Below are 57,332 nucleotides of genomic sequence, written 5' to 3' on the forward strand. Positions count from 1 at the left end.
TTTTTATATAAGTCCTGTCAACCTTTGTAGGTTGAGGCAATCGAATGATTGATTACATCATTCCGCCCATTCCGCCACCCATTGGAGGCATTGGAGCAGGGTTTTCTTCTTTCTTGTCAGCGATGATGCACTCTGTAGTTAAGAACATACCTGCAATAGAAGCTGCGTTTTCAAGAGCTACACGAACCACTTTAGCTGGGTCGATAACTCCGGCTGCATTCAGATTCTCGTAAACATCTGCACGAGCGTTGTAACCGAAATCAGCTTTTCCTTCACGTACTTTCTGTACTACAACAGCACCTTCTTTACCGCTATTGGCTACAATCTGACGAAGAGGCTCTTCGATAGCACGCTTAACGATTTCGATACCAGTAGTTTCGTCTTCGTTTTCACCTTTTAGGTCTTCTAGAGTGCTAATAGCACGGATGTAAGCTACACCACCTCCGGGAACTGTACCTTCTTCGATAGCTGCACGAGTTGCAGAAAGAGCATCGTCAACACGGTCTTTCTTTTCTTTCATCTCTACCTCTGATGGAGCTCCTACATAAAGAACAGCTACACCTCCTGCCAATTTAGCAAGACGTTCTTGTAGTTTTTCTTTATCGTAGTCTGATGTTGTTTTTTCCATTTGAGCTCTGATCTGAGATACACGAGCAGCAATAGCATCTTTCTCTCCAGCACCATTTACGATAGTCGTATTATCTTTATTGATAGTTACCTTGTCAGCAGTACCAAGCATGTCGATAGTAGCAGCCTCAAGTTTGATGCCTCTCTCTTCCGAGATTACGATACCGCCTGTAAGGATAGCGATGTCTTCAAGCATTTCTTTACGACGATCACCAAATCCTGGAGCTTTAACAGCAGCAATCTTCAATCCTGCACGAAGACGGTTAACTACCAGCGTAGTCAATGCCTCAGAGTCGATGTCTTCTGCAATGATTAGCAATGAACGACCTGACTTAAGAGCAGATTCAAGAATAGGAAGAATATCTTTCAATACTGAAATCTTCTTGTCGTGAATCAAGATATATGGGTTTTCAAGATCAGCTTCCATTTTCTCTGTATCAGTTACAAAGTATGGAGAGATATAACCTCTGTCAAACTGCATACCTTCTACTACATCCACGTAAGTTTCTGTTCCTTTTGCTTCTTCAACAGTGATTACTCCTTCTTTCTTCACCTTACCCATAGCTTCAGCGATCAGCTTACCTATCGTTTCGTCGCCGTTAGCAGATATCTTAGCTACATGCTCTATCTTTTGTAGGTCATCGCCTACAGCTATAGCTTGAGACTTGATGTTTTCTACTACTTTTGCTACAGCTTTATCGATACCACGTTTCAAGTCCATTGGATTTGCTCCTGCAGTAACGTTTTTAAGACCAACGCTAACGATAGACTGTGCCAATACAGTCGCAGTAGTAGTACCATCACCTGCGTCGTCGTTTGTTTTAGAAGCTACTTCTTTTACAAGTTGAGCTCCCATATTCTGGAATGCTTCTTCCAGTTCTATTTCTTTTGCTACTGTTACACCGTCTTTTGTGATGTGAGGTGCACCAAATTTCTTTTCGATGATCACATTACGACCTTTTGGTCCAAGGGTTACTTTTACTGCATTAGCTAATGCATCAACACCTTTTTTTAGCTCGTCGCGAGCATCTATATTAAACTTTATCTCTTTAGCCATAATATTATAATTATATTAATTAAAACTGTTAGCATTAAATAATTGCAAGAATATCAGATTGACGCATAATAAGGAAAACTTCACCGTCAAGTTCTACTTCTGTTCCGGCATATTTGCCATAAAGAACCTGATCTTTTGGTTTTACGATCATATCTTCGTCTTTTGTTCCGTTGCCTACTGCAATAACTTCACCTTTTAGAGGTTTTTCTTTAGCTGTATCCGGAATAATGATACCTCCCACGCTTTTTTCTTCGGCTGCAGCCGGCTTAACAAGCACTCTGTCTGCTAATGGTTTAATACTCATGATTCTTAAATTTTTAATAGTTATATATTAATTTATTTTATGTATTCTGTTTAGATATTAGCGAAATGCGTGCCAAAATATATTTCTGTCAAAACAGCAGAATCGTAGAAATGACAAACTGACAAGTAGTCATTTTCGCTCGTATTATCCTATCAAAATAGCGATAGTTATTCTATAACAAAGATGATGGTTTCTTCTGTCGGCGCCCAGTCATATACAAATTTCGCATGCGATGTTGCATTGCGCACACACATGTGCGAACGAGGTGTAGTACCTAGCGAAGGGCTATATTCAATGAATGTGGTACTTGGCGCATTCACAGGAATACCGTGTATATATCCTCCGTTTGTAAAGCGATTGGCATAAGGAGCAAAGCCTCCTGTTTTGGTTGTGCCATCGACAAGGAAAAACATTTTTACTTTTTTCTCCTGAAGAACAAATAACCCCAGTGGGGTTTCTTGCTGATATGGGGGTTTATGCAAACCTGTTGTGGCAGGGTTCATACTTCTTACAATCCATTTTTTATCTACTTTTTCGAGGGTGACAATATTTTCATTGTTGCGATCAACAAATATTGCATGTTTAAATTGTACGGTATCATGAATTGGTTTTACATATTTTTGAGGAACAAGCCACAATTTTTTGGAGTCCGTTGTGGTTATTTTTCTAAAGCTCCCGACATTGTCTTTAAATAGTTTTACCAATGCTCCATCTCTGCCATAACGTTCTCCTGTAACAGTATCGGTAGGAAGAAATAGAGGAATCCCCTGAAATCTTTCTACCCCCAATGTGTCGGCAATGCGTTTGTATTCATTCCTTTTATATTTTTTTACTAGAGGAGCTTCGCTATTGTTATTCCGATAATTCTGTAAAATGCCCCAGGCAAAGAATTCTTGTTGAAAGTTTTCGAGAATAGCCAAGCCTTGTTTGATCTTCTCCCACTGAAACTGCCGTGTTGTATCGCGATATGGGTATGTGTCTTGCAGGGTGTATTTATCGTAAAGAAAATCCTTCTCTATGATAATATCTTTGGCTTTTATCCTCTGCATTTTTTGTGCATTCTTCATCAAGAGAGAATCCTGACGTAATTGGCTGAGAAATGAGTCTTGTCCGGTTTTTTCGGAACAAGAATTAAATAAAAATAAACAAACGAAAAATAAAGAAATTGTTGTCGCTTTCATCAAAACGTAAAATGTTTCTTGAAGTTTATATGATATAATTTAAATACCAATATTTCATTTTTTGTCACATATGATACAAACAATAAAAATGCGTGATTGTTCGATGTTTATATCTACACATAAAACAAAAAGTAACAAAGGTAACACTTATTTGCTTCATTTAGAGTGTCACTGTTTTTATATCGAACCATCTCTTTATGAGATAAATTTAATCGTTCAAAATACAAAATAGAAGAAAGCAAAAAGTAGCAGTAACACGTCTTTCGCCTTTAAGTATTAAGTGTTAAATAAGTAAGATTATGAACTATTTACTTATCTTTGCTTGATATTTACTTAATACCTCTTATTAATGAAAAAAATCATATTTCTCTTTTTATCAGCCCTTGCAATCTTATTCGTTTCTTGTCAGGGTAATTCTTATTCCATAGAAGGAAAGTTTTCGGATAATTCATTCGACACCAAAGTTGCATATTTACAAAAAATAGATAGCATCAATTCTCAGAAAGCAACAGTAATCGACTCAGCAACGATCTCTGATGGGAAATTCAGTTTTAAAGGAACAGCCGATGAGCCGATGATGGGGTTTGTTTCTGTAGGCAAACTAGAGAATGCAGAGAATGATACACCAATAGGTACACTGATATTAGAACCGGGGAATATCAAAATTACATTTGATAAAACAAACGTAACTCTTGGAGGAACACCCAAGAATGACGAGTTTAATAATATACACAAGGTAATGAACTCTCTTACCGATAAGATATCTAAAATTACGCCTCAGGATGCAAACAACCCTGCAATAAGAGCAGAAGTAGATACTTTGCAAAAACAATTGCAAATGTCGACCTTCAATTTTGCAAAGGCAAATATTTCGAATAAAGCCGGTGAGTTTTTATTTTATTCGTCAGCAAAATCATTTAGCAAAGATCAACTAAAAGAATTGATAGCTGCCAGCGACAGCACATTCCGAAACAGAGATGAGATCAAGGCATTGGTAAAAGAACTGGACAGAGTGAAACCTGAAGTAGGTAATCCATACAGTGATGCTCAATTGTTAGATCAAAGTGGACAGATGGTATCCTTGTCTGACTATGTAGGCAAAAATAAATTAGTCTTAATCGATTTTTGGGCTTCATGGTGTCAGCCATGTATTCAGGAAATACCAAATCTTATAAAGACTTATAATGCATACAAATCTAAAGGTCTTGAAATTGTTGGTATATCGGTGGATGATGACAAGAACAAATGGGCTGCAGCCGTACAAAACTATAAAATGACTTGGGTACAATTGGCAGATGCAACAACAATGGCTTCACAATTATACGGAGTGCAAAGCATCCCGCATACATTACTTATAGATCAAAATGGTGTTGTTATAGCCACTGATCTAAGGGGTAAAGAATTGGAAGATAAAATAGCTGAAATCCTAAAATAATCTTTAAGGCATAAACAATAAGGGTTTTATCTTTGTTTTAAACGTAACTTTTAAAAATTAAGATATACTATTTATTAACCACTATTTTGATTGAGAATGAAGAAAATAATTTTGTTTCTTGCAGCAATTGCAATATTTGCTACATCTTGTGTAGAGAAAGATGCTTTTACCATTAAGGGTAAATTGCCGAATGGTACGTATGACGGACAACAAGTATATCTGAAGACTTTGGATGAGAACTGGAAAGACCTCGTAGCTGTTGACACTGTAGATGTTGTTGACGGAGAATTTGTTTTCAAAGGACTAGCCAAAGATGGTGCAAAAATACATTTCATCTCATTGGATGATGCGCCTGACAATATGAACAGACCTGTTTTGGTGGTAGTGGAACCCGGACAGATAGAAGTTTCTTTGGATAGCATTTCTACAGTAAAAGGGACTCCTTTGAATAATGCTTGCCAAGCGTTTAATACAAAGAGCGAGGCTATACAAAATGAAATGATGTCTATCTCTTCCAAGTTGAGGGACGATTCAACGAATACAGGCAATAAAGCTGAACTTGAAAAACAGTATGAAGACAAATATAATGTTTGGACAAAAGAGACTTTCAACTTTGTAAAAGAAAATATAGAAAACCAACTGGGAGTTTATTTCTTATCTCGCAACTTTTATCGCTTCTCTGCCGAGCAGCTTAATGAGCTTATCCCGTCTATTAAACCTGAATATAAGTCTATAGCCAGGATACAAAAGGTGGAAAAAGTAGCCAAAGCTCTTGACGCAACGTCTGTAGGGAAAACATTTACTGATATAAAAGGTAAAACTCCGGAAGGAAAAGATATAGCTTTAGCAGATTTTGCTGGTAAAGGAAAATATGTCTTGGTAGATTTTTGGGCTTCATGGTGTCCTCCATGTCGTGCCGAAATGCCAAAACTTGTAGAACTTTATAAGCAATACAGTGCCAAAGGGGTTGAGATAGTAGGTATTTCTTTAGATAAAACAAATGAAGATTGGGTGAAAGGAATCAAGAACCTGAACATTACATGGCCTCAAATTTCAGACCTTAAATTTTGGGATAGTGAAGGTGCTGCAATCTATGGTGTGTCTTCTATTCCTCACTTGATGTTGTTAGACAAAGATGGTAAAATATTAGCCAGAGGTCTGAATGCTGAAGAAGCAACTAAAAAGATAGAGGAACTCTTGAAATAACAAAAGAGCCGATCATAAATAAAAAAGCCTGTTTGCAAAAACAGGCTTTTTTGTTACTCAATAGTATTTTATAATACGCTCTTTATTTTTTCGATCTCGTCATCTATATCATTCCACTCGTTGTCGCCCACTTTAGCCCCTATCTTTTGAATTACGTATGCTGCCAATAGAGTCCCTATTTGCCCACTGATAAAAAGTGAGTAGTTTTGTATCAGTCCGTATATAAATCCGGCTGCATATAGGTCTCCTGCTCCCGTTGTATCTACACAGTTTACTTTGTATGCGGGAACAAATATCTTTTCGTCTCCTTGTTGTATCCACGATCCTTTGTCTCCAACTTTCACGATAGCTATATCTGTTTGTTTAGCTAATAAAGAGACGGCTTCTTCGGCTTCTACATTCAATAGGGCTTTTGCTTCCTCTTCGTTCGCAAAGACGATGTCTGTGTACGTAGGGATGATGTCTAGAAGAAATTGACGGTTTGCTTCCACTACATTATAACTGGCAAGGTCAAGTACAACTTTTGCCCCGGCTTCTCTGGCTAATTCGATTGCTCTACGGATCAGCGCATGGCTTTGTACCAGATAACCCTCAATATAGAAATACTTATAACCTTCAAAATCGGCTGTTTTAAGCTCTTCTGCATCCAATAGGGCAGCAGCACCTAAGTATGTGCCAAAGGTACGCTCTCCGTCCTTAGAGATGAACGTAGATGCAACACCCGAAGGTTCATCAACCTCGGTCAGGTGAGATTTGATTTTGTATTTATTTAAATCCTCCTTGAAGAAGTTTCCATAAAAGTCTTTTCCTACCTTTCCCATAAAGCCGGTTTCGATTCCCAAACGGGCTAATCCTACAATTGTATTCGATGCCGAACCGCCTGATATAATATTCTTTTTTAATTTATTTATTTCGCCCGATAATATTTCAAACTTCTTGTCATCTATAAGCTGCATGCTACCTTTCGGTAGTTCAAGGAGTTCTAACATCTTATCGTCTTCTATAATTGCCAAAACATCCACTAAGGCATTGCCCATTCCTAATACTTTTGCCATTCTTCTTCGTTTTTTTTTGCAAAGATATTGCATAATTCAGAAATAAGGTCTATTTTTGCGTCACTTTTGAGAGAAACAAACACTCTTCCTTAGCTCAGTCGGTTAGAGCATCTGACTGTTAATCAGAGGGTCCTTGGTTCAAGTCCAAGAGGAAGAGCAAAATAAACAAAATTTCTTCCAAAAGTATATTCTTCCTTAGCTCAGTCGGTTAGAGCATCTGACTGTTAATCAGAGGGTCCTTGGTTCAAGTCCAAGAGGAAGAGCAAAAAGAGTTACATGAAAATGTGACTCTTTTGCTTTTTATATAGATACCTCAAATGATTAATCTTTCAATAACAGAAGAGACTGAAGATTTAAAGAGAATCTGACTCCTGCTGTTTTGTAATCGAAGTTGTTGAAAGAAGAAAATACACCCATCCCAAACAGTCTTGTAATATTTATTGAATAGCCGATCTCTGAATAGAATTTTATATCGGGAGTATATAATGTCTTAAAGTGCAATCCTTCAAAAAATGGTTTCCCTTGTAGAAACGAGAGGCGTTTCAGTAAAAAATATTGACTGGCATAATTGAATGAAAGTGTAACCCAGTAATGGTTTGCCTGCAATTCATAATTATCGAGCAAAAGAAATGAATCGAACAACGATCCTAAGTTGAAGACAAGGTCGGGCGCACCATAAAACTGGTAATCGGCAAAGTGTAGGTTTTTTCTAGGACCAACAAAAGCTCCTGCCTCAAACTTATAGTCTAGTTTGTCGAAATAATTTAACCGGATATTTTGCACAGCACCGCCTTTTATTTTTCGATATTGTGAGTTGTTTGTTTGCCAGGAAGAGAACCCCTCTTCATATTGGAGATGAAAAACAAGTGGCGGTTCATTATTCTGGATTGTATAGTTTGCAAACGGAACATAAGACATTCCCACAGAATAATATGTTCTGTCGAAACGCTTATCTGGTTTTATATTAGGTGTAATATTATTCCTTTTTATAATCGTAAAATCTGTATTATTATCTAGGCCTGCCCGTCTTTCAATTCCAAGTCCGACTGTTAACTTTAATTTTTTTGTCAGATCTATATCATTATCTACTGAGATGTAATCCTTCTGATAGAAAGAATTGTAGTTTTTACCCAAAAACAAAGAACTGAAATAGTTATTATATCGTGTTATGCTTAAGCTATTGAAATCAGCAGTATGAGAGCCGATAGAGAAATTCAATTTTCCTGATTTTTCGGGTAAGTAATTAAAAGTAAAGTCGCTTCCCCCGATAAGCCGATGTCTTGCTGTTGTATAGTATATGTAAGGGCTGATTTCGAGCTGTTGATTTTTGTCTATTTGCGATTTGAGATAAAAGCGATTTCCCAGCCAGAAACCATCCACATAGTTATAATCTCTGAATATCATTTTTACACCACCATATCTCAACGACCACTTACTAGAGTCATTTCCCAAAAAGTAATCTCCCAGCATCGCCTTTCCATACCAAGGCTTAGATGCTATTCTTTCTTTTAACCTAAAGCGATCGAGAATCTCCAATCGTTCTGTATGTACAGGAAACATTCTTATACTATCCCAAAATGTGGAGTCTTGTGTATAAGCATCCTTATTAAATATTATTTTGTCATTAATTTTTGGTCGTTCATCTCCTCTGATTGTAACACCTTTTCCTTCTCCACCATTATTTATCTTATTATATTTTAGAGATGTCAGATATGTAACGTTTCCTTTATTCCCTAATATATTGATGCTTATATCGGTTTGATATGTAATAGGAAAGTTAGGATGACCGTCAATCGTCTGATATGTAATTTGATTAACAGTCTCTAGGCCTTGGAATTTTCTATACAACTTAGCACAGGTTATATTGCCGTCATCTGTAATGTACAAGTCGCCATTCAGTAATTTATAATCATCATATCGTGGAACAACCTCTATCTTGTTGATAACTTTATCATCTTCCAAGTAATAGCCTTTATATTTGAATTTATAATAAGACGATACTCTTCTCCCTAAAGGAGAAATACTACCATTGAACCAATCGGAAAATATAGATTCACTTAGAAGCCCTATAGCTCCTCTTGTATTCATCGCATCAGCTATATTTCCGGTGTATCCGTTTACTTGAATTTTGTAGCTATCGGGTGCTGTATATTTTACTGCACAATTGATTTCCTGATGTATGATCTTATTCTCGAGATCGGAGACGTTTACATTTTCTATTTTTTTTACAACTGTATTTGTGAGCTCTGTTATTCTGGTTAATGTTAAGTTACCTTTGATGTAGGCATCAGCATTGTACGATGTATAAGATGCAGCTTTTCTTGCCACTTTGTTTAGTATATCGTTGCCTGTCAGTTCTATTTTCCTGTCAGTATTTTGATATTCATAGAATGGATATGGTATGAGTGTAATCTCTACTTCACACGCTTTATCCTTTTGAATAGAAACAGACTGTTTCTGCGTTTTATATCCTATCTGTTTATAAACAAACGTGTAGTCTCCCGGTGGAAGATTGAGCTGGAATAATCCCTCATTGTTGGTCATCAACCCCTTTTTTTCTTCTTCTATATAGATAGAAGTATATGGTACACCGACTCCTGAGGAATTTTTGACAAAACCTTTGAGGTATTGGGAAAAGACCTCACATGGGTATAAAAATAACACAAAAACAACTAAAGCAAGGGTAAGCTTCATTCTTTGATTTCCATAATAAACTATCACCCTTCAAAATTAATATTATTGTAGGATCAAAAAACTTTGCTTATTGTCAATCTTATTCAACAAGAGAAATTATAACATTTTATCACATTTTTGTGACAATAAGAGATCAATAAGACTTGCTTTGAAATGTAGTCTGGTGTTTATTATAAATCAGTGTAGTTCGGAATATCAGATAGGTAACTGAATGACTGTTTGTCATAGTCCATTATGCAGCAATAGTGATTCAGACCATTCGACACAATCAGATATTTAACTTTCAATACGATGTTGTATCTTACAATCTGGTCGAAGACTTGTTGTGTAATCTCTACATCCGGCGCCTTATATTCAATAATCATCAGAGGTGATAAATCACGATTATATACTACCGAATCGCAACGTTTTTTCAGCTTGTTGAGATCAATCTGAATTTCGTTTGCAATTAAGGCTGCGGGATAGCCTTTTTCTCTTAACAAAAAATTCACAAAGTGTTGCCTGACCCACTCTTCGGGTGTTAGTGCTACAAACTTACGCCGCAAGGGGTCTAAGATAGAGAGTTTTCCACCTATCTTTTTTACATTTATACCGAAGGACGGTAAATTTAACTCTAACATTTGCTACCTTTGTTAAATCCGCATATCAAACAATAAGGGATAGTGCTTGTTTATTAGACGAACAAAAGTAGAATTTATATGAAAACAAAACAAGAAATTGTAGCAAATTGGCTGCCACGCTACACGAAAAGACCAATCGAGCAATTTACAAAATATATACTATTAACCAACTTTGCCAAATACGTAGAGGTTTTTGCACATCACTTTAATGTCCCTATTCTAGGATTGGATGGCAATATGCCAAATGCTTCTGCAGAAGGAATTACCATTATAAATTTTGGCATGGGTAGTGCCAATGCTGCCACTATTATGGATCTGTTGAGTGCTGTAGAGCCCGAAGCCGTACTTTTCCTTGGAAAATGTGGAGGGCTGAAAAAGCATAATAATTTAGGGGATTATATATTACCGATAGCAGCTATCAGAGGAGAAGGAACATCTAATGATTATCTTCCACCTGAAGTGCCGTCTCTACCTGCTTTCAGCCTTTTAAGATCGGTGTCCTCTACGATACGTAACCATAATAAGGATTACTGGACAGGGACGGTATATACTACAAACCGCCGAGTATGGGAGCACGATGATAAGTTTAAGGAGTATCTTCTTCAGATACGAACTATGGCTGTAGATATGGAAACCGCAACACTGTTTACTTGCGGCTTTGCAAATCAGATACCCACAGGGGCATTACTCTTAGTGTCGGATCAGCCAATGATTTCTGATGGTGTAAAAACCGAAAAAAGTGATAACATTGTCACACAGAATTTTGTAGAAGAACATGTCATAGTGGGTATCGAATCGCTAATGACTTTAATTAATAACGGAGAAACAGTAAAACACCTACGCTTCGAAACATGGTAACATTTGAGCAGATAGTTACAGAGATTAAAGCACGAAAGTACAGACCTGTATATCTTTTTATGGGTGATGAACCTTATTATATAGATGAGCTTACGGATATGTTGACTGAAACCGTTTTGCCTGAAGAGGAACGCGATTTTAATCAGAGTATACTGTATGGGATGGAAACGAATGTTACAGCCGTGATAACAATGGCTCGCAGTTACCCGATGATGTCGGATCATCAACTCATTGTAATCAAGGAAGCTCAAAACCTAAGTAAAATAGAGGAACTCGAAGTATACGTAAAGAACCCGCTAAAATCTACTATACTTGTTCTCAATTATAAAGGGGGCTCTCTTGATAAACGCAAAAAGCTATATGCCGAGATAGACAAAATGGGAGCGATTTTTGAGTCGAAAAAAATACCGGAGTATAAGATTCCGGCATTTATTACTTCCTATATATTATCAAAAGGTTTGAGCATCGATCAGAAATCTGCACAGATGCTGTCTGATTATCTGGGGAATGATTTGAGTAAGCTTACGAATGAGATCGCAAAGCTGTTAATAGCTATACAGCCCGGGCAGATGCGTATTACGGCAGACCTTATTGAAGAAAATATAGGCATCAGTAAAGATTTCAATAATTTTGAATTGCTAAATGCGATTATAAATAAAAACATATTTAAGGTAAATCAGATTGCCGACTATTTCGAGAAGAATCCGAAGAACAATCCGATGATTATGACCATGTCGGTACTTTTCAACTTCTTCAGCAACCTGATGATTTGTTATTGGGCTAAAAATAAAACAGAGCAAGGGCTTGCCACCGAACTTGGACTTAGAAATCCCTATCAGGCTAAAGACTACGTTATTGCCTTGAAGAATTATAATGCATTTAAGTGCATGGAAATTATCGGTCTCTTACGTATATACGATGCCAAATCAAAAGGCGTTGATAACAACTCTGCCCCTGACGGGGAATTACTGAAAGAATTACTATATAAAATAACTCACTGAATTTGTACATTATGGGAAAGAGAATAATAACATCATTACTTGTTTCGCTATTTGTCTCTATTTCATTGTTTGCTGATGAATATATTGACAAGCAGACGTACGTGTATTCTGTAAAAGATGGTAGCTCATTGAAGCTGGATAGATACTATCTTAAAGATGATGAAGCAGTAGCTGTAAAGGTTACCCCTTGTATTGTTTTTATGTTCGGAGGCGGTTTTGCAGCCGGCGAACGTGACGGAGAACAGTATGTGGACTATTTTCATAAGTTGGTAGAAAAAGGATATCAAGTTGTATCTATCGACTATCGCTTAGGAATGAAAAATATTGGTGATGGCTCGCAGATCGACCCAATGCGTTTTGCTGCATTATTGACCAACAGTATAACGATGGCTGTAGAAGATCTTTTTGATGCAACAACCTTTGTATATAATCATGCTGATGATTGGAATCTCGAAAAAGATGAATTTATTACGAATGGTTCGAGTGCCGGAGCTGTTGCCGTTCTGCACGGAGAATATGCAATATGCAATAAAAGTAAGCTTGCAGAGAAACTTCCTCAAGGATTCAATTATGCCGGAACAATTGCTTTTGCCGGAGCTATCTTTAGTACAAGCGGAGATCTGAAATGGCAAACAGCACCATCGCCTATACAGATGTTTCACGGAGATGCCGACAGAAATGTTCCATTTGATAAAACAGAAATGCTTCAGGTTGGGCTGTATGGTTCGAAACATATTGCAAAACAGCTTCAAGAATTGAATACTCCATATTATTTCTACAAAGTAGAAAATGCTGCACATGAAATAGCCGAACGTCCGATGAAAGAGAACATAAATGAAATATGCTCATTTATTGACAAGCTGATCATAGGCAAAGACAACTTGATGATAAATACAGGTGAGGTAGAAATCGGTAAGCCGGAAATGAAAAAAGATTTTGAATTAATGGATTATATAAAAGCTAACTTTGGAGGATAGTCTTTTAAACATAATTTCATCTTATACAAACTCGTCGGGAAGATTTACTAAGTACAGTTTCTTCCCGGCTCGGGTAATTGCCGTGTAGAGCCAGCGATAAAAGTTTATTCCTAAATGTTCTTCCGAAATATAGCCTAAATCAAGAAAGACGGTACTCCATTCTCCCCCCTGTGCCTTATGACAGGTGACAGCATAGGCAAATTTTACTTGTACAGCATTATAGAAAGGGTCGGTTTTGAGCTTTTTCATTTTCCCTGCCTTTGTAGATATGTCAGAGTAATCTTCTAATATATTTAAGAATAATTCTTCTGCACGCTCACGGGGTAAGCCCGAAACATCAGAGTAAAGCGTATCCATAAGTATCTTGATTTCGAACTCTATATCATAATCGAGGCTTCTAACCAAGACGTCACAAAAGCGGAATCCATACAATTCTTGTTCACGGCGAACACGAAGCATTTCTACTATTTCGCCATTCGCTAAGAAATCAATTCCTTCTATGTTTTCTGTCCAATAATAATTGTTTTTGGTGATCATCAGCATATCTCCCGCCGATAATTCCTCCTCTCTGTATAGAATCCTGTTGCGCACCCCCTGATTATAGATATTGCATCGCTTATTAGAGCGGGAAACAATCATTGTATTGTCTAGCCCTTCTCTATCATAAGATGCGGAAATCTCATCGATAAGGTCTTCTCCGTTGATGCGTACAATATCGTTAAAATTATCGAGAAGGAGTTTGGGATATGCTCCGGTTTCTCCTTTGCTTAGGAGGTTACGTATATTCGTAGCGTTGTATAGGATGCCCGAGCTTTCAGCTTGTCGCACTATCTGTGAGAGCATAGCCTCATAAATATCGAGTCCGTAACCTTCGAGTACTGCCGTTTGCAGGGCAGGACTATCTTCTTCCATAACAGGTGGCAACTGTGCCGAATCGCCAATAAGCAATAAGCGGCAGTTTTCGCCTGAATAGACATAATGGATCAGATCATCGAGCAGATGCCCTGTACCAAAGAAGGATGCATCCATTCCGCTATTGCTGATCATAGAAGCTTCATCTACAATAAAAAGAGTGTCTTTGTGTAGATTGTCCATCAGTCCAAAGCTTCCGAAGTCTCCTGCATATTTTTGTTGTCGGTATATTTTCTTGTGAATGGTAAAAGCCGGATGGCTGGCATAAGATGAAAATACTTTCGCTGCTCGTCCTGTAGGTGCTAGTAATACTGTTTTTTGCTTAAACTCAGTCATTGTTTTTACTAAGGCTCCGAGCAAAGAAGACTTTCCCGTTCCTGCATATCCCCGCAACAAAAACAGAGTCTCTTCTTTTTGCAAAAATAAGAAGTTTACGATCTTCTCCAAGGCTTCATTTTGTTGGCTTGTTGGTTCGAATGGGAAATTCTCTATTATTTTACTGCGGAAGAAATCATTGATCATAGCGGAAGGAAATGGTGAATTGAAGATCAAAAATAGCAGATAAAAATATCTTTTTCTAACTTTGTGTATAGAAATACCAAAATATGTTTTTACCCGAAAGTATAGACCTCGGACAATCAGATAGATATGTGTTATCGATACGAATAACGTCCTATAGCTTTATGTTCTCTATTTCAGATCCTGAGACAAAAGAGAATTATTGTCTGCGTGAAACATCCTTTTCGATGAGCGATAACCTTCTGGCAAATATTCAACGGATCATTTTTGATTTTAATTTTCTTACGCAGGAATTTAAGCAGACAAATGTTGTCTTTGTTTCATCAAGCTATGATCTGATTCCTGCCCGATATTTTGATATTAGGGATAAAGAGCATTTGTATAATTTTACGCATGTTGAGAAAGCAAGCCATCTATCTACGGGTTTTATCAAAAATCAGGATGTGACTACATTGTTTAATTTGAATAAAGATATTTTTGACTTTCTATCCAGAAGCCTTTGGGCTCCGCACTTTTTTCATCATACAAATTTGCTTATCAACTACTTTGAAGATAAAAACAAGCTTACAGGGAATGCTTCGAGAATGTATTTAAATTTTCACGATAATTTCCTTGATATTATTTGTTTTACCGGGCCAAAGTTGGTTCATAGCTTAACGTATACCAATGAACAAATAACAAACCAGCTATATTATATTCTTAAACTTTGGGAGCAATGCAGGTTCAGCCAATTAGATGATTATCTTTTTATAGTCGGGAATCCCGATCTCCAATTGGTGAAACTTCTGCAACAGTATATAAAGAACATTGAGCAACAGAATATTTCGAGTGAAATTTTCTTGTGGAATGAAGATGCTCAAAAAGCTCCATTAGACTTACTAACATTATCATTATGAGAATAATCAGTGGGAAATATAAAGGTCGTAGATTTGATCCTCCCAAAAGTTTCAAGGCACGTCCTACAACAGATTTTGCAAAAGAAAATATATTCAATGTCCTGAACAACTCTATAGACTGGGAAGAAACTACAGCCTTAGACCTTTTTGGTGGTACAGGTAGTATTAGTTTCGAATTGGTTTCGCGAGGGTGTCCACGTGTTGTATGTGTAGAGAAAAACTTTGCGCATGCTTCATTCATCGAAAAAACAAAAGCAGAATTGCAAATACAATCAGAGCTGATGCTCTCCAAGATGGATGTATTTAGTTATTTGGTGCATTGTAAAGAGAAGTTTGATTTTATCTTTGCCGATCCTCCTTATGATTTAAAGCATTTTGAAGATGTGCCTAAACTTGTATTTGAAAAAGAATTGATAAAGCCGGGAGGAATATTTATTCTTGAGCATTCTAAGGATTATAATTACTCTAACCATCCGTTATTCGAAGATCAACGGGTATATGGAAGTGTGAATTTCAGCGTATTTAGGAATGGTTCTATATAAAAAAGAAAAGGTTGTCATCTCGACAACCAATCTTCATTGTTAACCTTAAATCTAATACCATGAAAAACACAGTACAAAGATAGTATATTTTTTATGTTGTAAAACATATTGTATAGTTTTTTTTAATCATTTTTTTCTATATTATAATAAATGTATATTATAACGTATAATCAACGTTATGTAAAACAATAACTTAGCATACTATATCCAAATAATAACTATTTTATAAATCTCTCAAAATCTTCCTGTAAAGACTTTATTCGTAAATATTGTTTAATACTAATCAGATAGAATAGGGGATGCTTTGTTTTGTAATATGTTTTATGTGTGTTATTTACCTGTTTGTTTTGTGGTAAATCTTTTCCTGAATTTATGCTCGATGAAAAATTCAGTGTCGAGAAAGGAGGTTTTAAATTCTATATCTATAGAACGGATACTATATAAAAAAGAAAAGGCTGTCATCACGACAACCAATCTTCATTGTTAACCTTAAATCTAATACCATGAAAAACACAGTACAAAGATAAGTGAATTTTTATGTTGTAAAACATGTTTGACTATTTTTCTTTACATGTTTAACTCTATTTAACTTATTCGATGCTGTCTGGTAGTTCTTTTTGAGCCTTAACACCTAGATCTTTAAGCATTTCGGCCTGTCGTATAAGATTTCCATTGCCTTCTTTCAGTTGTGATAGAGCTTTATCGTATGCTTTCTGAGAACGTTCTATGTTTTTCCCTACATCTTGGAGCGTTTCTACAAAGCCTGCAAACTTATCGTATAAGGCAGCTCCTCGTTTGGCTATCTCTATGGCATTGCGGCTTTGGTATTCACGTTTCCACAGGTCGGCTACGACTTTCAACGAGGCTACCAAGTTTGTAGGACTTATCAATAAGATCCGTTTACGATATGCATAATCCCACAAAGTAGAATCGAGCTGCATCGCTAATATATAAGCCGGTTCGTTAGGGATAAACATCATTACAAAATCGAGAGACTCTACATAGTCTTGATATGCTTTTTGGCTCAGCTCATCAATATGCTGCCTTACAGAAGTAATATGTTCTTTTTCCGCAGAGATTTTTACTGCATCTATTTCAGCCTCTACATACTTTATATATGCACTCAAAGATACTTTCGAGTCTATAATGATTTTTCGTCCACCTGGATAAACAACTGTAACATCGGGTTGCATATATTTATTTTGCGTGTTCTGAATACGAGCTCCATTTTCGTCGGTAATAAATTCCTGAGTAAAATATTCTTCACCTTTTTTGAGTCCCGATTTCTCTAATATAGACTCCAAAATCATTTCGCCCCAGTTGCCTTGTATCTTATTACTGCCTTTCAATGCTTTCGTTAAGTTGTTAGCATCTTCGCTTATCTGATTATTCAGAGCAACCAGATCTTTTATGCGTTCTTCGAGCGAAAAACGCTGCTTCGATTCTTTATCGTAAGTTTCTTCTACTTTTACCTTAAACTCGACTAGTTTTTCGTTCAGGGGTTTCAGTATAGCCTCCATATTCGCCTTGTTCACATCGGTAAAGCGAAGCGTTTTTTCTTCCAATATCTGTGTAGCTAATATTTGGAAATCTTTATTTAGCTGAGTACGGGTATTCAATAACTCTTCTTGCTGAATGCGTAATTGTTCCTCTCTGGACTGTAGCAAAGCTTTATTTTCTGCAATCTCTTTCACATGCTCTAATTGAGCCTTTTGTAAAGACTCCTTATCCCGAGTTAAGCGAACAACTTCTTCCTTTAGTTCAGATTCTCTCTGCTTATTGTTTCTTTGGATTAAATAAACCACAATTGTAGCCAGGATCAATATTACACCGGCATAAACTAATTCCATATTGATTTGTTTTAAAAGAAACGGAAAGTTATTTAAAAGATTCCCTTTAACAAAATTTGCCTCAAAAAACTTGTGAACATCTTTGTTCAAAGATATTTTTGTCTGGTAAATAAAGGAATGAAAATATTATACAGTAAACATTTTCCACCGGGGAACTTCGGAGCAATCAATTTGTTTGGAGTGATCATTGCTCGCAAGGGTTATGGAAAGCTAACTGATGCCGAAATAAACCATGAGTATATACATACACGACAAATGGTTGAAATGCTCGTCATATTCTTTTATATAAGCTATTTGATAGAGTGGATCGTTCGCTTGATACAATATAGGAATATGTTTGATGCTTATATAAACATTTCGTACGAACGCGAGGCGTATAGCAATATGTATAATATTGAATATCTGAAAAAGAGAAGACCTTTTACTTTTAAAAATTATTATAAAAAAACGGTATGAAACTTAGATTATTCATATATTTATTATGTACCGTGATCGTAGGGGGAGTATCATGTGTACAGAGTCAAAATAAAATAGAACAAGGTAATATGAAATACAATAAACTGTCGCCCGAAGAAGAAAGGGTAATAATACATAAAGGTACAGAAGTTCCTTATACAGGAGAATATGTAAATAATAAGCGGGCTGGAATGTATGTGTGTAGAAGATGTAACGCCCCACTGTATAATTCATCTGATAAATTTGACTCTCATTGTGGATGGCCTTCTTTTGATGATGAAATAAAGGGTGCTGTAAAACGTGTTCCTGATGCCGATGGAAGACGAACCGAAATAATATGTGCAAACTGTGGTGCTCACTTAGGGCATGTATTTCTCAATGAAGGCTTCACTGCAAAAGAGACAAGACATTGTGTAAACTCTATATCACTAAAATTTATACCTCAAGAGAATAAAATGATAAAGAAAGCTTATTTTGCCTCCGGTTGTTTTTGGGGCACCGAATACTATTTCATGAAAGCCAAAGGTGTGGCACATACCGCAGTAGGTTTTATGGGTGGTCATGTTGATCATCCTAGTTACGAACAAGTATGTCAGAAAAATACCGGACATTTAGAAACAACAGAAGTAGAATATGATACTTCTAAAACCACGTATGAAGACCTTGTCAAGTTGTTTTTCGAAACGCATGACTTTACTCAAACAAATGGGCAAGGTCCGGATATTGGCCCTCAGTATCTGTCTTGTATATTTTATGCCGATGAGAATGAGAAAAGTATTGCTGAAAAATATATATCGATTCTACAAAAAAAGGGATATAAGGTTGCAACAATGCTAAAACCCTTATCTACATTCTGGAAAGCAGAAGATTATCATCAACAATATTACGAGCACAAAGGAACAACTCCTTATTGCCATGTATATAAAAAGATATTCGAATAGTTGGAGTGTCTATTAATTAACAGGTTAATAAATATATTATCAATTTGAATACATTAAATTATTATATTTAATGTATTCATATTATTTTTGTGTCTTAACTAAAAATCAGAAAAGTATTTTAATTAAATTATTTTTTTATGCTTAAAACAATCTTATCTATTTCTGGAAAACCCGGACTTTACAAACTAGTATCGAACAGTAAGAATATGGTTATTGTAGAGTCTCTCGCAGATAACAAAAAGATTCCTATCCATCCACGTGATAAAGTAGTATCATTAGGAGATATCTCTATATACACAGAAACTGATGATGTGCCTTTAAAAAGCATTCTTGCTTCTATCAAAGAGAAAGAAAATGGGGCTAAAGTATCGATCAGTGCAAACTCAAAGCCTGAAGAATTAAAGAGATACTTCGAAGAGGTATTACCTGAGTTTGACAAGGATCGTGTTTACCCGACAGATATCAAGAAAATAATAAACTGGTATAATATAATTATCGAGTCTGGTTTCGACTTCGAGCAAGAAGATAACAGCAGCGAAGAGAATACGGAAGATAACGAGTAGTATTTGCTGTAGCTAATAATATTATCAGACCTCTAAAGTAATTTCTAAGGTCTATGTTTTATAATAAGAATCCCTTCAAAGGACTCCCCGAAAGCGGAGAAGTTTGGAGGGATTCTTATTTTGTGTGCTTTCTATTTTTCCAAAGATAGTTGCGACTATTGTTCTATATTTTATAGACAGGCCTCTTTCTACTTCCGAAGAATTAGATATACAAAAAAAGCTTATCTGATTGCAGATAAGCTTCCTTATTATATGATTTTTATATTTTCCTTATTCTGTAGGAGGTGTTGTTGGCTGTTGGTTAGGAGCCGGAGTAGTTGTACTTTCTGCACCTTGACCTTGATTAAGGGGTAAAGTAGTCGACATATCAGGTGTTCCTGTAGTAGGAATAGCCGGTATGCTTATATCCGGTTTAGCTGCTCCTAAAGCACCTTTAGGTCTGATCATAACACAAACAATACTCATTATCATGATGAAACCAGCCAATCCCCAAGTTGCTTTCTCCAAGAAGTCTGTGGTTTTACGAACTCCCATGATTGCATTTGAAGATGAAAATCCTGATGAAAGGCCTCCGCCTTTTGAGTTTTGAACAAGAACTATAAGTACCAAGGCTATAGCTGCTATCACAATTAATATGGTAATAAGTGCGATCATTTTTTATCTTTAGATTTTGAATTTATAATCAATTTTTCGAGAAAACTCAATTGGTCTGCAAAGTAAATATTTTTTTTTGGATAATTCAAACTTAAATGTTTAATTATTTTGTATGCTTTCTCATACTTCTGCTGCTTTATATAGATTTTGGCAAGGGTCTCGGTAAAAAATAGGTCTTCATTTAATTCATCCTGGTCTTCATCGCCATCCTTTACTTCATAAGTATGATCTCGAAGCGACTCATCTTCTTTCTCTATTTGGATGTGGATACCCTCTTCTTCCGATTTAGTAATGAAGGTATCTATAATATCTTGATGCTTGAGTTGCAGGTTGATATCTTCTTTGTTTTCTTCTTCTTCTTCTTGTGGCTGATATTGTATGTAGGAAAAATAATCAGTTGTGGCTATGCTCGAATGGGATATATTATATTCTAGCTGCATATCATCGCCGGTTGTTTCGCCTCGAGATTCAAAGAATGCATTTAACAGAATATTCGTTTTATCTTCTGCAATTTCTTTTTTTCCTGTTTCTACAAAGAATTGTTGATATTCTTCACTGAATATATAATAGAACAGAGCTCTTCTGTCAGCTATTGTAATACTGAGCCTTTCCAGTTCTGTTTTATATCTTTCAGGTTCGTGTATATACACAGCTTTTAGATATATGAAAATGGCAGCTTGAAAAAAAGGGTATTCGAAAGCAATCCTCTCCAGACTTCCGATATCGGATTTCGAGGGAGAATTTTTTTGAATAATAAATTCATTAAGCTTCTGAATATCCATGTTTAAGATCTTATAGCAATATTTTAAATTATTGTTTATTACCAATTAGACATGGTTGCATTGAATATCTGGTCTACTATTTCCTTTGTCAGCTCTTCACCCAGCTTATCTTGTACATCGGTAAGCATTTTGCTGCTCTCAAAATCTCGATATGCAGAGATTGTTTCCTCTTTATCCTCTTCCGGTCTTACATTGTTTCTAAATCGGAATTTAACCGCCATCGTAAGTCGAGTCTGTGATGCCAGATTGTTTTCCTGCACAGCCAGAGGTGTCAGATCCCAACGGACGATCTCGCCTTCTATTTCCATTGAGGGTGCTACACTGGTAAACTGTAGTTTGGTTCCGCGTATAAACACATCTTTCATCTCCTCGTTAAACATTTGAGCTAACATAGGATATACGTTCGGCGACTGGTTTTGGAAGTCGCGAATCTCTAAAGTGGGTGTTTCGGAATAGTTAATGTTCGAACCGTTAAACTTGTATGAGATTGTACAAGCTGTCATCATGATTGACACTAGAATCAACAGGCCGATTTTTTTCATAAATTTTCCAGATTATATTCTTTTATTTTTCTGTACAGTGTACGTTCCGATATTTTCAGGTCTTGAGCCGCATTCTTACGCTTTCCGTTATGACGATCCAACGCTTTTATAATCATGTCTTTTTCTACATCTTGCAGCGAAAGTGTTTCTTCTTCATATTCCGGAGCTTCTATTATATCTACGTCAGCAATATCATTTCTGGTAGGGGTAATAGTATGAGTATCATTTTTTATGGTCAGAGGAGTAGTTGCTCCTTTGTCAGCTGCACTTACTACCATAGTTGGCAAAGCACTATCGCTTTTGCTGATTGTGGATGCAGATACAGCATCTGTGGCCTTCAGATTTCCGGCAACAATATCATGAACAATTTTTTTCAACTCATTCATGTCTTTTTTCATGTCAAAAAGTACCTGATAGAGAATTTCTCGTTCATTGCTAAAGCTTTTAGCATCATTATGTCCCGCAGAAGTGTGGATGGGAATTAAGCCAACCTCGTTTGCCGGAAGATAAAGTTTTAGTATGTCGGGAGTTATTTCTCTAGCCTGTTCTATGATTGATATCTGTTCGGTAATATTTTTTAGCTGGCGAATATTCCCCGGCCAATAGTAATCTTTGAGCATTTGCTTTGCCGATTCGGTTAAAACAATAGACGGCATATTATATTTTTCTGCACAGTCGCTTGCAAATTTCCTGAATAGTAGAGGGATGTCGTCTTTTCTGTCTCTTAGGGCAGGTATCCGAATGGGAACAGTGTTTAATCGGTAATATAAGTCCTCACGAAAACGTCCGTTACGTGTAGCAGTTATCATGTCCAGATTTGTAGCTGCAACAACACGTACATCTGTTTTCTCAACTTTGGATGAACCTACTTTTATAAATTCACCCGTTTCGAGTACACGGAGCAAACGAGCCTGTGTAGAAAGGGGTAATTCTCCTACTTCGTCGAGGAACAATGTGCCTCCGTTAGCTACTTCGAAATACCCTTTCCGTTCACCTGTAGCACCGGTAAAAGATCCTTTTTCGTGTCCAAAAAGTTCTGAGTCTATAGTCCCTTCGGGGATAGACCCACAGTTGACCGCAATATAAGTTCCATGTTTGCGATGGCTGAACTGATGGATAATCTGCGGAAAACTTTCTTTACCCACTCCGCTCTCACCTGTCACCAGTACAGACATATCGGTAGGAGCTACCTGAAGCGCTATGTCTATAGCTCGGTTGAGATCGGGTGTGTTCCCTATGATACCGAAGCGTTGTTTTACCTGTTGTATATCTGGTCTTGCCATTTTATTAGATAGATAAGTCACAAATAAACAAAAGTTTATATGTGAAGTTTAACGAAACCTGACAAAATTACATATTAATTTCAGTTTTGTCAGTCTTTTTTAGTGAAGATTTCTAAAGGTGATGAGTTTAATCTGTAGATTTAGCTAAAGCGTATGTTTTAGCTTTCAAAAACTCTCCGAATTCCTTTATATCTGTATGTTTTGCCTGTTCTTCCGGTGATATTGGCTCACCCAATCGTAAGTATATCGTTTTACCCTTTTTATTATACACTTCATGTCCTAACCTCAATGAACGGAGTCTCCAATTTACAAGATCAAGAAAGTTAAAGAACCAAGAATTTCTACCGCTAAAGTACATGGGTATCACAGGTACTTTCGACTTTTTTATCAACTTTAGCACCGGTTCTTGCCATTCACGGTCTTCGACTTCCATTCTGAAGTTTCGCACTTTTGTCTTAGATACAGCACCGGCAGGGAAGAATCCCAATGGATGTCCGCTTTTGATATGTTCAATGGATTGCTTTATTCCTTCGAGGCTTGACTTATTTGCCATCTTCCCGCTTTGGAAAGGATTAACAGCAATAAAGTTGGGAGACATTGTATCTATCATGCCGAGAATGAAATTCACCATCATTTTATAGTCGGGGCGAACCGATGCGATTGTGGCAATGGCGGCAATACCATCTATGTGACCGTATGCATGGTTCGAGACTGTGATAAACGAAGCTCCTTCGTATTCGTTAAGCACTTCTATATTCTCTACTACTATATTGACCCCAACGTCTTGTAGCAAATGTTTGCAAAATTCAGGACCTTCGTATTGCTTCGAAGTATCGTAGATGCGGTTGACTTTATTCATCCCGGTCAGCCACATAGCAAATTTTATAAGTATATTTCCAAATGGGCCACGCAAAATGGGGCTCATTTTGCGAACATCATCATAGCTCAGTAATTTTTCCTTCATGCTGCTGTTTTTTTTACTGTTGCAAATTTCGTTAAAATTGAAATATTAGACAAGTATTAATTAAGATTCGTCATGAAGTTCGATGACATCCAAGTCGGAGATGTTACCCTCACTCAAGTTGAACTTAAGAAGGGTTCTGACTTTATGTATCCCATATTTGCCTGCTGCACCCGGATTGATGAATAATCCGTTTATTTTTTTATCGAATATGACTTTTAGTATATGTGAGTGCCCTGTTATAAATAATTTGGGCGGATTCATAAGTAATATTGATTGTACTTTTCGCTCATACCTTCCCGGAGAGCCTCCTATATGAATCATAAACACATCTACTCCTTCGAGTGTGAAGCGTAATGTTTCGGGATATGCTGCACGTACACGACTATCATCGATATTCCCGTACACAGCCCGAAAGGGTTTGCCTAAAGCTTCGAACTTTAAAGCTAACTCCATTGAACCTATATCTCCCGCATGCCATATTTCGTCACAGTCGGAAAAATATTTTGCAAACTTCTCATCCCACCAGTTATGGGTGTCAGAAAGTAATCCTATCTTTTTCATTATAGATTGATACAAATACAAAAACAAACAGATAGGATAAATGTTCCCATCGAAGTATATTTCAAGTATGGGTCGAGTAGACGATTCTCTTTTATTTTGATAATGTTAATTAACAATTTAAAAAATACAAGAAAACTTAATAGGTAGATATATTGATACCAGTGGGTACTATATAATATAGAATATGCCGTAAGGGAAACGAACGCTCCTATAATTAATAGGGCGTGGTATATCTTAGCATTCTTGATTCCTATCCGTACCGGGATTGTTATTTTTCCCGATTTTCTATCATTGTCTATGTCGCGCATATTGTTAAGATTGAGTACGGCAGCTGTTAGTAAACCCAAAGCTATAGCAGGTAGCCACGGCTTGAAATCTATAGTATGGGTATGTAGAAAATATGTTCCAACAACTGACACTAGTCCAAAGAAGACAAATGAGAAAATATCTCCCAATCCCTTGTATCCATAAGGATTTCTTCCGGCTGTATATTTTATTGCGGCTACAATGCTACCTAGTCCCAAGCCCAGAAAGAGTAAAATATATTGCCACTCCATAAACTGAAGAGCCACATAGACAAGCAAGATTCCCATAACAATAGCACATGCTATGGCTATTTTTATTGCTTTTGTCATCTCTTCGGGAGTAATGGCTCCGCTTTGGACTGTTCGTTGAGGTCCTATTCTTTCGCCTGTGATATCTGTACCTTGTTGGTAGTCACCAAGGTCGTTTGCCATATTTGATAGCAGTTGTAATACATTCGCTACCAAAATAGTCAGAACAAATACAAATATGCTGAATTTTCCTGTGTTATATGCGATCCCACTGCCACATAGTGCTGTAGCTCCCGCCAAGAATAGTGTGCGTGGACGCAGAGCCGATACCCAAGATTTTACAGATGCCATAATTAAATTTGTGCAAAGGTATGTATTTTAGTCTGATGAGAAAAATATTATTATCAGGTCAAATTCTAATATTACCTAAAAATAGAAAGGTGACGTTATGCTTGCTTTTACCTGTTTATAGTTTTCTTTATATTGTCTAAATCGAACAATACTCTTATGCCGAAATCCTGATATTTTGTTTTCTTGAATGATGCGAATACTCCCACATTAAGCAACTTTGTGAAGTTTAGTGAGTAGCCCATCTCACTATATTTCATGTCGGCGGTGTACAAGCTTTTTAGATGTAGGCTTTCTGTAAACATTTTTCCTTGAAGAAATGGGAGTCGTTTAATTAATATATACTTGCTTTCGTAGTTGAAATTGGTTCTGATCCAATATCTATTTGTTGAAGCAATATAATTATCTAACAGCATAAAGGATGTGAATGGAGATTTCAGATTCACTGTTACATTCGATGTGTTGAAATGTTGATAATCCACAAAGTGTATTTTGTCTCTTTCTCCCAAAAAGCGACCTCCTTCGAGTTGGTAGTTGAAGTTGCTGAATTCACCTAGCTTTATTTGTTGCTTTATTCCTCCCGATAATTTTTGATATTGAGCATTGTTGGTTTGCCATCCCGAGAATGCCTGCTCGTAATTAATGTAGAATGTAGGTGAAGCGTATCTCTCATATCGTTTAGCTCCATCTTTTATAGAGTAATAGGCGTAAGGGGTATACTCTATACCTAAGTTGAATGCTGTCTTGTCAAACCGGTCGTAAGGGTATATGTTAGGCATAATTTTACTTTTCTTACCCCAGGTGTAATCCGTATTATTTGATAATCCATGACGCCTGTCTATCTCCAGTCCTACAGATACAGATAATCCGTTCGAAATATCTATACTATTCGTTGCGGAAATAAAATCTTTTTGATAGAAGTAGTTGTAATTCTTTCCTCTGATTAATGAACTTGAAAAGTTATTGAAGCGATGAATGCCTTGTGGATTGAAATCTTCACTTGTGCTTCCTATAGAGATGGTTAGGTTGCCTAATCTTAAAGGCGCATAAGTAAGATTTATATTCCCTCCACCTACCAATCTTTTTCTTGATAAGGCATAATATATATAAGGTGTGAGTTCTAGCCTGTTGTGTTTTCCGATATTACTCGTTAACCTGAACGACTGTCCCATCCATAGCCCATCTACAAAATTATACTCATAGATACTACCTTCGACTATCCCATTGAATTTGATTTTCACCTTGCTGGAGTCATTTCCTATCTGACCTCCGTTTATTATATTCGAAAATGTCAGCTTTGGATTACGGTGCTTCTCTCTCGCCGAATCGAGATGTTGCTGTATGGAATCCCTTTTGATTAATGTTTTTATCTCCCGTTCTCCCAGAGGTATCGTTCTTATGTTAGCCCAATATGCTGCATCACGCTTAGATGCCAAACTATCCGATCTTACTATATATAAGGAGTCTTGACGTCCGATTTCAAAGTTTCTTTTCTCTTTTTTGCTTTTTGTACCACTTATTACCGATTCATTCGTTTTAATATTACTATAGGTTAGTGATGTGTAGTAGTTCATTGTAGCTTTAATTCCGAAGATGTCAATATCAGATGCTATCAAATAAGTGATAGGCAGATATACATTTGGTGCCAATTCCTGAAACGAGATTGTATATGCTTGTTTTGCTCCGTATGGATTAGAACGAAGTTCCGCAGAATATATATGCCATGTATAATCTGCTATATATATGTAGCCTTCAAAAAGCGAAGGGTCTTTTAATTTGGGCTCTATTTTAATTTTATTTATTGTTAATCCATTCTCTTCTATAAACCCTTCGTATCTGAATTTGTAATAAGAAAATGCTTGAGGATGCAAGGGCGAAATGTATGAACCAATCTTCGGATTGTACAAGGAAGTGCTTAATATTCCCATCGCGTCTTTCGAATCTATATTATCGGGAATACTGCTTGAGAACGCTTTTACTGTTTGTTCGTACTTGTCGGGTGCTGTAAAACGTATTTCGTTGAAGGATTCTTGTGTAAATAGCAACTCTTTAAAATCTGATAGTTTAACCCCCTCTTCTCTTTTTGCCATTCTATCGATCAATGACGAAACTTTAAGCAATTCAGCGTTTACCTTTATGTAGGCTTCGGCAGTATACTCTTTTACAGAAGCGGCATATAATGGTGCTTTTTCTATTGCTTTCCGCATAATAGGGTAGGCCGGGTCTTCCTGATTTGATACGGTAATTTCTTTCAGGTTGAAAGGTGTTTCATATAGTACTATATCTAATGTAGTTACTCTATCTGTACTGATATTGATTTTTCGTACTTCGGGTTTAAACCCCAAACATTTATATTCAACTTCGTATTCTCCGTTGGGTATAGTCGTTTGATAGCTTCCTGTTTCGTTACATACCAATCCTTGATTTACACCTTTTATATATACTGTGCTTCCATATAACGGTTCGCCGTTTGTGTCTGTAATTTTTCCTTTAAAGTTTTGTGCGTGCAAATGAATGGAGCAAAAAAAGGATAAAACCAAGGCAATATATAATCTCATTATTAGTTTATTATTTAGGGACACTTTTTAACATTCTCTACAAATATATCGGAAATATCGATTTATTCTTTACTTATTTCCTGTTTTTATTCGATTTAATGTTACAAAGGAGTGACATTATTCTATATTCCCCTGTGAAATAAGATTATTTTATTATTTTTGCGCTAAATTTTTTTCAAAATATTAAAGATTAAAATGCTTACAGTTGAGAAAATTGGCGGAACCTCCATGTCGCAGTTTAAAGATGTGCTGGAGAACGTCATTGTAGGAAAGAGAAAGCCGGAAGAAATGTACAATCGGATATTTGTTGTATCCGCATATAATAATGTCACTAACTGGCTATTGGAACATAAAAAAACAGGAGAGCCCGGAGTATATGTCCAATTTCTCGAAAATGCAGATTATAGCATCGGATTAGATAGTCTGTGTCAAAGGCTTTTGCTTATAAATAAGGGTTTTGAAGAAATCGGCCTGAATCTATTAGAAGCAAGAGAATTTATTACCTTTCGCCTCAAACAGGCTAAAACAATGCTTCACAGTTTGAGCAAAGTTTTGGCTTCAGGGTACGTAAATGCCGAAGATATCTGTTTAGCCGCACGCGAAATTTTAGCTTCGATAGGAGAGGCACATTCAGCGTGGAATACTGTAAATATTTTGAATAACAATGGTATCTCTGCTCGGTTTATCGATCTTTGCGGATTCAATGACTCTCTGCCTCTTACGATAGATGAGCGTATTCATAGAGCATTCAAAGGCGTTGATTTCAGTAAGGATGTTTGTGTTGCTACCGGTTATACGAAAGGTACTGAGGGTATTATGCGTGCGTTCGATAGAGGTTATACAGAGGTTACTTTTAGCAAAATTGCCGTAGAAGTAAATGCTGACGAGGCTATTATCCATAAAGAATATCACTTATCAAGCGCCGATCCCAATATAGTAGGGGTGGATAAGGTAGTCCCTGTAGGACGAACAAATTTTATAGTGGCCGACCAGTTGGCTGATATTGGCATGGAGGCTATTCATCCGAAAGCGTCTAAGCCTTTGGAACTTGCAAATATAGATATTCGTATCAAAAATACCTTTGAGCCGGAACACCCAGGTACATTGATCACAAAAGAATATGTGTCGGAAATACCGAAGATAGAGATTGTTTCAGGTACAGATAAGGTATTAGCTGTAGAAATTCACGATCCAATGATGGTTGGAGAGGTTGGATTTGACTTGAGAATAATGCAGATATTTGCCAAATATAATGTGAGTTACATTCTCAAATCTACAAATGCAAACTCTATCACAATGGTGGTATGGGACAATTACAAATCACGCGAAATGATAACAGATCTGGAGACGACATTCTATCAGGTTATTGTAGAGCGTGTAGCCTTAGTGTGTGTGATGGGTACCAATATTGCACTGCCCGGATTCTTGTATAGAGCCTCGAAAGCTCTGTTTCAAAAAGGTATCAATGTCGAGAGTTTTGCTCAATCTCTACGGCAGGTGAATATGCAGTTTGTGATAAAAAGAGAATTTTATAAAGACGCGGTAATTGCACTGAATGATGAACTGTGTATAGAGAAATAGGTTAATAAGGGTTTTTTTATATTTTTTTTATTGTGTGAATTGATTTTTAGTTCTATTTTTGTTAGCTGAAACTAGAGTGATCGTTTAATACCTTGTGGGGCACTTAAATAAAAAAGAATATCCACAATTACAGATATATAGACCTTTGAATTTGCTTGAACATTCTCTATTACAAAAGTTGCTTTTATTGGAAAATAAAAAACTGATTTCACCGTTACATTTGATTAGAAGTGTGAATAAAAGTGCAATGTTAGATGCGAAATACTTAAAAAATCAAAATAATAGTATATTTGCATCCTATAATAATTGACACTGTGTAATTTTATTGTTTTAAAATTAAGAAGACTATTGAAAATTAAAAAATATAAATTTAAAAATTGATTCACTAAACTTAAATTATTTATTATCATTATGGAAACTAAAAAACAACAACCAAAACAAAAACCAAGATCTAAAGGCGTTTCAGCTATGATAGTCGTTATTGGATGTGCGATTGTAGCTCACCTATTCTTCTACCTAGTTGCCGGGGATAAGGCTAACTTTGACGAAAAAGGTCATCCACTACCAGGCAATTCACTAGGTGCATTATTCCAAGGAGGATGGGTAATTCCTATCGTTATCACGCTGTTACTAACAACACTTACTCTTTCTGTAGAGAGATTCTTTGCATTGAACAGAGCTAGTGGAAAAGGAAGCACAGCTAAATTTGTGATGAACGCTAAAGCTAAGTTAGAAGCTGGTGACATCGCAGGTGCAACAAAGCTATGTGACGAACAAAAAGGATCTGTGGCTAATATATTAAAAGCAGGATTAATCAGATATGCAGATGTTGAAAAAATTGCTGACAAGAACAATGACGAAAAAGCAGCAATGATTCAAAAAGAATTGGAAGAAGCTACAACTCTTGAACTTCCATATCTACAACAAAACTTATCAGTTATCGCTACTATCTCTACTCTAGGTACTTTGATGGGACTATTCGGAACAGTACTTGGTATGATCCGTTCGTTTGGTGCGATGGGTCAAGAAGGAGCTCCAGACTCTACAGCTCTTGCAGTAGGTATCTCTGAAGCACTTTACAATACAGCTATGGGTATCGGTACTGGTGCTGCATCTATCATTTCTTATTCTTATTTCTCTGGAAAAGTTGAAGATATAACTAACGCTGTTGATGAAGTAGGTTTTGCTATCGGTCAAACTTATACTACTCTTCACGGAGGTCTATCTAAATAATTAACAATTTTTTTCAGAACAATTTGTGGAATTCATATAAGATTCCACTCTAATAAGTAAAAGTAAGAAAATGGGAAAGACAAAAGTAAAAAAACAGAGCACATTCATCGACATGACGGCGATGAGTGACGTTACTGTACTCTTGCTCACATTCTTTATGCTTACTGCTACCTTCTTACCAAAAGAACCGGTACAGGTAATGACTCCACAGTCAGTATCTGAGGTGAAAGTGCCTGAATATAATGTGTTGAATATATTGATAGATCCGCAAGGAAAGGTATTCTTGAATATAGACAGACCGGAAAATAAAAAGGCGATATTGGAAAAGATGGGGCAAGATTATGGTATTACATTCACCGATAAGCAGATTAGATCTTTCATAGAACAAACACACATTGGTGTGCCTATGAACAGAATGGCTGCTTTCCTTGATATGCCATTGAGCACTCAGGATAGTGAGATAAAGAAGTGGGGTGTGCCATCCGACAGTGTTAACGATCAGTTTTCACGTTGGGTACAACATGCACGCGAAATTGGAGGCGATGATATGGGTATTGCTATCAAAGCAGACCAGTCAACAGCTTATCCATTGGTGGATAAGGTATTGAAAAGTCTTGTGAAGATGAAAGAAAACCGTTATAGCCTCATAACATCTCTAAGGGGAATGCCGGAAGGCGTATAAAACATGATTTAAACATTAAAAAAAGAAAAAATTATGGCAGAAGTACAACAGTCCGGTGGTGGAGAAGAGAAAAAAGGTAAACCCAAGAAACAGACCCTGAGAGTAGACTTTACTCCGATGGTGGATATGAACATGCTCTTGATTACATTCTTCATGTTCTGTACAACATTGAGTAAACCGCAAATCATGGATATTGCGATGCCTACGGATCAGAAACTTACTGAAGAGGATGAAGTGAAGGTCAAGGAGTCTAAAGCTATTACTTTGATTCTAGGAGAAGACAATAAAGTATATTACTATACAGGTATACCTAATTATAGTGATTATACAACCTTGAAAGAAACTGATTATTCCCCTGAAGGACTTCGTAAAATATTACTGGAACGCAATGCCCCTATTGTAGCAAAGATGAGGGAATTGAGACAGGAAAAATTTGAGAAGAAGAATAAAATGTCAGAGGAAGAATTTAAGACAAGATCAAAAGAAATAAAAGATGACAAGGATGGACAAGTAGTGGTTATTAAACCTACATCCGAAGCTAGTTATAAAAATCTTGTTGATGCTCTTGATGAAATGCAGATTTGCAGTATTGCAAAATATGCAATTGTGGATATGACTGAGGGTGACCAATTCTTGCTTGAGAACCTGAAAAGTAAAGGGGCTTATGGCGCTAGTGCTGCACCACCAAAAAATTAATCACATTAAGAAAGGAGTAAAATTATGGGAAAAGATATAAAATTGAATTCCTCCGAATGGTGTGATGTAGTTTTTGAAGGTAAGAATAAAAACTATGGAGCTTACAAGCTACGTCAATCATCATCGAAGAGACATATCGTTGCGTTTTTAGTAATCCTTGCTGTTGCAATATTTGTGTCGGCTTTACCGAGTCTGGTATCAGTGGTAAAGAATCTAACACAAGGCAATACTGGACCAATGGAAGACACTTTCGAGTTATCTAATATTCCGGTAGAACAAGAAATTCCGGAAGAGAATAAGATTAAACAAGAAACTGCTCCGCCGCCTCCACCGTTGAAAACAACAGTGAAGTTTGTGCCTCCTAAGATTGCAAAAGACGATGAGGTGCGTGACGATCAGCAAATGAAGTCACAGGATGAAATTCAGGAAACTAAAATCCAAATTTCGGTGGCTGACGTGAAAGGTACAAATGATAAGACAGGTGTCGATATCGCTGAGTTGAGAGAACACAAGGTGATAGTAGAAGAAAAACCTGCCGTTGAAAAACCTTTCGTTACTGTAGAACAGATGCCTACTTTCCCGGGAGGAGAGATGGAAATGCAAAAGTATATTGCTTCCAACCTCAAATATCCGGTAGTGGCTCAAGAATCAGGTATTCAAGGACGTGTAACAGTGCGTTTCGTTGTTTCTAAAACTGGAGCAATTGAAGATGTAAACGTAATTCGTGGTATCGACCCATCGTGCGACAAAGAAGCTGTACGTGTGGTTAAATCGATGCCGAAATGGATACCGGGAAAACAAAATGGATTGAATGTACCTGTGTACTTTACTCTCCCTATCGTATTCCGTTTGAAACAGTAAAAGTGAATATCTATTGAGATTTTTATAAAAAATTGTAAATAAGACTTAGTAAAGAAGAGAAGTTGGAGTATGAAAGACACATCTTCTCTTCTTTTTCCAATAAAAAAAGGTATGAAAGAAGGAAAAAAAATATCGGGAAAAGCAATATTTGGTATATTTATGGTATTGTTTTATCTATGTGTGTCAGTTTTGATGGTATTTACCCCTATTTTTGAGAATGTACATATCTTGCTTCGCGTGGCCATGGGTGTGCTGTTGTTTTTGTACGGCATATTCAGAGGATACCGTGCATGGAAACAATTTTAAATGAATTATCTGTTTTTTGTTATGAAAAATCTTAGTCTTATTGTATGTATTTTTGCTTTTATCTTTCTCTTTTCTTGTAGCGACCAGAGGAAGATAACACGAACAGATACGCCCACAAGTGGTATAGCTGAGATAGCTGTTGATGAATGCTTTGCTCCTGTGATACAAGAACAGGTTGATGTTTTTGGAGCTTTAAATCACGAAGCATTGGTTATTCCGATATTTACCAGTGAAAATGAAGCATTCAATTTATTTATGAAAGATAGCTTGCGTGTAATAATTGCTACACGACAACTTACTGCAAACGAAACACAAATTGTAAAAGAACGCAAACAAGCACCACGTACACAGAGGCTTGCTATTGATGGTATTGCCCTTATTGTAAACAAAGAAAATATGGACACTTTGATAACAGTGTCTGATATTAAAAAAATAATGACAGGTCAGATTAAGGATTGGAAGGAGATAAATCCAAAATCTAAACTGGGTGAAATATCGGTTGTATTCGATAGCCCTAATTCCAGTACTGTCAGATTTATAAAAGATTCAATCTGCGGTGGAGAACCTCTCAGTCGGAATGTAAAAGCGAGGTCGGCAGACAGCGTTAAAAATGTCAATCTGCAAGAGCGTACACCCAATCAGCAAGTGATAGATTATGTTGCTGCTGTTCCTAATGCAATCGGTATTATTGGTGTCAATTGGATCAGCAATCCATCCGATCCTAAAAATTTAAGCTTTATTAATAGTATAAATGTTATGTCGGTAAGCTCTGAAGACAAAGCCACTGAGGAAAACAGTTTTAAACCTTTTGCCGCATATTTAGTCTTAAAAAAATACCCGCTGACGAGAGATATTTTTATTATAATCTCAGATGTCAAAGGTGGATTACCTTCAGGTTTTGTTACCTTTGCTGCAGGAGAGAAAGGACAACGTATTATACTCAAGGCCGGGCTTTATCCCGCAAATGTACCTACCAGACTGGTAAGAGCAAACCCAACATTTTAGGATAGGCCTGATATCTGTCACATATAAATAAATATTAATAAAAATAGTATAGAAGATGAAAATGAAGTATTTAGTGAGCGCATTTTTGAGCTTAGCGATAAGCTTGTCGGCATTTGCGCAAAATAGCCCGGGAGCAGATTATCTGAGCCTTGGTGAAACCAAACTAGCGAAAGAATATTTTACTAAAAACGTAGGGCAGAATCCTGAAGAAGCTCATTATTATCTGGGAGAAATTGCAATTCTGGAAAATAATTTGACTGAAGCTAAGTCTCAGTTTGAACAGAGTGCAGCCGCAACAACTGAGCTGGGTCTTGGTGCTGTAGGATTAGCTAAATTGCAATTAAAGTCAAACACAAAGGTTGCAGAAGACCAATTAAAAGAAGTTCAAAAAAAGAATAAAAAGAATGTTACTGTTCTTTTGGCAATCGCAAAAGCATATTTCGATAATGGCATGAAAGACAAAGCCACTTTGATGATTGCTGAAGCGAAGAAGGCTGATAAGAAATCACCATATTCATACATTCTCGAAGGAGATATGTTAGCCAAAGAAAACAATCCCGGTGGAGCAGCAGGGCAGTACGATCAGGCTATTAACTTTGACCCTAACTGTGTATTGGCTTACATGAAAGGTGCTAAGGTATATGAATATATTAATCGTAATACAGCAGCCGATTTGTTGAAAAAAGCGATAGAAATCAAACCTGAATATAAGATTGCTTACAAAGATCTTGCAGACTTGTATTACAGAGACGGTTTTTATCCCGATGCAATTGCTGCATACAAAGAATTCTTCAAAGGTGGCGATTATACCGTAGATGATATTACTCGTTATGCTGCATCAGAGTACTTTACACAAGGATATTCAGGTGCAAAGAATCTGATTAATGAAGGTTTGAAACGCGAACCAAACAGCTTCGTGTTGAATCGTTTGTTGATGTATATCGAAAATGAAACAAAAAACTATCAGGACGGTTTAGCTGCAGGAGACAAGTTCTTCAGTATACCTAGATCTGAGGTTGATACAGTGAAATATTTGGTTTCAGACTATATGGCTTATGGAAATATACTATCTGAAACAGGCAATAAAGCAAAGGCTATAGAGCAATATCAGAAAGCGATAAAACTAGATCCTAGCAAAGTAAGCTTGTTTAAAGAGATCGCTACAGCTTCTGCCAAAGATCAGATGTACGCTGAAGCAGCTAATTATTACAAAGAATACATCCAGATGCTTGGAGAAAGAGCAGAAGCAACTGATTATTATCAATTAGGTAGCTACTATCTGTCTGCAGCATCTAAAGTTGAGGCTGATAAATCGTTAACTCCGGAGCAAGTAAAAGAACAATCTATTGCGCTATACAAACAAGCAGATGCAGCTTTTGCTGTAGTTGCAGAACGTAAGCCGGATAGTTATTTAGGATTCTATCAGAGAGCGCGTACAAACTATCAGATGGACCCGGACTCGGAGCAAGGGTTGGCAAAACCATTCTATGAAGAAACAATTAAAGTTCTGTTGGCTGATCCGGAACCAAGCAGCAAAATATTGATAGAAGCATACAGCTATTTGAGCTACTATTATTATTTACAGTTCGAGAAAAGCAAAAAGGCTGATGATAAAGCAAATGTAAAACTATATGCAGAAAAGGTTCTTGAACTAGATCCTGAAAATGCAAATGGTAAAGCTTTATTTGAATTTGCTAATGGCAAGTAAATAAGTAGATGTAAAATATGAAAAACAGTCTGGATCAAATTTGATCCAGACTGTTTTTTTATATAGAATAATTTTAAATTGAGAAAAAGATGTATCTTTGCACTTAATTAAGTGGATAGATTTGTATTGATTGCAACCACATGAAAAAATGCTAAACCATTTTCTGCACTGCATTATCATACATGTCTTCCTGTTTTTTATTACAGTAAAACAATATTTATGAGTTATTTATTTACATCTGAATCTGTATCAGAAGGTCACCCTGATAAAGTGGCAGATCAGATATCAGACTCCTTATTGGACGAATTCTTGGCCTATGATGCTGAATCGAAGGTCGCATGCGAAACATTGGTAACTACCGGACAGGTAGTTTTGGCAGGAGAAGTAAAATCAAAAGCATATATTGATATTCCCGAAACGGCACGTAAAGTGATTGAGCGTATAGGTTATACCAAAAGTGAATACCAGTTTGAGGCTCAATCTTGCGGAGTACTGTCTGCCATACATGAGCAATCCGATGACATCAACAGAGGTGTTGATGGTAAATCCGATCCGATGGATCAGGGAGCGGGAGATCAAGGTATGATGTTTGGCTACGCAACAAACGAGACAGACAATTATATGCCATTAGCACTAGACTTGTCTCATGCATTGTTGAGAGAATTAGCCGCTATACGCAAAAATGAATTGCATTTGATGCCATACCTTCGTCCTGATGCAAAATCGCAGGTAACGATCGAGTATGATGATAATGGTATACCTTTGAGGATAGATACAATTGTTATTTCTACTCAGCATGATGATTTTGCTGACGACGAGGTAATGCAATCTAAAATAAAAGAAGATGTTATCAAGATCCTTATACCTCGTGTGAAGGAGAAATATAAGTTTAGAGATGATATTACGAAGCTCTTTACAACTGATATTACTTATCATGTAAATCCTACCGGACGTTTTGTTATAGGAGGGCCTCATGGAGATACCGGCCTGACCGGACGTAAAATCATAGTTGATACTTATGGTGGGAAAGGAGCACATGGTGGTGGTGCTTTTTCAGGTAAGGATCCTTCAAAGGTAGACCGTTCGGCTGCGTATGCGGCACGCCACATTGCGAAAAACCTTGTCGCTGCCGGTGTGTCTTCCGAAATCCTTGTTCAGGTATCGTATGCGATTGGTGTTGCCAAGCCTATGAATATTTATGTAAATACATATGGTAAGGGTACAGTAAATCTTTCGGATGGAGAGATAGCCGTGAAAGTAGAGAAGCTGTTCGACATGAGACCAAAAGCAATCGAGCAACGCTTGAAATTGCGGAACCCTATCTATGCCGAGACTGCTGCTTATGGACATATGGGTCGTGAGCCGGAAACTGTTACGAAGCATTTTCAGTCACGCTACAATCCTCAGGGAATAACTCGCGAAGTAGAGTTGTTTACATGGGAGAAGCTAGACTATGTAGATGTGATAAAAAAGGAGTTTAATCTGTAAGATAATAATATAGCACATGCTTGATCTGCAATATGACAAGTATGTGCTTTCAAGTACATAAGAGCTTTGATTAACGATACAGTGCCATACTTAAGTGTAATGAAAGATAGTGTCTTGTTGCAGGATACAGTCTATATTCATCGTTTTTCATTAAATCCTGTGGAAGGCGAGATTGTGGATATGACTAAGAAACAATTATATTCTGCTCATCAGGATAGCATTGGTGATGTTGTAAGATATTCCGGCGATCTTCTGCCTTTCAATTTGGAGCAAGTAGATGGTATTTTTTGCCTGTTGCTTTTATGCTTATTTCTTTTTACATATATATATAGTGGTGGGTTATCTTTTTTGAAAGAAAGTATTTCCTATCTCTTTACTCCTCTAAAGGCATCAAGGATACATAATCAGACGACTTCGAGGGAGATGATATATAGTTATTTCCTTATTTTCCAATCTGTTGTTTTGTCTGCGATATGTATTTATGATGTTTTTGTAGAGTATGAATCTTTCGTACAGAGCAATAGTAAAGCTTTTCTGACTATTGTTACATTTATCGTTGTTATAGCTCTGTTTTTTGGAATCAAAGATTTTATTTACAAACTGATAGGTTATATCTTTAATCAGAAGAAAGCAATGAATTCGTGGCGAAGAATGCATATGGTGTCTATCGAAGTATTGGGGATACTATATTTTCTACCTACTTTGCTCTTGATTTATTCTAATTTTTATCATATTGAGATATTAATACTTATATTAATATTGTTCCTAATTGTTCAAATAACACTTTTTTATCAAATAATAGTCTTTTTTATTGGTCAAAAATTTAACTTTTTGTATTTGATTGCCTACCTTTGCACCTTTGAAATATTACCTTATGTGTATTTATCGATAGGATTGATTCAATTATATAGAACCGACGTATTTAACACACTATTATGACCTTGAAAGTAAAGAAGATATTAATCTCTCAACCTGCTCCGACAACAGAGAAATCGCCTTACTTTGATATTGCCGAAAAATATCATGTGCAAATGGATTTTCGTCCGTTTATCCGTGTAGATGGGATTGACGTAAAGGAGTTTAGGCAACAGCGTATTAATATACAAGATTACACAGCAGTAGTTTTTACAGCAAGGATTGCAATAGATCATTTCTTCTCTCTGTGTGAGGAACTTAGAGTAACAATGCCCGAAACAATGAAATATTTTTGTATATCAGAAGCAGTAGCTTTGTATCTGCAAAAATATATTGTGTACAGAAAGCGCAAGATATTCTTTAGTGCAACAGGTAAGATGGATGGTTTGGCAACAGCTTTAACAAAACACAACAAAGAAAAATTTATTGTACCAGTATCGGATGTACATACAGAAGACCTTACGGCAGTATTGGACGAGAAAAAAGTTGATTATACAAAATCAGTCATGTACAGAACTGTGAGTAATGAAATAACCGAGTCTGAGATATTATCTTACGATATGCTTATATTCTTTACTCCCGCAGGTATCGTTTCATTATTTAAGAACGTGCCTAATTTCGAGCAAGGAGAGAGGGCTATCGGCTGTTTTGGTACTGCTACAGCAAAAGCTGTTCGCGATGCGGGCTTGAGGCTCGATTGTGAAGCTCCGCTTCCCGGTATGCCATCTATGACGGCTGCATTAGAAGCGTTTATAAAGGAAAATCATAAAGCCAAATAGGTTTGAAGCAAATAAAATATAAAGCTTAACTTTTGGGTTAAGCTTTTTTTATATCATTTCTGATGGTTATTGTAGATAAAGATTTGGGAGAAATAAGGCTTGTTAAGAATGCAAGAGCCAAAAGGATAATCGTTCGAAAAAAGGACGACTACCTACAACTTACATATCCACCATCAGTAAGTATGTCCTTTGTGGAGAAGACTATTCGTGATATGAAGCCTCGTCTGATGTCGTTAGTCGAAAAAAAGACTACTCGTATTTTATTTACTCCTGATATAGAATTTAAGACTTTTAGTTTTAGCTTGAGGCTGATTACCGGAACATCGACCAAGAATTATTATATGAGTCTGAAGGAAGGCATACTATCCATCTCATGTCCGGCTGGTACAGACTACAATGACTCAACGGTTCAATCGACAATAAAAGGATTTGTAGAAAAAGCCCTTCGCTATGAGGCAAACAGGCTATTTCCGGCAAAAGTGAAATTGTTTGCAGAAAGATATGGTTTTAAATATACCGAAGTAAAGATTAATAAAAGTCGTACTCGATGGGGGAGTTGTTCGTCAAAGAAGACAATAAACTTGTCGTTCTACTGTATGCTCTTACCTGAGCATCTTGTGGATTTTGTAATCTTGCACGAACTGTGCCATACGGTAGAAATGAATCATGGAGAACGTTTTTGGCAATTGCTGGATAAAGTCTCGGATGATAAAGCAAAAGAGTTGACAAAGGCTCTAAAAGACCATAAAACAATGTTATAAGTTAGTCGTCTAGCGATTCTTTACCAAATCCTACAGGAAGAAGTGCTTTGGCAGATTTTAATTCATAGATTTTATTTTCACCGTACAATATTACTCTCATTGGGGAATTGTGTCTGTTCTCTGTTTCTAACAAAACTTGCCTGCAACCACCACACGGGCTGCAAGGGTTTGCCGTAAAGGCTCCGTCATGACAAGCGGCAACTGCAATCGCTTCCACTGAAGCCTCCGGATATTGTGCATTTGCATAAAATATAGCGACCCGTTCGGCGCATAAGCCTGAAGGGTAAGCCGCATTTTCCTGATTGTTGCCCGTAACAATTTTTCCATTGGAAAGAAGAACTGCCGCTCCTACATGGAAGCCTGAATAGGGTGCATACGCCTTCTCTGCAGCCACCTTAGCCTCTATTATAAGTTTTTTTATACTTTCGGTAGCCTCTTCAAAGGTGTAAACGAGTATCTTTGTTGTTAAATTTAAATTTTCCATTTTATTACTGTTACAAATAAAATACTTCTAAATATATGAAAAAAGCAAATAGCTCGGATATATCTCTCAAATTTATTATCCTTTCTGTACTTGTTTTTCTGTCTGCCACATCTGCCTATTCTCAGGCAAAACGATACAAGATATACGATGAGTATATTGAGACTTACAAAGGCATAGCTGTAGATCACATGAGAAAATATAAAATTCCGGCAAGTATAACGCTCGCTCAGGGGTTGTTAGAATCAGGTGCGGGTAAAAGTGCTTTGACTAAAAATTCGAATAATCACTTTGGTATTAAGTGTCACAACGATTGGACAGGAGGAAAAGTCTATCAAGCGGATGATACTCCGAATGACTGTTTCAGAAAATATAAGAGAGCTGAAGACTCTTTTGAAGATCATTCCAGATTTCTAGCCGATAAGCCACGATATAAAAGCCTATTTGCTTTAGAGATTACCGATTATAGGGGATGGGCTAAGGGATTGCAGCAAGCAGGCTATGCAACCGATAAAGCTTATGCGAACAAATTGATAAAGCTAATTGAAGATTATGAGCTTTACCAACACGATAAAAGAGGATTCTCCAAGGAGAAAATAAGAGAAATAGAAGAGACTCAGGTAAGAAATAAAGAATATCGTCATATTCCATATAAAACACACAATTTGGTTTATGTGATAGCAGAGGCGGGTGATACATACGAGGGTATTGCGGGTGAATTTGATTTTAAGCCAAAAGACTTGTATAAATACAATGAAGTACCTGAAGGATTTCCTTTAAAGGCAGGCGATTTGGTTTATTTTGAAAAGAAAAAATCGAAAGCCGATAAACCATATTATGAGCACGAAGTTCAGGTGGGAGAGTCTATGTACAGTATTTCTCAGTTGTATGGCATCAAGGTGAAAAACTTGTACAAAATGAACAAAAAAGATTTTGAATATGTCCCTACCGAAGGAGATGTCTTAAAACTAAGATAAATTTTATAATACAGGAAAGAAAAGAATAAATATAGACAAAAATGGTATCAACAGTAATCAGTCGATACCATTTTTTTGTTTTAATATTCTATTGCCTTGTTTCTGAAATTATACTACTTTTATGGTATATAACATAATAACTCTGATAAAATGAAAAATAGTCTTCTGTTTTTTTTATGTGCAGTTTTCTCTTTGGTAGTAAGTGCACAAGACAACCCGAAATATCTTGTAGGAGCTGTACCCGAAGTGGATGGTAAGATTGTTTTTTCGAAGAAGATACCTGTAAAGGGGCAAATCTCCGACGAACAGCTTTTTTCATTGATGGAAAAATGGGCAACAAACAACTATGATAATGTACAGACTGATGAGAAAGATTTGAATAATCGGGTTCTGTTAAGTAAGGCTGACGATAAAATGATCGCATGTCTTGGAGAGAAATATCTTGAGTTTAAGCGAAGTTCTCTTGTGCTCGATCGTGCTAAGATGATTTATCAGCTGATTTTGGAAACGAAAGATGGAGCATGTGAGGTAACGCTGCGAAATATAAAATACAGCTATTCTGATAGTAAAAAACTGCTTCCGGCAGAGGAGATGATCTCCGACAAAATAGCTCTCAACAAAAAAGGAGATAAACTAAATCGCTATTATGATAAATTCAGAATACATACTATCGATTCTGTAAATAGCATATACAAATCTATAGACATTTATCTGAACGGTATTAATACAACAGGCGCAACAACTTCATTGCAAGCAGAGGCGAAAACTTATTCAGCTCCTTCAGTACCACAAAAAGAAAGTCCGGTAGAAGTGTCTGTAGCCGCTCAATCTATACCCGATCCTGTTCAGGTTGCGGCATCGATTCCGATAACATCTAATAATGCCCCGCAAACGATTGCCGCTGGAGGGGTTGCTGCGATGGAAGGATTCAGGCAGATAACGCCCGATAAAATACCGGGCAATATTATTAAACTGTTAGGAGATTGGACATTGATCACTTCGGGTACTGCCGATCAAATGAATGTGATGACTGCCTCGTGGGGCGGACTTGGTGCTTTCTGGGAAAAGCCCGTCTCATTCTGTTTCCTTAACCCTTCACGCTACTCGGTAGAAACAATGGATAAAGGAGAAACTTATACGATATCGTTTTATACTGAAGCGTATAAAGATGCTATGCGATATTGCGGTTCGGTAAGTGGGCGTACTACAGATAAAATAAAAGGATCGGGATTGACACCTATCAAGACTCCATCAGGTGCTACAGCATTTGCTGAAGCTTGGATGATCTTTGAATGTAAGAAAATAGTAGCGCAGCCAATTACGCCCGAAGCTGTAGTTGATAAATCTTTACCGAATAAAGATTGGAGTAAAAGCGGATATCATAAAATGTATATCGGTGAAATATTGAATGTTTGGATTAAATAAACTTAGATGAAAAAAATAGCATTAATAACCGGTGCTACATCCGGTTTGGGCAAAGCAATCGCTTTGCGGCTGGGCAAGGAAGGGTACAACCTTATTATTACCGGACGAAGAAAGGATAAATTAGAAGAACTGGATAAAGAAATAAGCATAAACTATGGTTCTACGGTTCTCCCTCTATGCTTTGATGTAAGAAAATACGATGAGGTAGAGGCTGCTTTGGGCAACCTTCCCGAAAAATGGAAAAACATCGATGTCCTTGTCAATAATGCGGGGCTTGCTGTGGGGTTAGACCCAATTTACAAAGGCGAAGTTGACGACTGGGAAAGAATGATAGATACAAATGTCAAAGGTTTGTTGTATGTTACTCGGGTGGTTACTCCGGCTATGGTAGAACGTTGTTCGGGACATATAATCAATATAGGGTCTATTGCCGGAAAGGCTGTTTATCCGAATGGTGCTGTATATTGTGCGACTAAGTATGCAGTGAATGCATTGCATCAAGGTATGCGTATGGATCTGCTACCTTATAATATTCGAGTAACTCAGATTTGTCCAGGAGCTGTGGAAACGGAATTCTCGTTAGTTCGCTTCAAAGGAGACAAAGGACGTGCCGATCAGGTATATACAGGTTATGAGAATCTGGTTGCCGACGATATTGCGGAATCTGTTTATTTTGCCATATCACAACCTACGCATGTGGATATCCAGGATATGCTGGTGATGCCTACGGCACAAGCTACAGGGAATATGTTCCATAAAAAGGAGAAGTAGGAAGAGCAGAGCATAAAAGGCGTAGTTTCTTGTTGTAAAGAAATATATAAACTTTCCGATGTGTTTTGCATGAAGAAATAAATATTGTAATTTTGCAGTACCAAAGCGTATATAATAAGTCTTGAGTTTATTGTATGCGAACGAAAATGTAAATGGAGGGGGTATCCGAAAAGGGTATTCCTTTTTTTGTGCCTACCTCTGAGGTATAATGATTTAGAACTTAACATAAATAATGGATCAAAGAATAAAAGGCGGATTGTTAGTGTTTATTGGAGCTGCAAGCTTCGGACTACTTTCCACTATCGTAAAATTTGCATATGCCGAAGGTTACACACTCGGCGAAATCACAGGAACGCAATCTTTCTCGGGAATGGTCATTTTATGGCTATTGTATTTCATTTCCAAATCGGTAAAGAAAGGTGATAAAAAAGAAACGATTGATAATACTCAACCTAATACTAAATGGTGGAAAATAGTCGTTGCCGGAACCTTTACGGGGCTGGTCGGTATATTCTATTACCAATGTGTGAAATTGTTGCCTGCTTCGGTCGCTATTATATTACTAATGCAATATCTCTGGATAAGCATGCTGATAGAAGCTGTTGTTTTCGGGAAGAAACCCGGACGTAAGCAATTGCTTCTACTTGGCATTGTTTTGATAGGGACACTGCTTGCCGGTGGAATATTTAGTCAGGAGATCATGTTGAACCTGAAAGGAGTCGTTTTCGGCTTGCTGGCGGCTACTAGTTATGCTATTTTCTTGATGACAAGCGGACGTGTAGGTAACGATCAGCCCGTACTGAAAAAGAGTGCTTTGATGATTACCGGATCGTGTGTTATTACATGGATAATTTTTCCTCCATTATTCTTCTTTAATGGTATATATTTTGGTGGATTGGTCTTTTGGGGGCTGGCGTTGGCTCTGTTGGGTACGGTAGTTCCTCCTCTTTTCTTTTCGATGGGCATGCCCCGTGTGGGTGTCTCGATAGGTGCAATCCTTAGTGCTGTCGAGTTGCCTGTCGCAATATCATCTTCGGCGTTTATATTGCAAGAATCGGTAGATGCACTTCGCTGGCTCGGAGTAGCCCTCATTTTGTCGGCTATAGTGGCTACAAATATTAGAACAAAAGGAATAAGCGGTTGAGTGTCATAACTGATCAGATATATGTTTAATCAGGTGCACTGTAGCTAAAAAGTAACAATGAGAGTTTATAATTTATATGAAAAAGATTATCTATTATAAACGCTCTTTGATTTATTAGTTCATAAAAACGAATTGTTCTCGCATTCGTTCCCATCTATTCTTTTTAACCTCAGAGTAAAAAGATTAACACGGAGTTTCTTGCTTCGTTCCTAAAGCATGAGAACAACGTATAGTATTCATTATTATTGACTTCTTCGAAAGAAGAAAAAGTGACAAATAAAAACAACTTAAAAAGTGTCACTTTTGTCACCTTTTGTCTGTAATGTATTGATTGTCTGTGTTGTGTTGTTTTGCGTGTTTGTCACCTTTTTAGTTATATCCCGGGCTCTTATTTATTAATTGAAAGAAAACTCTACCTTTGCAATTCATTTTACTATAAGTATGCGCATAGATATAATAAGTGTTTTGCCTGAAATGTTTACAGGTCTTTTGGATTGTTCTATTCTTAAGAGAGCTCAAGACAAAAACTTAGTAGAAATAGTTGTTCACAATCTTCGTGATTATACAACGAACAAACACCGACGTGTGGATGATTATCCTTTCGGGGGCGAAGCCGGTATGGTGATGCAGATAGAGCCGATTGACAATGCTATCTCAGCACTCAAAGAGCAACGAGTGTACGATGAAGTGATCTATACTTCACCCGATGGAGAAGTGTTTGACCAGAGGATAGCAAACCAAATGTCGTCGTATAACAATATTATTATCCTGTGTGGGCATTACAAAGGCATCGACTATCGCGTGCGTGAACATCTGATAACCCGCGAAATATCTATAGGTGATTATGTCCTTACGGGAGGAGAATTGGCTGCTGCTGTGATGGCTGATGCCATTGTTCGACTTTTACCCGGTGCAATAGGAGATGAGCAATCTGCTTTGTCCGATTCTTTTCAGGATAATTTATTGGCTCCGCCGGTTTATACACGTCCTGCAGAATATAAGGGTTGGCGTGTGCCTGATATTTTGTTATCGGGACATCAGGCTAAGGTGGATGAATGGCGTTTGCAGCAGGCTATGGAGCGCACCGAACGTTTGCGTCCTGATTTGCTAGAGAAAAAAGATTAGAACATTACCCTTACCATAACACGCTCAGTACCCGGAGTCCATTTGGCTCCGTTTTGTATCAGGCGAATGGCTTCATTGTCACAAGTTCCGCAAAGACTTTGTTTTACTTCAAATAGATATGGACGTCCGTGTTCGTCAACCGAGAATTCAATGGCTACTTTACCTTTCCTGTCTTTGCACGAATCGTCGGTAGGTCGGCGCATTGCCGTTTTTAAGTAAGCATTATATCTGTCATATCCACCTATTGGCTCAGGTTTCCCCTTCTTTATCGTAAGAGAAGTATTTGCTTCGTCTCTGAAGTTCTCGGGTGCATAAACCTCTATCATGCCATTGTCTTCTTGCTCGGATAGTACAGTCAGAGCTTCGGTATTGATAGACTCCTCTTTGTCTAGTCTGAACTTGCTTATGTTGGGCTTATATGTTTTGGTTGCTTCGGTATTGTGTTTTGCTATTACAACTATATTCTCTACATAGTATTCCTCAGGTACGTATATGTTGATAATAGAACTCATACCTTTGTCTTGTGCCTGTAGGTCGTTAGACTCATGGTATCCGATAATCATATATCCGACTATAGCAAAAATCACAACAGCTGCCGCCGCTACACTTTGCCATATAGGATGATGTTTCTTGATTGTTTTTGTTTTGGCATTCAGGCGTTCGTGTATATTGTTGATACTTGCCAAGTGATCATCGTCGATATTGTCGAAACCTTCTATCGCCTCATACATAAACGGATCTTTCATCGAATCTTTTTCGATCCGATGAGCATCAATACCTTTTCTTTGTCCTTTTATGTAATCTAAAAAATTCATTCTTTCAGGTTTTTCTCAATGCAGATTTTTAAATTCCTTTTTCCGTTTTGTATATAACTTTTTACGCTCTTCAGATGAAATCCAGTTTCATCTACGATCTCAGCATAGGATTTGTCTTCGTAGAAGAACTTCTCCACAGATATGCGCTGAGGCTCGGGAAGCTGCTCCAAGCATTTGTTCAATGCATCTTCTTTATCTTCATTCGCATTCTCGCTTAATAGATCCAAAATAGGCTCGGATTCCATAAGTTGAGAGTCGAAATTTACTATAATTTCTCTTTTATTTTCTTTTAAAATGTGAAAACAATGATTTTTAACAACACTATACAACCAATTCTTGAAAATCTTTATTTCATAGCCTTGTATTTTCTGTGAGAGATTCTCAAATATATCTATTACAGCGTCTTGCGATTGTTCGGTGTTTTGCAGATACTTCAGGCACAACCCATAAATGAGAGGTATGTAGCGTTCGTAAAGCTGTTGGAAGTATTCAGCTTTACTCGTATCCTTAAAAAGTGACAAAAGCTCTTCGTCACTATACTCCTTTCTCTTATGCAGATTAAAAAAACGCAAGGCAATTATTTTTATCACAAAACTACAAGAATTTGGTTAAAATCCAAATAAATGATCCGTTTAACTATTTTGCCATAATATTATCTATTTGCTAATAAATGTAATATTAAATTGCTGGGGTAGTTAATTTTATGTATTTTTGTAAGTGATAATTAATGATGAGTTTAATTTTTTAACTTACACCCATTATGAAAGAAAAAATTGGAACAAATGCAGGGATCATTTGGACTTATCTTGATGCGGAAGGTAGTAAATCTTTAAAGGAGATCAAGAAAGCCTGCAAACTTACAGAAAAAGACATGTATGCAGCTCTTGGCTGGCTAGCCAGAGAAGGGAAAATTGCGTTTAACGAATTAAAGGACGACTTGCAAGTCGTTTTGCTTTGAAAGACCTAAACAAGCTTACAAAAGAGGGGTGCTTATTACATATAGTAAGTGCCCCTCTTTGTTTTTTTTCGGTATAATGTATTTTTCAATAATTAAGGAGCGTAATAATTTTGTTAATTCGTTGGTATTATCTATTTTTGTGTAGCATTTTGGCTATTATATGACTGAAAATGATGAAAAACTTCTTGCCGAGTTTGAGATAAGAATGAGGCAGTTAATCTATCTCTGTGATATGCTTAAAGAGGAAAATGCACAGATGAAGCAGGAATTGAAGCAAAAAGAAACAGCGATAGAAGCATTATCATTAAAGTTGGATGCGTTAAATGCTAAATATGACAATTTGAAGTTTGCAAAATCTTTTTCATCAGCAGACCCAGAGGAGAGGATGAATGCTAAAAAACGATTGTCGAAATTAGTGCGAGATGTAGATAAATGTATCACCATGCTGAAAGCGTAAAAGAAAAATGATGTTATGGATGAGCATTTAATTATTAATCTACGAGTGGCTGATATGAGATACCCTCTTCGTATAAAACGTAGAGATGAGGAAGTTTATCGTAGAGCTGCAGACGAAATAGATTATAAGTTAGTACAATATAAAAATTATTTTACAGGAGTTTCTACTCAGCCGTTGAGGGATGTCGACTATATGGCAATGACATCAATTCAGGCAGTGGCAGAGAAAGTTGAACATCAACTGCGAGCCGAAACTTTCGAGCATAGAATCCAGAGTTTGACAAATGAACTGGATGAATATTTGAAAGCGCAGGTAAAGTAAAGTTTTAAATTGATGATATATAAAGCACTAATTTCAGATATGAGATAAGTTTCATATTTGGGTTGGTGTTTTTTTGTTTATTGAATATAAGTTTTTATCAAAGAAAAATAGAATATGGATATATTATTGTATGGAATTACCTTTCTTGTTGGAGCAATACTGACTTGGGTGGTTTTGAATTTTATGGCGAATTCAAAATTCAAACGTCAAGTAAAAGAGGCGGAACAAGAAGCAGAGGTGATCAAGAAAAATAAACTACTTGAAGTAAAAGAGCAGGCCTTACAGATGAAGTCTGAATTTGAAAAGCAAGTGAATAGTAGGAACTCGAAACTGCAAGCTGCTGAGGCTAAGATTAAGCAACGAGAATTAAGTTTGACCCAGAAGCAGGAAGAGCTTCAACGCAAGCGTAGCGAGGTAGATACAATCAAAACGAATCTAGAGGCTCAATTAGAGGTGATAGATAAGAAAAAGCAAGATCTGGATAAGCTTCACAAGCAAGAGGTGGAAAGGCTTGAGGCGTTGTCGGGATTGTCGGCAGAAGAAGTGAAGGAAAAACTGGTAGAAGCTTTGAAAGATGAGGCTCAGTCTCATGCTCAGTCTTATATCAGTGAGATAATGGAAGAGGCTAAAATGACAGCCAATAAAGAAGCGAAGAAGATTGTTATCCAATCTATTCAGCGTGTGGCAACAGAGACTGCAATTGAAAATGCCATAACAGTATTCCATATAGAGTCTGACGAAATAAAAGGTCGTATAATCGGACGTGAAGGACGTAATATTCGTGCATTAGAGGCTGCTACAGGGATTGAAATCGTAGTAGATGATACTCCCGAAGCAATTGTCCTTTCAGGATTTGATCCAGTGAGACGTGAGGTTGCACGTTTGGCTTTGCACCAGTTGGTTGCAGACGGACGTATTCACCCGGCACGTATCGAGGAGGTTGTAGCCAAAGTGAGAAAGCAAATCGAAGAAGAAATAATAGAAACAGGAAAACGTACAACTATTGACTTAGGCATACACGGTTTGCACCCAGAGTTGATACGCTTAGTTGGTAAGATGAAGTATCGTTCATCTTATGGGCAGAACCTGTTGCAGCATGCTCGTGAAACTGCTAATCTTTGTGCGATTATGGCATCCGAGCTAGGACTGAATGTTAAAAAAGCAAAGAGAGCCGGATTGTTACACGATATAGGTAAAGTTCCAGATGATGAACCGGAACTTCCACACGCTTTGCTTGGTATGAAGTTGGCTGAAAAATATAAAGAAAAAGCCGACGTTTGTAACGCGATAGGATCTCACCACGATGAAGTGGAAATGACAAGCTTATTGGCACCGATCGTGCAGGTTTGTGATGCGATATCCGGTGCTCGTCCGGGTGCTCGTCGCGAAATTGTTGAGGCTTATATCAAACGTTTGAATGATCTGGAGCAATTAGCTCTTTCGTATCCGGGCGTATTGAAAACTTATGCTATTCAGGCTGGTCGTGAGTTGAGAGTTATAGTTGGAGCAGATAAGATTGATGATGTGGAAACTGAAAAACTGTCTGCAGATATCGCTAAACGTATTCAGGATGAGATGACTTATCCGGGACAAGTGAAAATCACTGTCATTCGTGAAACCCGTGCAGTAAGTTACGCTAAATAATAAATTAGACTTAAGATTATAAATGAAGGGAGCTTTTTCGCTCCCTTTGTTGTTTTTAGAGTGTTGCGGGGTGGCGGGCTAGTTATATATACTTTCTGATTGTATAGCAGGATTGACTAATGAGTGGGGTATATGTGAAAAATATTTTAAATGTAATACTGTAAAACAAATAGCTCAATGATAGTTTTGAGGATAAAAGTTATTTTGTTTACTTTTGTGACTTAGTGTTATAAGAAATAAAAAAATAAAATCATGGCGTACAAAATCGCAGTTTTTGATGCAAAACCATATGACAGAGTTACTTTTGATAGAGTAAATGAAAAATATGGATTCGAACTAACATATCACAAAGAACATCTCGATATAAATAATGTTGTGCTGGCTAACGGTGCAGATGCTGTATGTATTTTTGTTAATGCTGTCGTTGATTCAGACGTTGTAGCAAAATTGAAATCATATGGAATTAATCTGATAGCATTACGTTGTGCCGGTTTCAATAATGTAGATATTTTGGCTGCTGAAAAGCATGGAGTAAAAGTAGTACGTGTACCCGATTATTCTCCGCATGCTATTGCTGAACATACTTTGGCTTTGATGCTTTGCCTTAACCGCAAAGTTCATCGTGCTTTTTTACGAACACGCGACGGAAACTTTTCTCTTGTCGGGTTCGAAGGTTTTGATATGTACGGAAAGACTGTCGGTGTAATCGGTACAGGCAAGATTGGTAAGGTCGCTATAGGTTTGTTCAAAGGTTTAGGAATGAATGTGCTGGCTTATGATCTATATCCTGATAATGCTTTTGCCGAAGCAGAAGGTATTAAATATGTTACTTTGGATGAGCTATATGCCAATTCTAATATAATTACTTTACATTGTCCATTAACAAAAGAAACAGAGTATCTTATTTGCGATGAGTCTATCAAGAAAATGAAAGACGGCGTGATGATTGTTAATACAGGTAGAGGAAAGTTGATTCATACAAGACATTTGATTGATGGATTGTTAAGCCGAAAGATTGGCTATGCCGGATTAGATGTATATGAAGAAGAAGGAGCATACTTCTACGAAGACCACTCTGATGCTGTGATGACAGATGATGTATTGGCTCGACTTTTGTCTTTTAACAATGTGATAGTAACTTCGCATCAGGCATTCTTTACTCAGGAGGCAATGGAGAATATCGCAAATACTACAATGAATAGTATTTCTGATTTCTTTGCAGGCAAAGAACTTAAAAATCAAGTAGTTTATAAAGCATAACTTTATACATCGATTAATTTCCTTATGAACAAAGTTTTGAGTCTTCTTATTTTACTCTTTATTGCAAATGTAACTTATGCAATAGACTCAAGATTTGTTGTAGTAATTGATGCCGGACACGGAGGAAAAGATACCGGGGCAACCAGAGGTGGATATAAAGAGAAAGATATAAATCTTGGAGTTGTCTTAGCTTTAGGCCAACTGATAGAACGAAATCATAAAGATGTAAAAGTTGTATATACGCGAAAGACAGATGTTTTTGTAGATCTTGATAGAAGAGCTGATATAGCAAATAAGGCGAAGGCTAATTTATTTATCTCGGTTCACACCAATTCTACAGCTGCAAAGTCAACCTCAGTATCGGGCGCTGATACTTATATTCTAGGGTTGGCTCGTAGTGAAGAAAACCTACAAGTTGCCAAGCGGGAAAACTCTGTAATATTATTAGAAGATAATTACAAAACCAAATATGAAGGCTTTGATCCTAATTCGCCCGAATCGTATATTATTTTCGAATTCATGACGAATACCTTTATGGAGCAAAGTCTACAATTTGCTTCTTTTGTTCAGTCTGATTTTAGGAATGTAGCAAAGCGGGTGGATAGAGGAGTTCGTCAGGCCGGATTTTTGGTGTTAAGAAAAACAAGTGCTCCGAGTGTGTTGATTGAGTTAGGTTTTATAAATAATCAATCGGAGGCACAATTTTTATCAACAAAATCGGGACAACAGTCGATGGCTAGGGCTATCTACTCCGGTTTTAGAAAATACAAACGTGACTTTGATAAAAAACAAGGGAAATTAGTTGTAGAATCTACAGAAGTAGAAGATATTAGTTTTGATGATGTAGGAGAAGAAACGATAGCAGTTAAGAACGATCAGAATGAAGACAGGATATCTCAAGTGTCAGTTTCTGAAGAAGTAAGAAACAATACTCCGTCATCAAATAAAAAAATAGAAAAAGATCAAATAGAATATAGAGTGCAGTTTCTTGTATCGCCTCGCAAGTTATCTGGAAATTCACCGGCTCTGAAGGGATTATCTCCCGTGTCTTTTTATAAAGATGGTAGTGTGTATAGATATACATACGGTTCAACTACCAATTTTAATGAAATAACAAAGATACAGAATCAGGTAAGGTTGAAATTTAAAGATGCATTTGTTATAAGAATGAAGAATGGGAAGCGTATAAAGTAATAAGCACCGGATTAACTAACATACAATAGAGATACATTATGGGTAAAATATCTAAGGAAGTAAAAATAGGCATGGCTTTTGTAATTGCAATATTTATATTGTATTACGGAATCAGTTTCTTGAAAGGAATTAACTTGTTCAGGCCATCTAATTCGTATATGGTAGTTTTTGACGATGTTGCCGGATTAACACAGGCTACACCGGTAACTCTAAACGGTTATCCGATCGGTTTGGTATCTTCTATGAAATTGGATGCAGAACACGGAAATCGTATCATTACTTATTTGGATATGAACAAAGGAGTGCAATTACCCAAAGGTAGTAAAATGATATTAGATGTATCGATGTTAGGTTCTGCCACAATTATAGTTGAGGAGGGTGATAATAAAACAGAGTTTATCTCTTCTTCAGACACTATAATCGGTTTCCGAAATAAAGGCATGTTAGACGCGGCAGGGGGAATGATCCCTCAGATTCAGAATCTCATGCCAAAGATAGATTCTATATTGACAGGTATAAATGTACTGGTCAATAATCCTGCTTTATCTCAATCTTTGTCCGATGTGAATCAAATAACAGGAGATTTAGCTAAAACAACCAAACAACTCAATGTAATGATGGGAGCATTAAATAAAGATGTGCCTACAATTACCGGAAATCTTAGTCAGGCTTCAACCGATTTTGCTACTATGTCGAAACAATTCAACCAAATTGATTTGGCTTCTACTTATAAGTCTGTTGATGCAACCGTGAAAAGCTTAGAAAATCTTTCAGCAAAAATGAATTCGAAAGACGGATCTATTGGTCTGTTGCTGAATGATAGACAACTCTATGATAGTATTGTCAATACCATGAGTAACGCATCGTTGCTTCTTAAAGATGTAAAAGAAAACCCTTCTCGTTATATTAATGTCAAGGTGTTTTAAAGTCATTATTTAGAATTATTCTAAATAGGCAAAAAACATTATTTTTTGTAAAGGTGTAACACGTATGCTTTCTGAGAGATATTTCAGAATTGTTAAAATTTTGTTACATTTCATTATTGGCTACTAAGGTCTTGATTTAGATAGGCTTTTGAAGGTACTTCCCCTCTGATTGGGTTAAAGCTCTATAAGTAGTTGATATTAAATGAGATGCTTGCTTGTGGCGAATTCCAAATTTATACCCACTTTTTTTTATTGAAAATATTTTAGAAATTTACATTCGGAAGCAATTAATAAATATTCAAATTCATATTAAATAACGTAAATGGAACAAGTGTCAGCTCAGAAATTATGGTCAAATTGTTTGAAGGTTTTTCAGGATAATGTAACTGAGGCCGCTTTCAAGACATGGTTTCTGCCTATTGTCCCACTCTCGTACGAAAACAGGGTGTTTACGATACAAGTTCCCAGCCAATTCTTTTACGAATATTTAGAAGACAAGTTCATTGATTTGCTCAAAGCCACATTATATAGAGAAATAGGTAGCGATACGATATTGCAATATCGCATACTTATGGAAAATACTACAAATACATTAGTAGACTATCGTGGCGATGCAAAATCTTCTACAGATAAGATTGTACTAGGAAAGAATACAAACAAAGTTCCGAATCCATTCCAAAAAGTAGTAGCGGATGATTTTGATTCGCAACTGAATAATAAATATACATTCGATAACTTTTTTGAAGGAGAAAGTAACAAGCTGGCTCGTACCGCAGGGGAAACTATAACAAGAAATCCAGGGAAAACAGCCTTCAATCCTTTGTTTGTTCATGGAACATCAGGTGTGGGTAAAACGCATTTGTGTCATGCGATAGGAAATAGCATTAAGGAACAATATCCGGAGAAACGTGTATTATATGTATCTGCTCATTTATTTAAAGTGCAATATGCAGATGCGGGACGATATAATACGACCAATGATTTTATCAATTTCTATCAGGGCATAGATGTCCTTATTATAGACGATATTCACGAATTGGCCGGAATAGAGAAAACGCAGAATACATTATTTCATATATTCAATCATTTACATCAAAACAATAAGCAACTTATTCTCACTTGCGACAAGTCTCCTTCGGAGCTACATGGTGTTGAAGAACGATTGCTGACTCGCTTTAGATGGGGATTAACTACTAAAGTTGATAATCCCGACAAGCAGTTAAGATTGAAAATCCTTCAGAATAAGATATTACACGATGGATTGTCTATTCCTGAGGATGTAGTAGATTATATAGCTGAAAATGTTACAGATAATGCTCGTGACTTAGAGGGTATCATTGTTTCTATTATGGCTCACTCTTTGGTATATAACAAAGAGATAGATTTGCCTTTAGCCAGACGAGTTATTGGTCAGGCAATAAAGAAGATAGAAGCAAAGAAAATCACAATTAATACAATAGAATCTGCTGTTTGTGATTTCTACAATATCAAGAGCGAACTTATTCATACGGCTTCAAGAAAACGTCAGATAGTGCAAGCAAGACAGGTAGCGATGTATCTTTCTAAGAGCTATACAGAAATGTCCCTTGCTCAGATCGGTTCTCTAATAGGGAAGAAAAACCATGCGACGGTACTCCACGCATGCAGAACAGTACGAGAGCAAATGGAAGTAGATAAAGCGTTCCGAGAGGAAGTTGCTGAAATAGAAAAGAAATTAAAAGGTTGAATTTGAGAATTCAACCTTTTTTTCTTTGCTTCTGTTTTCTCTGTAAAATCATGTGTACGCAAACTAACTTTACAATATCGAAATTTTCCTTTTTTCATAATCAACGCTTGAGATTATACTGTTCTGAATACATCAACTAAGAATATTCGGGTTGAAATAGATACTTAAGCCTAATATTTAGTATTTTTGTAAGTTTGGATAAGAATGCTTATATAATTATGAATCAATCAAACATAAATATAAAGAATAAACGTGCAAGTTTTGATTACGAATTTATCGAAACATATACTGCCGGCATTGTGCTTACAGGAACAGAAATAAAATCTATCCGTCTTGGTAAAGCCAGTCTGGTGGATACATTTTGTATGTTCGAGAAGAATGAGCTGTGGGTACGTAATATGTATATTGCAGAATATTTTTATGGTTCGTATAACAATCATGCTGCACGTAGTGATCGCAAACTTTTGTTGAATAAGAAGGAGCTGAAAAAAATACAGCGATTGGTAAAAGAAACAGGGTATACGATCGTCCCTACCCGTATTTTCTTAAACGAGCGGGGTTTAGCTAAGGTAAATATAGCTGTAGCACGAGGTAAAAAACAATATGATAAACGTCAGTCGCTACGCGAGAAAGACGATAAACGTGCTATGGATCGTGCTATGAAGCATTAATTGTATAGGTAATGTCACAGGGATTTACAAGGATTTTATTGGAGCAAAAATACATTGTTCTGACTTCCATATTACTGTTCTTCGGTATTTATGGACTGAATCATTATTTCCCTATAACGCTTGATGACTGGACATACAGTATGACTGCCGAAGGCAATAGAGTTGGCTTTTCTGACATTATTCCGTATCAATATGTTCATTACTTCAAGTGGGGAGGACGCTCGGTTGTTCATGCGATAGCTCAGTTTATGCTTGCTGCAGGTGTTTTCTGGGGGGATGTTATCAATAGCATTGGGTATATAGTATTAGTTGTAACAATCTATTATATAGTAAATAAAGGAAACAAGAGTAATTTGTCACTTTTCGTTGCAATAAACTTGTTGATCTGGTTTCTTACTCCCGCATTGATCGAAAATGTTTTTTGGATTACCGGAAGTGCAAATTATATGTGGGGGACCTTACTCATCCTATTGTTTCTATCTTTCTATTGCTCTGCTTACCTTACAGGAAAGTCTAAAGATAGTTGGATAAAAGCCTTTTCAATGTTTTTGCTTGGTATTATTGCCGGATGGACAAATGAGAATATGGCTGTGGCGATGATCTTTTTTGTTATATGTTTAATTATATTAGCGAAAAAGGAAAAGCAAACGTTACACAAATGGATGATATTAGGGCTTATAGGAGCTATTGTAGGATGTGCTTTTATGTTGTTAGCACCAGGCAATTATATAAGAAATGCAGGAGAACTTAGCAACCTGAATTCGGGAGGCACTGAACCTATATACATGTTTTATGTTTATAGGTTTACAAGCATTTTGAAAATATCTACTTGGTATGCACTTATTCCAACGGTTATATATACAATCTTTTTATTCCTATATTTCAAATTCAAAAAGAAAGAAAGTAATAATAAGATATTGTTTTTGTCCTTGTTATTTGCTGTTACAGCAGGTGTGGGAACGTTGGCTATGACTGGTGCACCTACTTTCCCTACCCGGGTGTGGTTTGCTATACTGATATTCCTGTTTATTGCTACAGGGTTGCTATATGCCAATCTGGATTTTACCATTTCCTTTATAAAGAAGTCTTTATACTTAACTGTAGGAGTTGCTTCTTTAGTCTTTGTTTATTCATATTGGCTAAGTCTCGAAGACTTTAAGCGGATACACGGAATATGGGCAGAAAGAGATCGGATTGTGCTTGCTGAAAAGCAAAAAGGGATTAAAGATATTATAATATACGGACGTTTTACTGCATCTGAATCTATATTGGTACGTCCCAAAACGGGAGATATTCCTTTGGATTCTATCGAGTGGATGCAGAAAGGGTATGGAAATTATATGGGTGTAAACTCAGTTAAAATTTTTGATGTAGAAAATAAATAAATTGATGCAAAAGATACAAGATATATTGAAAGAGAGGATACTTATCCTTGATGGTGCTATGGGAAGCCTTATTCAGCAGTATAAATTGAAAGAAGAG

Annotated in this window: 57 protein-coding genes and 2 tRNA genes (1 of these 59 running past the window's edge); 40 read left to right on the plus strand and 19 right to left on the minus strand. The window is 36.8% G+C overall.

Annotated features, from left to right (window positions below; genetic code table 11):
* Positions 1 to 52: 52 nt before the first annotated feature.
* From groL to HMPREF9456_RS04770, 3 genes are all read right to left on the minus strand, one after another.
* A complete protein-coding gene (gene groL / locus HMPREF9456_RS04760; RefSeq protein ID WP_006842333.1) occupies positions 53 to 1,684 on the minus strand; it encodes a chaperonin GroEL in 1,632 nt (543 codons plus the stop codon).
* Positions 1,685 to 1,718: 34 nt separating this feature from the next.
* Positions 1,719 to 1,988, minus strand: a complete 270-nt coding sequence (locus tag HMPREF9456_RS04765) for a co-chaperone GroES (RefSeq protein ID WP_006842334.1) — start codon at positions 1,986 to 1,988, stop codon at positions 1,719 to 1,721.
* Between the two features lie 167 nt (positions 1,989 to 2,155).
* A complete protein-coding gene (locus HMPREF9456_RS04770) occupies positions 2,156 to 3,169 on the minus strand; it encodes a L,D-transpeptidase (protein ID WP_006842335.1) in 1,014 nt (337 codons plus the stop codon).
* Between the two features lie 349 nt (positions 3,170 to 3,518).
* Here HMPREF9456_RS04770 and HMPREF9456_RS04775 point away from each other — a divergent pair, with 349 nt between their 5' ends.
* Complete coding sequence (locus HMPREF9456_RS04775; protein ID WP_006842336.1) at positions 3,519 to 4,604, plus strand: TlpA disulfide reductase family protein; 1,086 nt, start codon at positions 3,519 to 3,521, stop codon at positions 4,602 to 4,604.
* A 96-nt stretch (positions 4,605 to 4,700) separates the two neighbouring features.
* Positions 4,701 to 5,810, plus strand: coding sequence for a TlpA disulfide reductase family protein (locus tag HMPREF9456_RS04780; protein WP_006842337.1), 1,110 nt, complete (start codon positions 4,701 to 4,703; stop codon positions 5,808 to 5,810).
* Positions 5,811 to 5,878: 68 nt separating this feature from the next.
* On the opposite strand, the gene HMPREF9456_RS04785 is transcribed toward HMPREF9456_RS04780, so the two are convergent.
* Positions 5,879 to 6,865 carry an adenosine kinase gene (locus HMPREF9456_RS04785; protein ID WP_006842338.1) on the minus strand — a complete coding sequence of 329 codons (987 nt, stop codon included), beginning with the start codon at positions 6,863 to 6,865 and terminating at the stop codon, positions 5,879 to 5,881.
* An 83-nt stretch (positions 6,866 to 6,948) separates the two neighbouring features.
* Here HMPREF9456_RS04785 and HMPREF9456_RS04790 point away from each other — a divergent pair.
* Positions 6,949 to 7,022: transfer RNA gene (locus tag HMPREF9456_RS04790), tRNA-Asn, on the plus strand.
* A 32-nt stretch (positions 7,023 to 7,054) separates the two neighbouring features.
* Positions 7,055 to 7,128: transfer RNA gene (locus tag HMPREF9456_RS04795), tRNA-Asn, on the plus strand.
* Between the two features lie 58 nt (positions 7,129 to 7,186).
* On the opposite strand, the gene HMPREF9456_RS04800 is transcribed toward HMPREF9456_RS04795, so the two are convergent.
* The gene (locus HMPREF9456_RS04800; protein WP_006842339.1) at positions 7,187 to 9,559 is read right to left on the minus strand and encodes a DUF5686 family protein; all 2,373 of its coding nucleotides are present in this window, start codon (positions 9,557 to 9,559) and stop codon (positions 7,187 to 7,189) included.
* 170 nt (positions 9,560 to 9,729) lie between these two features.
* The gene (locus HMPREF9456_RS04805) at positions 9,730 to 10,179 is read right to left on the minus strand and encodes a type I restriction enzyme HsdR N-terminal domain-containing protein (protein ID WP_006842340.1); all 450 of its coding nucleotides are present in this window, start codon (positions 10,177 to 10,179) and stop codon (positions 9,730 to 9,732) included.
* Between the two features lie 78 nt (positions 10,180 to 10,257).
* Between HMPREF9456_RS04805 and HMPREF9456_RS04810 the strand changes: the two genes are divergently transcribed.
* Genes HMPREF9456_RS04810 through HMPREF9456_RS04820 form a run of 3 tightly spaced genes read left to right on the plus strand, consistent with a single transcriptional unit; the run spans position 10,258 to position 13,015 of the window.
* Positions 10,258 to 11,037 carry an AMP nucleosidase gene (locus HMPREF9456_RS04810; RefSeq protein WP_006842341.1) on the plus strand — a complete coding sequence of 260 codons (780 nt, stop codon included), beginning with the start codon at positions 10,258 to 10,260 and terminating at the stop codon, positions 11,035 to 11,037.
* Positions 11,031 to 12,038 carry a DNA polymerase III subunit delta gene (gene holA / locus HMPREF9456_RS04815; protein WP_006842342.1) on the plus strand — a complete coding sequence of 336 codons (1,008 nt, stop codon included), beginning with the start codon at positions 11,031 to 11,033 and terminating at the stop codon, positions 12,036 to 12,038. Before HMPREF9456_RS04810 ends, holA begins: the two co-directional genes overlap by 7 nt.
* Before the next feature lie 11 nt (positions 12,039 to 12,049).
* Complete coding sequence (locus HMPREF9456_RS04820) at positions 12,050 to 13,015, plus strand: alpha/beta hydrolase (protein ID WP_006842343.1); 966 nt, start codon at positions 12,050 to 12,052, stop codon at positions 13,013 to 13,015.
* 21 nt (positions 13,016 to 13,036) lie between these two features.
* On the opposite strand, the gene HMPREF9456_RS04825 is transcribed toward HMPREF9456_RS04820, so the two are convergent.
* Positions 13,037 to 14,449 carry an ATP-dependent DNA helicase gene (locus tag HMPREF9456_RS04825; RefSeq protein ID WP_006842344.1) on the minus strand — a complete coding sequence of 471 codons (1,413 nt, stop codon included), beginning with the start codon at positions 14,447 to 14,449 and terminating at the stop codon, positions 13,037 to 13,039.
* Positions 14,450 to 14,532: 83 nt separating this feature from the next.
* Here HMPREF9456_RS04825 and HMPREF9456_RS04830 point away from each other — a divergent pair, with 83 nt between their 5' ends.
* Both HMPREF9456_RS04830 and HMPREF9456_RS04835 read left to right on the plus strand, forming a co-directional pair.
* Positions 14,533 to 15,342 carry a DUF3822 family protein gene (locus tag HMPREF9456_RS04830; protein ID WP_018074779.1) on the plus strand — a complete coding sequence of 270 codons (810 nt, stop codon included), beginning with the start codon at positions 14,533 to 14,535 and terminating at the stop codon, positions 15,340 to 15,342.
* Positions 15,339 to 15,884 carry an RsmD family RNA methyltransferase gene (locus tag HMPREF9456_RS04835; protein WP_006842346.1) on the plus strand — a complete coding sequence of 182 codons (546 nt, stop codon included), beginning with the start codon at positions 15,339 to 15,341 and terminating at the stop codon, positions 15,882 to 15,884. The genes HMPREF9456_RS04830 and HMPREF9456_RS04835 overlap by 4 nt, the downstream gene beginning before the upstream one ends.
* Positions 15,885 to 16,474: 590 nt before the next feature.
* Here the strand turns inward: HMPREF9456_RS04835 and HMPREF9456_RS04840 are convergent.
* A complete protein-coding gene (locus HMPREF9456_RS04840; RefSeq protein ID WP_006842347.1) occupies positions 16,475 to 17,734 on the minus strand; it encodes a DNA recombination protein RmuC in 1,260 nt (419 codons plus the stop codon).
* Positions 17,735 to 17,851: 117 nt separating this feature from the next.
* Between HMPREF9456_RS04840 and HMPREF9456_RS04845 the strand changes: the two genes are divergently transcribed.
* From HMPREF9456_RS04845 to HMPREF9456_RS04855, 3 genes are all read left to right on the plus strand, one after another.
* Positions 17,852 to 18,190, plus strand: coding sequence for a hypothetical protein (locus HMPREF9456_RS04845; RefSeq protein ID WP_006842348.1), 339 nt, complete (start codon positions 17,852 to 17,854; stop codon positions 18,188 to 18,190).
* On the plus strand, positions 18,187 to 19,131 hold the full coding sequence (locus tag HMPREF9456_RS04850) for a bifunctional methionine sulfoxide reductase B/A protein (protein WP_006842349.1): 945 nt from the start codon (positions 18,187 to 18,189) through the stop codon (positions 19,129 to 19,131). The genes HMPREF9456_RS04845 and HMPREF9456_RS04850 overlap by 4 nt, the downstream gene beginning before the upstream one ends.
* Positions 19,132 to 19,268: 137 nt before the next feature.
* On the plus strand, positions 19,269 to 19,694 hold the full coding sequence (locus tag HMPREF9456_RS04855) for a DUF5606 family protein (RefSeq protein WP_006842350.1): 426 nt from the start codon (positions 19,269 to 19,271) through the stop codon (positions 19,692 to 19,694).
* A 270-nt stretch (positions 19,695 to 19,964) separates the two neighbouring features.
* Here HMPREF9456_RS04855 and secG read toward each other — a convergent pair whose 3' ends face one another.
* From secG to HMPREF9456_RS04895, 8 genes are all read right to left on the minus strand, one after another.
* Positions 19,965 to 20,348, minus strand: coding sequence for a preprotein translocase subunit SecG (gene secG / locus HMPREF9456_RS04860; protein WP_006842351.1), 384 nt, complete (start codon positions 20,346 to 20,348; stop codon positions 19,965 to 19,967).
* Positions 20,345 to 21,130 carry a hypothetical protein gene (locus HMPREF9456_RS04865; RefSeq protein WP_006842352.1) on the minus strand — a complete coding sequence of 262 codons (786 nt, stop codon included), beginning with the start codon at positions 21,128 to 21,130 and terminating at the stop codon, positions 20,345 to 20,347. Before HMPREF9456_RS04865 ends, secG begins: the two co-directional genes overlap by 4 nt.
* A 38-nt stretch (positions 21,131 to 21,168) precedes the next feature.
* Entirely contained in the window at positions 21,169 to 21,672 is a 504-nt protein-coding gene (gene lptE / locus HMPREF9456_RS04870; protein ID WP_006842353.1) for an LPS assembly lipoprotein LptE, read from the minus strand.
* Positions 21,669 to 22,955 (minus strand): sigma-54 interaction domain-containing protein, encoded by a 1,287-nt coding sequence (locus HMPREF9456_RS04875; RefSeq protein ID WP_006842354.1) that lies wholly within the window; start codon positions 22,953 to 22,955, stop codon positions 21,669 to 21,671. Before HMPREF9456_RS04875 ends, lptE begins: the two co-directional genes overlap by 4 nt.
* 127 nt (positions 22,956 to 23,082) lie before the next feature.
* On the minus strand, positions 23,083 to 23,919 hold the full coding sequence (locus tag HMPREF9456_RS04880; protein ID WP_006842355.1) for a lysophospholipid acyltransferase family protein: 837 nt from the start codon (positions 23,917 to 23,919) through the stop codon (positions 23,083 to 23,085).
* 60 nt (positions 23,920 to 23,979) lie between these two features.
* Positions 23,980 to 24,480, minus strand: coding sequence for a metallophosphoesterase family protein (locus HMPREF9456_RS04885; protein WP_006842356.1), 501 nt, complete (start codon positions 24,478 to 24,480; stop codon positions 23,980 to 23,982).
* A complete protein-coding gene (menA, locus tag HMPREF9456_RS04890) occupies positions 24,480 to 25,385 on the minus strand; it encodes a 1,4-dihydroxy-2-naphthoate octaprenyltransferase (RefSeq protein WP_006842357.1) in 906 nt (301 codons plus the stop codon). Before menA ends, HMPREF9456_RS04885 begins: the two co-directional genes overlap by 1 nt.
* Before the next feature lie 107 nt (positions 25,386 to 25,492).
* Positions 25,493 to 27,940 (minus strand): DUF5686 and carboxypeptidase regulatory-like domain-containing protein, encoded by a 2,448-nt coding sequence (locus HMPREF9456_RS04895; RefSeq protein ID WP_006842358.1) that lies wholly within the window; start codon positions 27,938 to 27,940, stop codon positions 25,493 to 25,495.
* Positions 27,941 to 28,135: 195 nt separating this feature from the next.
* On the opposite strand from HMPREF9456_RS04895, the gene HMPREF9456_RS04900 reads away from it, so the two are divergent.
* From HMPREF9456_RS04900 to HMPREF9456_RS04955, 12 genes are all read left to right on the plus strand, one after another.
* A complete protein-coding gene (locus HMPREF9456_RS04900; protein WP_006842359.1) occupies positions 28,136 to 29,521 on the plus strand; it encodes an aspartate kinase in 1,386 nt (461 codons plus the stop codon).
* Positions 29,522 to 29,932: 411 nt separating this feature from the next.
* Complete coding sequence (locus tag HMPREF9456_RS04905) at positions 29,933 to 30,754, plus strand: MotA/TolQ/ExbB proton channel family protein (protein ID WP_006842360.1); 822 nt, start codon at positions 29,933 to 29,935, stop codon at positions 30,752 to 30,754.
* Between the two features lie 70 nt (positions 30,755 to 30,824).
* A complete protein-coding gene (locus HMPREF9456_RS04910) occupies positions 30,825 to 31,436 on the plus strand; it encodes an ExbD/TolR family protein (protein WP_006842361.1) in 612 nt (203 codons plus the stop codon).
* 33 nt (positions 31,437 to 31,469) lie between these two features.
* Positions 31,470 to 32,132 carry an ExbD/TolR family protein gene (locus HMPREF9456_RS04915; protein WP_006842362.1) on the plus strand — a complete coding sequence of 221 codons (663 nt, stop codon included), beginning with the start codon at positions 31,470 to 31,472 and terminating at the stop codon, positions 32,130 to 32,132.
* A 24-nt stretch (positions 32,133 to 32,156) separates the two neighbouring features.
* The gene (locus HMPREF9456_RS04920) at positions 32,157 to 32,993 is read left to right on the plus strand and encodes an energy transducer TonB (protein WP_006842363.1); all 837 of its coding nucleotides are present in this window, start codon (positions 32,157 to 32,159) and stop codon (positions 32,991 to 32,993) included.
* A 111-nt stretch (positions 32,994 to 33,104) separates the two neighbouring features.
* A complete protein-coding gene (locus HMPREF9456_RS04925) occupies positions 33,105 to 33,299 on the plus strand; it encodes a hypothetical protein (protein ID WP_245530991.1) in 195 nt (64 codons plus the stop codon).
* Positions 33,300 to 34,304 (plus strand): PstS family phosphate ABC transporter substrate-binding protein, encoded by a 1,005-nt coding sequence (locus HMPREF9456_RS04930; RefSeq protein WP_006842365.1) that lies wholly within the window; start codon positions 33,300 to 33,302, stop codon positions 34,302 to 34,304.
* Positions 34,305 to 34,359: 55 nt separating this feature from the next.
* A complete protein-coding gene (locus HMPREF9456_RS04935) occupies positions 34,360 to 36,012 on the plus strand; it encodes a tetratricopeptide repeat protein (RefSeq protein WP_006842366.1) in 1,653 nt (550 codons plus the stop codon).
* Positions 36,013 to 36,231: 219 nt separating this feature from the next.
* The gene (gene metK / locus HMPREF9456_RS04940) at positions 36,232 to 37,500 is read left to right on the plus strand and encodes a methionine adenosyltransferase (RefSeq protein ID WP_006842367.1); all 1,269 of its coding nucleotides are present in this window, start codon (positions 36,232 to 36,234) and stop codon (positions 37,498 to 37,500) included.
* A 99-nt stretch (positions 37,501 to 37,599) separates the two neighbouring features.
* The gene (locus HMPREF9456_RS04945) at positions 37,600 to 38,439 is read left to right on the plus strand and encodes a DUF4271 domain-containing protein (RefSeq protein WP_006842368.1); all 840 of its coding nucleotides are present in this window, start codon (positions 37,600 to 37,602) and stop codon (positions 38,437 to 38,439) included.
* On the plus strand, positions 38,436 to 39,194 hold the full coding sequence (locus HMPREF9456_RS04950; RefSeq protein ID WP_006842369.1) for a uroporphyrinogen-III synthase: 759 nt from the start codon (positions 38,436 to 38,438) through the stop codon (positions 39,192 to 39,194). Before HMPREF9456_RS04945 ends, HMPREF9456_RS04950 begins: the two co-directional genes overlap by 4 nt.
* Positions 39,195 to 39,256: 62 nt before the next feature.
* The gene (locus tag HMPREF9456_RS04955) at positions 39,257 to 39,955 is read left to right on the plus strand and encodes a M48 family metallopeptidase (RefSeq protein WP_006842370.1); all 699 of its coding nucleotides are present in this window, start codon (positions 39,257 to 39,259) and stop codon (positions 39,953 to 39,955) included.
* A gap of 1 nt (position 39,956) precedes the next feature.
* On the opposite strand, the gene cdd is transcribed toward HMPREF9456_RS04955, so the two are convergent.
* On the minus strand, positions 39,957 to 40,439 hold the full coding sequence (gene cdd, locus HMPREF9456_RS04960) for a cytidine deaminase (RefSeq protein WP_006842371.1): 483 nt from the start codon (positions 40,437 to 40,439) through the stop codon (positions 39,957 to 39,959).
* A 35-nt stretch (positions 40,440 to 40,474) separates the two neighbouring features.
* On the opposite strand from cdd, the gene HMPREF9456_RS04965 reads away from it, so the two are divergent.
* From HMPREF9456_RS04965 to trmD, 5 genes are all read left to right on the plus strand, one after another.
* Positions 40,475 to 41,413: a glucosaminidase domain-containing protein gene (locus tag HMPREF9456_RS04965; protein ID WP_006842372.1), complete on the plus strand. Its 939-nt coding sequence runs from the start codon at positions 40,475 to 40,477 to the stop codon at positions 41,411 to 41,413.
* A 150-nt stretch (positions 41,414 to 41,563) separates the two neighbouring features.
* Positions 41,564 to 42,838 carry a DUF4468 domain-containing protein gene (locus HMPREF9456_RS04970; RefSeq protein WP_006842373.1) on the plus strand — a complete coding sequence of 425 codons (1,275 nt, stop codon included), beginning with the start codon at positions 41,564 to 41,566 and terminating at the stop codon, positions 42,836 to 42,838.
* 6 nt (positions 42,839 to 42,844) lie between these two features.
* Positions 42,845 to 43,609, plus strand: coding sequence for an SDR family oxidoreductase (locus tag HMPREF9456_RS04975; RefSeq protein WP_006842374.1), 765 nt, complete (start codon positions 42,845 to 42,847; stop codon positions 43,607 to 43,609).
* Positions 43,610 to 43,841: 232 nt separating this feature from the next.
* Positions 43,842 to 44,753, plus strand: coding sequence for an EamA family transporter (locus HMPREF9456_RS04980; protein WP_006842375.1), 912 nt, complete (start codon positions 43,842 to 43,844; stop codon positions 44,751 to 44,753).
* A gap of 441 nt (positions 44,754 to 45,194) precedes the next feature.
* Positions 45,195 to 45,878 carry a tRNA (guanosine(37)-N1)-methyltransferase TrmD gene (gene trmD, locus HMPREF9456_RS04985; protein ID WP_018074782.1) on the plus strand — a complete coding sequence of 228 codons (684 nt, stop codon included), beginning with the start codon at positions 45,195 to 45,197 and terminating at the stop codon, positions 45,876 to 45,878.
* On the opposite strand, the gene HMPREF9456_RS04990 is transcribed toward trmD, so the two are convergent.
* Positions 45,875 to 46,693, minus strand: a complete 819-nt coding sequence (locus tag HMPREF9456_RS04990) for an energy transducer TonB (protein ID WP_006842377.1) — start codon at positions 46,691 to 46,693, stop codon at positions 45,875 to 45,877. The two genes, trmD and HMPREF9456_RS04990, sit on opposite strands and share 4 nt — an antisense overlap.
* Positions 46,690 to 47,283 carry an RNA polymerase sigma factor gene (locus HMPREF9456_RS04995; protein WP_018074783.1) on the minus strand — a complete coding sequence of 198 codons (594 nt, stop codon included), beginning with the start codon at positions 47,281 to 47,283 and terminating at the stop codon, positions 46,690 to 46,692. The genes HMPREF9456_RS04990 and HMPREF9456_RS04995 overlap by 4 nt, the downstream gene beginning before the upstream one ends.
* A 170-nt stretch (positions 47,284 to 47,453) precedes the next feature.
* Here HMPREF9456_RS04995 and HMPREF9456_RS05000 point away from each other — a divergent pair, with 170 nt between their 5' ends.
* The 11 genes from HMPREF9456_RS05000 to metH all read left to right on the plus strand — a co-directional run.
* A complete protein-coding gene (locus HMPREF9456_RS05000; RefSeq protein WP_006842379.1) occupies positions 47,454 to 47,651 on the plus strand; it encodes a winged helix-turn-helix domain-containing protein in 198 nt (65 codons plus the stop codon).
* Between the two features lie 160 nt (positions 47,652 to 47,811).
* The gene (locus HMPREF9456_RS05005) at positions 47,812 to 48,108 is read left to right on the plus strand and encodes a hypothetical protein (protein ID WP_006842380.1); all 297 of its coding nucleotides are present in this window, start codon (positions 47,812 to 47,814) and stop codon (positions 48,106 to 48,108) included.
* A gap of 15 nt (positions 48,109 to 48,123) precedes the next feature.
* Positions 48,124 to 48,429 (plus strand): cell division protein ZapA, encoded by a 306-nt coding sequence (locus HMPREF9456_RS05010; RefSeq protein WP_006842381.1) that lies wholly within the window; start codon positions 48,124 to 48,126, stop codon positions 48,427 to 48,429.
* Positions 48,430 to 48,543: 114 nt separating this feature from the next.
* Complete coding sequence (gene rny / locus HMPREF9456_RS05015; protein WP_006842382.1) at positions 48,544 to 50,073, plus strand: ribonuclease Y; 1,530 nt, start codon at positions 48,544 to 48,546, stop codon at positions 50,071 to 50,073.
* A gap of 252 nt (positions 50,074 to 50,325) precedes the next feature.
* On the plus strand, positions 50,326 to 51,333 hold the full coding sequence (locus HMPREF9456_RS05020) for a 2-hydroxyacid dehydrogenase (RefSeq protein WP_006842383.1): 1,008 nt from the start codon (positions 50,326 to 50,328) through the stop codon (positions 51,331 to 51,333).
* Between the two features lie 24 nt (positions 51,334 to 51,357).
* Complete coding sequence (locus HMPREF9456_RS05025) at positions 51,358 to 52,527, plus strand: N-acetylmuramoyl-L-alanine amidase family protein (RefSeq protein ID WP_006842384.1); 1,170 nt, start codon at positions 51,358 to 51,360, stop codon at positions 52,525 to 52,527.
* A 38-nt stretch (positions 52,528 to 52,565) separates the two neighbouring features.
* The gene (locus tag HMPREF9456_RS05030; protein WP_006842385.1) at positions 52,566 to 53,453 is read left to right on the plus strand and encodes an MlaD family protein; all 888 of its coding nucleotides are present in this window, start codon (positions 52,566 to 52,568) and stop codon (positions 53,451 to 53,453) included.
* A gap of 322 nt (positions 53,454 to 53,775) precedes the next feature.
* Positions 53,776 to 55,179, plus strand: a complete 1,404-nt coding sequence (dnaA, locus tag HMPREF9456_RS05035) for a chromosomal replication initiator protein DnaA (protein ID WP_006842386.1) — start codon at positions 53,776 to 53,778, stop codon at positions 55,177 to 55,179.
* Between the two features lie 218 nt (positions 55,180 to 55,397).
* Positions 55,398 to 55,850 (plus strand): SsrA-binding protein, encoded by a 453-nt coding sequence (gene smpB, locus HMPREF9456_RS05040; protein ID WP_006842387.1) that lies wholly within the window; start codon positions 55,398 to 55,400, stop codon positions 55,848 to 55,850.
* Between the two features lie 11 nt (positions 55,851 to 55,861).
* Positions 55,862 to 57,235, plus strand: coding sequence for a DUF3329 domain-containing protein (locus tag HMPREF9456_RS05045; RefSeq protein WP_006842388.1), 1,374 nt, complete (start codon positions 55,862 to 55,864; stop codon positions 57,233 to 57,235).
* 4 nt (positions 57,236 to 57,239) lie between these two features.
* Positions 57,240 to 57,332 carry the 5' portion of a methionine synthase gene (metH, locus tag HMPREF9456_RS05050; RefSeq protein WP_006842389.1) on the plus strand. It continues 3,600 nt past the right edge of the window, so 93 of the gene's 3,693 nt are visible here — the first part of the coding sequence; it begins with the start codon at positions 57,240 to 57,242; its stop codon lies off the right edge, out of view.

The sequence above is a fragment of the Dysgonomonas mossii DSM 22836 genome (genome assembly GCF_000213575.1).
Taxonomy (GTDB): Bacteria; Bacteroidota; Bacteroidia; order Bacteroidales; family Dysgonomonadaceae; genus Dysgonomonas; species Dysgonomonas mossii.

What these genes read in the sequence shown, in the direction of transcription:
- groL (WP_006842333.1), bottom strand. Translation starts at nt 1,684, where the DNA reads ATGGCTAAAGAGATAAAGTTTAATATAGATGCTCGCGACGAGCTAAAA.
- HMPREF9456_RS04765 (WP_006842334.1), bottom strand. Translation starts at nt 1,988, where the DNA reads ATGAGTATTAAACCATTAGCAGACAGAGTGCTTGTTAAGCCGGCTGCA.
- HMPREF9456_RS04770 (WP_006842335.1), bottom strand. Translation starts at nt 3,169, where the DNA reads ATGAAAGCGACAACAATTTCTTTATTTTTCGTTTGTTTATTTTTATTT.
- HMPREF9456_RS04775 (WP_006842336.1), top strand. Translation starts at nt 3,519, where the DNA reads ATGAAAAAAATCATATTTCTCTTTTTATCAGCCCTTGCAATCTTATTC.
- HMPREF9456_RS04780 (WP_006842337.1), top strand. Translation starts at nt 4,701, where the DNA reads ATGAAGAAAATAATTTTGTTTCTTGCAGCAATTGCAATATTTGCTACA.
- HMPREF9456_RS04785 (WP_006842338.1), bottom strand. Translation starts at nt 6,865, where the DNA reads ATGGCAAAAGTATTAGGAATGGGCAATGCCTTAGTGGATGTTTTGGCA.
- HMPREF9456_RS04800 (WP_006842339.1), bottom strand. Translation starts at nt 9,559, where the DNA reads ATGAAGCTTACCCTTGCTTTAGTTGTTTTTGTGTTATTTTTATACCCA.
- HMPREF9456_RS04805 (WP_006842340.1), bottom strand. Translation starts at nt 10,179, where the DNA reads ATGTTAGAGTTAAATTTACCGTCCTTCGGTATAAATGTAAAAAAGATA.
- HMPREF9456_RS04810 (WP_006842341.1), top strand. Translation starts at nt 10,258, where the DNA reads ATGAAAACAAAACAAGAAATTGTAGCAAATTGGCTGCCACGCTACACG.
- holA (WP_006842342.1), top strand. Translation starts at nt 11,031, where the DNA reads ATGGTAACATTTGAGCAGATAGTTACAGAGATTAAAGCACGAAAGTAC.
- HMPREF9456_RS04820 (WP_006842343.1), top strand. Translation starts at nt 12,050, where the DNA reads ATGGGAAAGAGAATAATAACATCATTACTTGTTTCGCTATTTGTCTCT.
- HMPREF9456_RS04825 (WP_006842344.1), bottom strand. Translation starts at nt 14,449, where the DNA reads ATGATCAATGATTTCTTCCGCAGTAAAATAATAGAGAATTTCCCATTC.
- HMPREF9456_RS04830 (WP_018074779.1), top strand. Translation starts at nt 14,533, where the DNA reads ATGTTTTTACCCGAAAGTATAGACCTCGGACAATCAGATAGATATGTG.
- HMPREF9456_RS04835 (WP_006842346.1), top strand. Translation starts at nt 15,339, where the DNA reads ATGAGAATAATCAGTGGGAAATATAAAGGTCGTAGATTTGATCCTCCC.
- HMPREF9456_RS04840 (WP_006842347.1), bottom strand. Translation starts at nt 17,734, where the DNA reads ATGGAATTAGTTTATGCCGGTGTAATATTGATCCTGGCTACAATTGTG.
- HMPREF9456_RS04845 (WP_006842348.1), top strand. Translation starts at nt 17,852, where the DNA reads ATGAAAATATTATACAGTAAACATTTTCCACCGGGGAACTTCGGAGCA.
- HMPREF9456_RS04850 (WP_006842349.1), top strand. Translation starts at nt 18,187, where the DNA reads ATGAAACTTAGATTATTCATATATTTATTATGTACCGTGATCGTAGGG.
- HMPREF9456_RS04855 (WP_006842350.1), top strand. Translation starts at nt 19,269, where the DNA reads ATGCTTAAAACAATCTTATCTATTTCTGGAAAACCCGGACTTTACAAA.
- secG (WP_006842351.1), bottom strand. Translation starts at nt 20,348, where the DNA reads ATGATCGCACTTATTACCATATTAATTGTGATAGCAGCTATAGCCTTG.
- HMPREF9456_RS04865 (WP_006842352.1), bottom strand. Translation starts at nt 21,130, where the DNA reads ATGGATATTCAGAAGCTTAATGAATTTATTATTCAAAAAAATTCTCCC.
- lptE (WP_006842353.1), bottom strand. Translation starts at nt 21,672, where the DNA reads ATGAAAAAAATCGGCCTGTTGATTCTAGTGTCAATCATGATGACAGCT.
- HMPREF9456_RS04875 (WP_006842354.1), bottom strand. Translation starts at nt 22,955, where the DNA reads ATGGCAAGACCAGATATACAACAGGTAAAACAACGCTTCGGTATCATA.
- HMPREF9456_RS04880 (WP_006842355.1), bottom strand. Translation starts at nt 23,919, where the DNA reads ATGAAGGAAAAATTACTGAGCTATGATGATGTTCGCAAAATGAGCCCC.
- HMPREF9456_RS04885 (WP_006842356.1), bottom strand. Translation starts at nt 24,480, where the DNA reads ATGAAAAAGATAGGATTACTTTCTGACACCCATAACTGGTGGGATGAG.
- menA (WP_006842357.1), bottom strand. Translation starts at nt 25,385, where the DNA reads ATGGCATCTGTAAAATCTTGGGTATCGGCTCTGCGTCCACGCACACTA.
- HMPREF9456_RS04895 (WP_006842358.1), bottom strand. Translation starts at nt 27,940, where the DNA reads ATGAGATTATATATTGCCTTGGTTTTATCCTTTTTTTGCTCCATTCAT.
- HMPREF9456_RS04900 (WP_006842359.1), top strand. Translation starts at nt 28,136, where the DNA reads ATGCTTACAGTTGAGAAAATTGGCGGAACCTCCATGTCGCAGTTTAAA.
- HMPREF9456_RS04905 (WP_006842360.1), top strand. Translation starts at nt 29,933, where the DNA reads ATGGAAACTAAAAAACAACAACCAAAACAAAAACCAAGATCTAAAGGC.
- HMPREF9456_RS04910 (WP_006842361.1), top strand. Translation starts at nt 30,825, where the DNA reads ATGGGAAAGACAAAAGTAAAAAAACAGAGCACATTCATCGACATGACG.
- HMPREF9456_RS04915 (WP_006842362.1), top strand. Translation starts at nt 31,470, where the DNA reads ATGGCAGAAGTACAACAGTCCGGTGGTGGAGAAGAGAAAAAAGGTAAA.
- HMPREF9456_RS04920 (WP_006842363.1), top strand. Translation starts at nt 32,157, where the DNA reads ATGGGAAAAGATATAAAATTGAATTCCTCCGAATGGTGTGATGTAGTT.
- HMPREF9456_RS04925 (WP_245530991.1), top strand. Translation starts at nt 33,105, where the DNA reads ATGAAAGAAGGAAAAAAAATATCGGGAAAAGCAATATTTGGTATATTT.
- HMPREF9456_RS04930 (WP_006842365.1), top strand. Translation starts at nt 33,300, where the DNA reads ATGAATTATCTGTTTTTTGTTATGAAAAATCTTAGTCTTATTGTATGT.
- HMPREF9456_RS04935 (WP_006842366.1), top strand. Translation starts at nt 34,360, where the DNA reads ATGAAAATGAAGTATTTAGTGAGCGCATTTTTGAGCTTAGCGATAAGC.
- metK (WP_006842367.1), top strand. Translation starts at nt 36,232, where the DNA reads ATGAGTTATTTATTTACATCTGAATCTGTATCAGAAGGTCACCCTGAT.
- HMPREF9456_RS04945 (WP_006842368.1), top strand. Translation starts at nt 37,600, where the DNA reads ATGAAAGATAGTGTCTTGTTGCAGGATACAGTCTATATTCATCGTTTT.
- HMPREF9456_RS04950 (WP_006842369.1), top strand. Translation starts at nt 38,436, where the DNA reads ATGACCTTGAAAGTAAAGAAGATATTAATCTCTCAACCTGCTCCGACA.
- HMPREF9456_RS04955 (WP_006842370.1), top strand. Translation starts at nt 39,257, where the DNA reads ATGGTTATTGTAGATAAAGATTTGGGAGAAATAAGGCTTGTTAAGAAT.
- cdd (WP_006842371.1), bottom strand. Translation starts at nt 40,439, where the DNA reads ATGGAAAATTTAAATTTAACAACAAAGATACTCGTTTACACCTTTGAA.
- HMPREF9456_RS04965 (WP_006842372.1), top strand. Translation starts at nt 40,475, where the DNA reads ATGAAAAAAGCAAATAGCTCGGATATATCTCTCAAATTTATTATCCTT.
- HMPREF9456_RS04970 (WP_006842373.1), top strand. Translation starts at nt 41,564, where the DNA reads ATGAAAAATAGTCTTCTGTTTTTTTTATGTGCAGTTTTCTCTTTGGTA.
- HMPREF9456_RS04975 (WP_006842374.1), top strand. Translation starts at nt 42,845, where the DNA reads ATGAAAAAAATAGCATTAATAACCGGTGCTACATCCGGTTTGGGCAAA.
- HMPREF9456_RS04980 (WP_006842375.1), top strand. Translation starts at nt 43,842, where the DNA reads ATGGATCAAAGAATAAAAGGCGGATTGTTAGTGTTTATTGGAGCTGCA.
- trmD (WP_018074782.1), top strand. Translation starts at nt 45,195, where the DNA reads ATGCGCATAGATATAATAAGTGTTTTGCCTGAAATGTTTACAGGTCTT.
- HMPREF9456_RS04990 (WP_006842377.1), bottom strand. Translation starts at nt 46,693, where the DNA reads ATGAATTTTTTAGATTACATAAAAGGACAAAGAAAAGGTATTGATGCT.
- HMPREF9456_RS05000 (WP_006842379.1), top strand. Translation starts at nt 47,454, where the DNA reads ATGAAAGAAAAAATTGGAACAAATGCAGGGATCATTTGGACTTATCTT.
- HMPREF9456_RS05005 (WP_006842380.1), top strand. Translation starts at nt 47,812, where the DNA reads ATGACTGAAAATGATGAAAAACTTCTTGCCGAGTTTGAGATAAGAATG.
- HMPREF9456_RS05010 (WP_006842381.1), top strand. Translation starts at nt 48,124, where the DNA reads ATGGATGAGCATTTAATTATTAATCTACGAGTGGCTGATATGAGATAC.
- rny (WP_006842382.1), top strand. Translation starts at nt 48,544, where the DNA reads ATGGATATATTATTGTATGGAATTACCTTTCTTGTTGGAGCAATACTG.
- HMPREF9456_RS05020 (WP_006842383.1), top strand. Translation starts at nt 50,326, where the DNA reads ATGGCGTACAAAATCGCAGTTTTTGATGCAAAACCATATGACAGAGTT.
- HMPREF9456_RS05025 (WP_006842384.1), top strand. Translation starts at nt 51,358, where the DNA reads ATGAACAAAGTTTTGAGTCTTCTTATTTTACTCTTTATTGCAAATGTA.
- HMPREF9456_RS05030 (WP_006842385.1), top strand. Translation starts at nt 52,566, where the DNA reads ATGGGTAAAATATCTAAGGAAGTAAAAATAGGCATGGCTTTTGTAATT.
- dnaA (WP_006842386.1), top strand. Translation starts at nt 53,776, where the DNA reads ATGGAACAAGTGTCAGCTCAGAAATTATGGTCAAATTGTTTGAAGGTT.
- smpB (WP_006842387.1), top strand. Translation starts at nt 55,398, where the DNA reads ATGAATCAATCAAACATAAATATAAAGAATAAACGTGCAAGTTTTGAT.
- HMPREF9456_RS05045 (WP_006842388.1), top strand. Translation starts at nt 55,862, where the DNA reads ATGTCACAGGGATTTACAAGGATTTTATTGGAGCAAAAATACATTGTT.